The sequence below is a fragment of the Microbulbifer variabilis genome (assembly GCF_052468405.1).
Map to the genome: position 1 here is coordinate 4,186,795 of NZ_CP174343.1, position 57,671 is coordinate 4,244,465.

General features: G+C 50.1%; 47 protein-coding genes (2 of these 47 only partly in view). 9 read left to right on the forward strand and 38 right to left on the reverse strand.

The features are described from left to right. The 3 genes from gstA to ACJJJB_RS19005 form a co-directional block, all read right to left on the reverse strand. Positions 1–118, reverse strand: partial view of a glutathione transferase GstA gene (gene gstA, locus ACJJJB_RS18995; protein WP_444902436.1) — the start only. The gene continues 479 nt to the left of window position 1, outside the view; 118 of the gene's 597 nt are visible here — the first part of the coding sequence; it begins with the start codon at positions 116–118; its stop codon lies beyond the left edge, outside the window. Between the two features lie 64 nt (positions 119–182). Then, positions 183–1,154: a glutathione S-transferase family protein gene (locus ACJJJB_RS19000; protein WP_353375861.1), complete on the reverse strand. Its 972-nt coding sequence runs from the start codon at positions 1,152–1,154 to the stop codon at positions 183–185. A 60-nt stretch (positions 1,155–1,214) separates the two neighbouring features. Then, on the reverse strand, positions 1,215–1,613 hold the full coding sequence (locus ACJJJB_RS19005) for a DoxX family protein (RefSeq protein ID WP_040628926.1): 399 nt from the start codon (positions 1,611–1,613) through the stop codon (positions 1,215–1,217). 463 nt (positions 1,614–2,076) lie between these two features. Between ACJJJB_RS19005 and ACJJJB_RS19010 the strand changes: the two genes are divergently transcribed. Both ACJJJB_RS19010 and ACJJJB_RS19015 read left to right on the forward strand, forming a co-directional pair. Beyond that, on the forward strand, positions 2,077–3,384 hold the full coding sequence (locus ACJJJB_RS19010) for a cation:proton antiporter (protein ID WP_020413923.1): 1,308 nt from the start codon (positions 2,077–2,079) through the stop codon (positions 3,382–3,384). A gap of 13 nt (positions 3,385–3,397) precedes the next feature. Then, complete coding sequence (locus tag ACJJJB_RS19015; protein ID WP_020413922.1) at positions 3,398–5,254, forward strand: monovalent cation:proton antiporter-2 (CPA2) family protein; 1,857 nt, start codon at positions 3,398–3,400, stop codon at positions 5,252–5,254. 45 nt (positions 5,255–5,299) lie between these two features. On the opposite strand, the gene ACJJJB_RS19020 is transcribed toward ACJJJB_RS19015, so the two are convergent. The 10 genes from ACJJJB_RS19020 to glmU form a co-directional block, all read right to left on the reverse strand. Then, positions 5,300–6,919: a Na+/H+ antiporter gene (locus tag ACJJJB_RS19020; protein WP_445365314.1), complete on the reverse strand. Its 1,620-nt coding sequence runs from the start codon at positions 6,917–6,919 to the stop codon at positions 5,300–5,302. 113 nt (positions 6,920–7,032) lie between these two features. Then, a complete protein-coding gene (locus tag ACJJJB_RS19025) occupies positions 7,033–7,848 on the reverse strand; it encodes a class II aldolase/adducin family protein (protein WP_020413920.1) in 816 nt (271 codons plus the stop codon). Positions 7,849–8,123: 275 nt separating this feature from the next. Continuing rightward, on the reverse strand, positions 8,124–9,143 hold the full coding sequence (locus ACJJJB_RS19030; protein WP_445365315.1) for a zinc-binding alcohol dehydrogenase family protein: 1,020 nt from the start codon (positions 9,141–9,143) through the stop codon (positions 8,124–8,126). Positions 9,144–9,337: 194 nt separating this feature from the next. Next, entirely contained in the window at positions 9,338–10,183 is an 846-nt protein-coding gene (locus ACJJJB_RS19035; protein WP_020413918.1) for an alpha/beta fold hydrolase, read from the reverse strand. 24 nt (positions 10,184–10,207) lie between these two features. After that, entirely contained in the window at positions 10,208–12,037 is a 1,830-nt protein-coding gene (gene glmS, locus ACJJJB_RS19040) for a glutamine--fructose-6-phosphate transaminase (isomerizing) (RefSeq protein WP_445365316.1), read from the reverse strand. A gap of 44 nt (positions 12,038–12,081) precedes the next feature. Next, positions 12,082–12,855 carry a DeoR/GlpR family DNA-binding transcription regulator gene (locus ACJJJB_RS19045; protein ID WP_445365317.1) on the reverse strand — a complete coding sequence of 258 codons (774 nt, stop codon included), beginning with the start codon at positions 12,853–12,855 and terminating at the stop codon, positions 12,082–12,084. Positions 12,856–12,976: 121 nt separating this feature from the next. Then, positions 12,977–14,212 carry a dihydrolipoamide acetyltransferase family protein gene (locus ACJJJB_RS19050; protein ID WP_445365318.1) on the reverse strand — a complete coding sequence of 412 codons (1,236 nt, stop codon included), beginning with the start codon at positions 14,210–14,212 and terminating at the stop codon, positions 12,977–12,979. Continuing rightward, positions 14,209–15,204, reverse strand: a complete 996-nt coding sequence (locus ACJJJB_RS19055) for an alpha-ketoacid dehydrogenase subunit beta (protein ID WP_445365319.1) — start codon at positions 15,202–15,204, stop codon at positions 14,209–14,211. Before ACJJJB_RS19055 ends, ACJJJB_RS19050 begins: the two co-directional genes overlap by 4 nt. After that, positions 15,204–16,295, reverse strand: coding sequence for a pyruvate dehydrogenase (acetyl-transferring) E1 component subunit alpha (pdhA, locus tag ACJJJB_RS19060; RefSeq protein WP_020413913.1), 1,092 nt, complete (start codon positions 16,293–16,295; stop codon positions 15,204–15,206). Before pdhA ends, ACJJJB_RS19055 begins: the two co-directional genes overlap by 1 nt. A gap of 125 nt (positions 16,296–16,420) precedes the next feature. Then, on the reverse strand, positions 16,421–17,782 hold the full coding sequence (gene glmU / locus ACJJJB_RS19065) for a bifunctional UDP-N-acetylglucosamine diphosphorylase/glucosamine-1-phosphate N-acetyltransferase GlmU (protein ID WP_444902620.1): 1,362 nt from the start codon (positions 17,780–17,782) through the stop codon (positions 16,421–16,423). Positions 17,783–17,997: 215 nt separating this feature from the next. On the opposite strand from glmU, the gene ACJJJB_RS19070 reads away from it, so the two are divergent. After that, complete coding sequence (locus tag ACJJJB_RS19070; RefSeq protein ID WP_445365320.1) at positions 17,998–21,312, forward strand: amidohydrolase family protein; 3,315 nt, start codon at positions 17,998–18,000, stop codon at positions 21,310–21,312. 74 nt (positions 21,313–21,386) lie between these two features. Here the strand turns inward: ACJJJB_RS19070 and ACJJJB_RS19075 are convergent, their stop codons facing one another. Genes ACJJJB_RS19075 through ACJJJB_RS19095 form a run of 5 tightly spaced genes read right to left on the reverse strand, consistent with a single transcriptional unit; the run spans position 21,387 to position 30,110 of the window. Continuing rightward, the gene (locus ACJJJB_RS19075; protein ID WP_211214935.1) at positions 21,387–22,625 is read right to left on the reverse strand and encodes a glycosyltransferase family 2 protein; all 1,239 of its coding nucleotides are present in this window, start codon (positions 22,623–22,625) and stop codon (positions 21,387–21,389) included. Continuing rightward, positions 22,622–24,730 carry a glycosyltransferase gene (locus ACJJJB_RS19080; RefSeq protein WP_445365321.1) on the reverse strand — a complete coding sequence of 703 codons (2,109 nt, stop codon included), beginning with the start codon at positions 24,728–24,730 and terminating at the stop codon, positions 22,622–22,624. Before ACJJJB_RS19080 ends, ACJJJB_RS19075 begins: the two co-directional genes overlap by 4 nt. A gap of 12 nt (positions 24,731–24,742) precedes the next feature. Next, entirely contained in the window at positions 24,743–27,892 is a 3,150-nt protein-coding gene (locus ACJJJB_RS19085; RefSeq protein ID WP_445365322.1) for a glycosyltransferase family 4 protein, read from the reverse strand. After that, a complete protein-coding gene (locus ACJJJB_RS19090; protein ID WP_282952052.1) occupies positions 27,882–28,859 on the reverse strand; it encodes an SDR family NAD(P)-dependent oxidoreductase in 978 nt (325 codons plus the stop codon). Before ACJJJB_RS19090 ends, ACJJJB_RS19085 begins: the two co-directional genes overlap by 11 nt. A gap of 21 nt (positions 28,860–28,880) precedes the next feature. After that, positions 28,881–30,110 carry an NAD-dependent epimerase/dehydratase family protein gene (locus tag ACJJJB_RS19095; RefSeq protein ID WP_282952051.1) on the reverse strand — a complete coding sequence of 410 codons (1,230 nt, stop codon included), beginning with the start codon at positions 30,108–30,110 and terminating at the stop codon, positions 28,881–28,883. 406 nt (positions 30,111–30,516) lie between these two features. Between ACJJJB_RS19095 and ACJJJB_RS19100 the strand changes: the two genes are divergently transcribed. Further along, positions 30,517–31,863, forward strand: coding sequence for a methyltransferase domain-containing protein (locus ACJJJB_RS19100; RefSeq protein WP_282952050.1), 1,347 nt, complete (start codon positions 30,517–30,519; stop codon positions 31,861–31,863). Positions 31,864–31,894: 31 nt separating this feature from the next. Further along, on the forward strand, positions 31,895–32,890 hold the full coding sequence (locus ACJJJB_RS19105; protein WP_282952049.1) for a hypothetical protein: 996 nt from the start codon (positions 31,895–31,897) through the stop codon (positions 32,888–32,890). A gap of 261 nt (positions 32,891–33,151) precedes the next feature. On the opposite strand, the gene ACJJJB_RS19110 is transcribed toward ACJJJB_RS19105, so the two are convergent. From ACJJJB_RS19110 to rpmH, 20 genes are all read right to left on the reverse strand, one after another. Beyond that, entirely contained in the window at positions 33,152–33,784 is a 633-nt protein-coding gene (locus tag ACJJJB_RS19110) for a glutathione S-transferase family protein (RefSeq protein WP_445365323.1), read from the reverse strand. Between the two features lie 132 nt (positions 33,785–33,916). Beyond that, positions 33,917–34,351: a VOC family protein gene (locus tag ACJJJB_RS19115; protein WP_051089517.1), complete on the reverse strand. Its 435-nt coding sequence runs from the start codon at positions 34,349–34,351 to the stop codon at positions 33,917–33,919. Between the two features lie 1,027 nt (positions 34,352–35,378). Next, entirely contained in the window at positions 35,379–35,798 is a 420-nt protein-coding gene (locus tag ACJJJB_RS19120; protein WP_020413901.1) for a F0F1 ATP synthase subunit epsilon, read from the reverse strand. An 18-nt stretch (positions 35,799–35,816) separates the two neighbouring features. Continuing rightward, positions 35,817–37,220: a F0F1 ATP synthase subunit beta gene (atpD, locus tag ACJJJB_RS19125; RefSeq protein WP_020413900.1), complete on the reverse strand. Its 1,404-nt coding sequence runs from the start codon at positions 37,218–37,220 to the stop codon at positions 35,817–35,819. A gap of 59 nt (positions 37,221–37,279) precedes the next feature. Beyond that, positions 37,280–38,140, reverse strand: coding sequence for a F0F1 ATP synthase subunit gamma (gene atpG, locus ACJJJB_RS19130; RefSeq protein ID WP_020413899.1), 861 nt, complete (start codon positions 38,138–38,140; stop codon positions 37,280–37,282). A 77-nt stretch (positions 38,141–38,217) separates the two neighbouring features. Next, positions 38,218–39,762: a F0F1 ATP synthase subunit alpha gene (atpA, locus tag ACJJJB_RS19135; RefSeq protein WP_020413898.1), complete on the reverse strand. Its 1,545-nt coding sequence runs from the start codon at positions 39,760–39,762 to the stop codon at positions 38,218–38,220. 49 nt (positions 39,763–39,811) lie between these two features. After that, entirely contained in the window at positions 39,812–40,348 is a 537-nt protein-coding gene (locus ACJJJB_RS19140) for a F0F1 ATP synthase subunit delta (RefSeq protein ID WP_282952047.1), read from the reverse strand. A 12-nt stretch (positions 40,349–40,360) separates the two neighbouring features. Beyond that, a complete protein-coding gene (locus ACJJJB_RS19145) occupies positions 40,361–40,831 on the reverse strand; it encodes a F0F1 ATP synthase subunit B (protein WP_020413896.1) in 471 nt (156 codons plus the stop codon). Between the two features lie 52 nt (positions 40,832–40,883). Then, positions 40,884–41,129, reverse strand: coding sequence for a F0F1 ATP synthase subunit C (gene atpE, locus ACJJJB_RS19150; RefSeq protein WP_020413895.1), 246 nt, complete (start codon positions 41,127–41,129; stop codon positions 40,884–40,886). Positions 41,130–41,188: 59 nt separating this feature from the next. After that, a complete protein-coding gene (gene atpB, locus ACJJJB_RS19155) occupies positions 41,189–42,115 on the reverse strand; it encodes a F0F1 ATP synthase subunit A (RefSeq protein ID WP_020413894.1) in 927 nt (308 codons plus the stop codon). A 49-nt stretch (positions 42,116–42,164) separates the two neighbouring features. Beyond that, complete coding sequence (locus ACJJJB_RS19160; protein ID WP_282952046.1) at positions 42,165–42,527, reverse strand: ATP synthase subunit I; 363 nt, start codon at positions 42,525–42,527, stop codon at positions 42,165–42,167. Between the two features lie 201 nt (positions 42,528–42,728). After that, on the reverse strand, positions 42,729–43,631 hold the full coding sequence (locus ACJJJB_RS19165) for a ParB/RepB/Spo0J family partition protein (RefSeq protein ID WP_020413892.1): 903 nt from the start codon (positions 43,629–43,631) through the stop codon (positions 42,729–42,731). A gap of 12 nt (positions 43,632–43,643) precedes the next feature. Then, positions 43,644–44,453 carry a ParA family protein gene (locus tag ACJJJB_RS19170; protein ID WP_020413891.1) on the reverse strand — a complete coding sequence of 270 codons (810 nt, stop codon included), beginning with the start codon at positions 44,451–44,453 and terminating at the stop codon, positions 43,644–43,646. Between the two features lie 126 nt (positions 44,454–44,579). Continuing rightward, positions 44,580–45,209: a 16S rRNA (guanine(527)-N(7))-methyltransferase RsmG gene (gene rsmG / locus ACJJJB_RS19175; protein WP_444902427.1), complete on the reverse strand. Its 630-nt coding sequence runs from the start codon at positions 45,207–45,209 to the stop codon at positions 44,580–44,582. An 85-nt stretch (positions 45,210–45,294) separates the two neighbouring features. Beyond that, the gene (gene mnmG, locus ACJJJB_RS19180; RefSeq protein ID WP_445365324.1) at positions 45,295–47,184 is read right to left on the reverse strand and encodes a tRNA uridine-5-carboxymethylaminomethyl(34) synthesis enzyme MnmG; all 1,890 of its coding nucleotides are present in this window, start codon (positions 47,182–47,184) and stop codon (positions 45,295–45,297) included. A 905-nt stretch (positions 47,185–48,089) separates the two neighbouring features. Continuing rightward, positions 48,090–49,466, reverse strand: coding sequence for a tRNA uridine-5-carboxymethylaminomethyl(34) synthesis GTPase MnmE (mnmE, locus tag ACJJJB_RS19185; RefSeq protein WP_282952044.1), 1,377 nt, complete (start codon positions 49,464–49,466; stop codon positions 48,090–48,092). Positions 49,467–49,540: 74 nt separating this feature from the next. Next, the gene (gene yidC, locus ACJJJB_RS19190; RefSeq protein WP_445365325.1) at positions 49,541–51,208 is read right to left on the reverse strand and encodes a membrane protein insertase YidC; all 1,668 of its coding nucleotides are present in this window, start codon (positions 51,206–51,208) and stop codon (positions 49,541–49,543) included. Between the two features lie 8 nt (positions 51,209–51,216). Then, positions 51,217–51,450: a membrane protein insertion efficiency factor YidD gene (yidD, locus tag ACJJJB_RS19195; RefSeq protein WP_083922742.1), complete on the reverse strand. Its 234-nt coding sequence runs from the start codon at positions 51,448–51,450 to the stop codon at positions 51,217–51,219. Next, positions 51,447–51,833, reverse strand: a complete 387-nt coding sequence (gene rnpA, locus ACJJJB_RS19200; protein WP_020413886.1) for a ribonuclease P protein component — start codon at positions 51,831–51,833, stop codon at positions 51,447–51,449. Before rnpA ends, yidD begins: the two co-directional genes overlap by 4 nt. Positions 51,834–51,860: 27 nt before the next feature. Continuing rightward, entirely contained in the window at positions 51,861–51,995 is a 135-nt protein-coding gene (gene rpmH / locus ACJJJB_RS19205; protein WP_020413885.1) for a 50S ribosomal protein L34, read from the reverse strand. A 511-nt stretch (positions 51,996–52,506) separates the two neighbouring features. Between rpmH and dnaA the strand changes: the two genes are divergently transcribed. The 4 genes from dnaA to gyrB form a co-directional block, all read left to right on the forward strand. Next, positions 52,507–54,198: a chromosomal replication initiator protein DnaA gene (gene dnaA, locus ACJJJB_RS19210; protein WP_040628923.1), complete on the forward strand. Its 1,692-nt coding sequence runs from the start codon at positions 52,507–52,509 to the stop codon at positions 54,196–54,198. 32 nt (positions 54,199–54,230) lie between these two features. After that, positions 54,231–55,337, forward strand: coding sequence for a DNA polymerase III subunit beta (gene dnaN / locus ACJJJB_RS19215; protein WP_020413882.1), 1,107 nt, complete (start codon positions 54,231–54,233; stop codon positions 55,335–55,337). 124 nt (positions 55,338–55,461) lie between these two features. Further along, positions 55,462–56,568 (forward strand): DNA replication/repair protein RecF, encoded by a 1,107-nt coding sequence (recF, locus tag ACJJJB_RS19220; protein WP_445365326.1) that lies wholly within the window; start codon positions 55,462–55,464, stop codon positions 56,566–56,568. 18 nt (positions 56,569–56,586) lie between these two features. After that, positions 56,587–57,671 carry the 5' end (the start) of a DNA topoisomerase (ATP-hydrolyzing) subunit B gene (gene gyrB / locus ACJJJB_RS19225; protein WP_445365327.1) on the forward strand. Its footprint extends 1,336 nt past the window's final position, so 1,085 of the gene's 2,421 nt are visible here — the first part of the coding sequence; its start codon is at positions 56,587–56,589; the stop codon falls past the right edge of the window.

Genomic DNA, 57,671 nt, shown 5'->3' on the forward strand with positions numbered 1-57,671 from the left:
CGTTTTCCATGGTATGTGTCTTCAGATCAACCTTGCACAAGTCCAGATCAATACCCGCTTCAAGCGCGACAATATGTGGGGATAGCGAGCAGGCGCCGGGAGTGTAAAAGAGTTTCATTGCGGTCCTCAGGTAACAGTTGCGCAGCAACCAGCAGTATAGGCGTGCATTTTTAAAACGTTACCTAGCCGCGCCTATGCGGTGCAGCGTAATCCAGCTGTGGTCCCTTTGGCACAATTCCAGTGGGGTTGATATGCAGGTGGCTACCGTAGTAATGATGCTTGATATGGAAGAAATCCACGGTTTCCGCTACTCCCGGCCATTGAAACAGCTCCCGGGTAAATCCCCACAGATTCTTAAAGTCAGCCAGGCGCTGCTTGTTACATTTAAAATGGCCATGATAAACAGCATCAAATCTGATTAATGTTGTAAACAGTCGCCAGTCGGCCTCTGTTACCTGATCTCCAGTCAGATAGCGGTTATTCTGCAGGCGCTGCTCCAGCTGTTCGAGAGTACTGAAAAGCGACTCATAAGCTCGCTCATAGGCCTCTTGGGTAGTGGCAAAGCCGGCACGATAAACCCCGTTATTTACGGTTTCATAAACCACATCATTTGTCGCATCTATATCGCCCTGCAGGTCATCGGGGTAAAAGTCATCCTCGCTACCGGTGAGACGATCAAAGGCACTGTTGAGCATTCGGATGATTTCAGATGATTCATTGCTAACAATACACTGGCGCTGTCTGTCCCACAGCACTGGTACAGTGACACGTCCACTGTAATCACTGCGATTGCGCTGATATAGCTGGTAAAGGTAATCATATTGAAAGAGGTGATCACCACTGCTGCCTTCCTCGGTGTTGAAGGACCAACCATGCTCACGCATAAAGGGGCTGACAATAGAAATATCTATGTAGTCGCGCAGATTTTTTAATGTGCGGAAAATGAGCGTACGGTGGGCCCAGGGGCAGGCGAGTGAAACATACAAGTGATAGCGACCCGCCTCAGCGATAAAGCCTCCCTCTCCACTCGGCCCCGGGGCTCCATCACTGGTCACCCAATTGCGGAGCTGTGCTGCCTCACGCACAAACTCACCCTGGCTTTTACCAGTGTCATACCAGTGGTTGCGCCACTGTCCATCGACCAAAAGGCCCATCACTACCTCCCGGCGCTCTCGTGAGTTACCTCCTAGTCCCTGTTGAAATCAGCGCAGTAACTATTTTTTACGGAACCAGTGGTCCAGACTGAAGCGCCCTGCACCAGCGCAGGCAAGAATCAAAAAGCCGCCGGCAATGGTGATGTTTTTCATAAAGCTGGTCATCTCACCTGAATCTCCGGGAGAGAAGTGCACCATCCAGGCGCTGGCAAGGCAGAAAAGAAACAGAATTATCGCCGCAAAGCGGGTAAAGAGGCCAAAAAATACTGCCAGCCCCCCGAGCAACTCAACCACAATCACCAGAGGCAGTAAAAAGGCCGGGAGTCCCATGGATACCATAAATGCCTCTGTCATTTTATAGCCGCCGATTTTGTTCCAGCCGGCAAAAATGAATATCAGAGACATCAATATTCGTCCTACCAATTTGGAGGTGTCGCACAACGCAGGATGGTTCGCCATAACTTCCTCTCTCGTTACAGGGGAATTACAGACAATGGAATGCCTCCAGTGTAGTTGGGAACTGTTATGGGAGACGGATGCCGCGCATCGAATATTAGTAATAATCAGACTTAACAAGGAAATAGACGCCAAAATATCGACGAAAATCCATAAGTGGCAGCCTGGACAGCTTCTACTCCTCACCTGGGCGCAAAATTGAAAAATGCAGTTGTGCCTCACTGGGGAGCCGTTACAATTGCGCGCCCCTAATGAAGGCGCTGGCCGGCAGTATCCACATGGCGCGCCCCTGCGTAACCCCGGAACCGGAGCCCTCCTCACGGGAAAATCGAGCGGCGCTCGCACGGCTACAATAACGGCACGCTCACAATTGATAAATTTGCCCGCTGAGAGAGCAGGTACCACTGCTCCTTTTTGAGGGTTGGGAGTAATCCCGGAAATTTCACCCCTGGAGTCCACGCACGGCATGGAAGTCTATTACACCTTTTGTTTTCTTGCCGCTGTGTCGGTTTTTCTCGGCTTCCTCAACCAGTACGTTTTGCGCGCGCAAACCACTATCGCAATCACCGCGGGTGCGCTGGCACTGTCTCTTATAGTGACTGGTCTGGGCAAATTGGGTGTGGTCGAACTGCGCACCTGGGCAGATCAACTACTGCCGTTGCTCAACCTGGAAGATATTCTGCTGAAGGGCATGCTGGGATTCCTGCTTTTCGCCGGCAGTTTACATATCGACCTGCTGGCACTGCGTAACCAGAAAATCGAAATTGGCCTGCTGGCGATCGTCGGCACCCTGATTTCTACATTTGTGGTAGGGGCACTGCTGTACTGGTTTCTTATGTTGATTAATATGCCAGTCGCCTTTGTTTACTGCCTGCTATTTGGCGCACTAATATCTCCTACAGACCCCATCGCGGTGCTGGCAATAATGAAAAACCTGAAAGCACCCGAGCAGGTATCTATCCAGGTAGAGGGGGAGTCCCTGTTTAATGATGGCTTTGGCATAGTGATTTTCGCTGTGATCTATGCCCTGGCCTTTGAGGGCGGCCAACCGACTGTTCCCGCAGTCGCCGAGCTATTCATCGTGGAGGCGATCGGCGGTATTTTGCTTGGCCTGATTATCGGCGGGCTTTTTCACTGGTTGATCTGCTGCACCGACGACCACAGTCTGGAATTATTGCTAACCCTGGTGATCCCCACTGCAGGCTTCTCGCTGGCGAATATCCTCGGTGTTTCCGGAGCCCTGGCGATGGTAGTAAGCGGCATTATTATCGGTAACTTCACCCGTGAACGGGGCTTTTCCCGTGTGAGCCAGCATGAGCTGGATAATTTTTGGAATATTACAGAAGATTTTCTCAACGGCTTGCTCTTCCTGCTGGTGGGCCTGTTCCTGATCACCATCGACCTACGACCCGCAGACTACCTGCTAATGGTAATGGCAATTGTGATAGTGCTGCTGGCCCGGGTCATGGCGGTGGGAGTGCCCTTCCTGTACCTGAAGAGGCGCCGTCGCTATCACCCCTATACCAACCGGATACTGATTTGGGGTGGCCTCAAAGGGGGATTGGCTCTAGCGTTGGCTATGTCCATCCCAGCTGGCAGCGCTTTTGTACAAGGGCAGGACCTGCGTTACCTTTGGGTGGTAATGACCTACGGCGTGGTGCTCTTTTCTATCGTGGTGCAGGGCTCTACCATAGCCCCGTTAATTCGCCGCAGCCGAGAGTTTGCCGAGCCCGAAAGTACAGTGGGCTCCAACCAGCAACACACCGCCAAATAGCGATAATTCATCAATGGAACACTCTAACTTCCTCGTAGAAGCCGTCATTTTTATGGCTGCGGCGGTAATCGCCGTACCCATCGCAACCCGTCTCGGCCTCGGCTCAGTACTCGGTTATCTGCTCGCTGGAGTCGCGATAGGGCCCAGTGCCCTGGGCCTGGTGGGCGATGCCAGCGACGAGATGCACGTGGCCGAGTTTGGGGTGGCCCTGATGCTGTTCCTGATCGGTTTAGAGTTACAGCCAAAAAAGCTGTGGCAAATGCGGGGAGCCATTCTCGGTACAGGCAGCGCCCAGCTCCTATTGACCGCTGCCGCTGTTGCCGGGGTAGCCCTGCTTTTATTTGGCTTAGATTGGCGCTCAGCGGTTGCTATCGGACTGATATTGGCACTTTCTTCAACTGCTATTGTTTTGCAATCCCTCAGCGAAAAAGGGCTGCTGAAAACCCAGGGTGGGCGCAGTGCCTTCGCAGTATTGCTGTTCCAGGATATTGCCGTTATTCCCATCCTTGCACTTTTACCACTACTTGCCGGCACTCCCGCCGAAGCCCACGCCAGTGGCCTGAGTGGCTGGCAATATGCTGCTGCGGTGATCGGCACCATTGCCGCTTTTGCGATTAGCGGCCGCTACCTACTCGGCCCATTGCTGCGCCTGGTCGCGGGCAGCCAGGTGCGCGAGATGTTTACCGTTACCGCCCTGTTAATAGTCTTCGCCGCCGCAGCGGTAATGACCTGGCTGGATCTATCACCGGCACTGGGTACCTTCCTGGCCGGAGTGCTGCTGGCGGAAAGTGAATTCCGCCATGAACTGGAAGCGGATATTCAGCCGTTCAAAGGGCTACTTCTAGGGCTGTTCTTTATTGCCGTTGGCGCGAGTCTGAACTTCGCCCAGATTGCCGAGAACCCATTGCTGTTGTTCGGACTTGTCATCACTCTGGTCCTGGTTAAGTTTGCCGTTCTTTTTGGCCTTGCACGCATGATGCGCCTTTCGAAAGGGGAGGACTGGTTATTCGCCCTATCCCTCGCCCAGGCGGGGGAATTCGGCTTTGTGCTCGTCTCCTTCTCCACCCAGATCCAGGTCCTGGATGCCGGTGCCAGCAGCCTGCTGGTTGCTTTGATTGCCTTGACTATGGCACTCACCCCGGTATTGCTATTGATATTCGAACAATTTATCCAGCCACGCTTTCTAGTTGGGCCTGAAAGTCCTGTGGAGGTAGATACCCCCCCACCAGTAGACCATGGCTCGCCGGTAATTATTATCGGCTATGGTCGCTTTGGGCAGATCACTGGGCGCCTGCTCAACGCCTGCGGCTTCGGCACTACTCTGTTAGAGCGCAATGCAGAACAATTGGATCTCGTGCGTCGCTATGGCATAGAAGCCTACTACGGGGACGCTTCGCGAGAGGACTTGCTACGTGCTGCCGGCGCCAAAAATGCACGTCTTGTTATCCTGACACTGAGCGACCAGGCCGCATCTCTCGAAATTATCGCCCAGCTGCAAAAGCATTTCCCGCATTTGATTATTCTCGCAAGGGCGCGCAACCGCATGCACCAATATGCACTGATGGAGGCCGGAGTAAAATATATCTTTCGTGAGACCGTGGATTCGGCACTGGCAATTGGTGAGAAGGCCTTAATATTACTCGGCCTTAGTCCGATGCAGGCGCGTAGAGCAGCACGTAAGTTCAAACAACACGACGAGCGTATGCTGGAGGCTCTATTTCCCTACTGGCGCGATGAAACCCAGCACATAGCCCAAGCCCGAATCTATCGAGAACAGCTGTTACAGGCACTACAGCAGGACAGACGCGACAAAGACCTCCACTTGGATCACTACTGGGAAGAAGCGCAACCAGAGACAGAGAAGCCTTAGGGTTGCCGAGGAGTTGAACGGGTATGGCACGGACCTGGAGACTTTCTAGCCTTTTGACATCAGGCTCGCCTCTACCAAGTCTACTTCCATTACCAACTTGCGATGGAGTTCATCATCGATTTCCCTGCGCACTCTCAGGGTAAAAAGTTGCTTGCGCTCAGCGGCAAGAGCCGCCAGGCGGAAATTACGCTCGACTCGCGCGCGCACCCATACCTGTTCCTCATTTTCATCCTCGCCAGTACTGATACGGCGACGATAGACTTCCAACAGGTGATCAATCGCCTCATAGGCAACATCTTTGTGCTCCCAATGCGCATTAATAGTACTGCGTAGTATTATCAAGCGTTCCTCTGCCGCCTTAGCCGCTGACATCCTTGCACCTCGCTCATCGCCAATCGCTGCCAGTTGCGGTGTATCCGGCAAATGCTTCAGCAACAAGGGAAGTGCAAAACTGGCCAACAACAGTGAAAAAAGGATTACCCCCATGGCAATAGCCAGCGCCAGTTCCCGCCCCGGCAAGGGTGAGCCGTCAGGTAACAGAAGAGGAAGGGAAAAAGCTCCTGCAAGGGTTATCGCTCCCCGTACCCCTGACACAGTCAATACACTGACCAATATCAAGTGTGCTGAAAGTGAGCATATGCTCCGACGAAAACGGGAAAAATAGAGGGATACCCACACCCAGATAAAACGCAGTAAAAGCAGTACCAAAGATATTGCCAGGATATATAGAGCCACCATGCCGAGGCTGGTATGCCTTGCACCGGCGAGATCAGCCTCTGCCAGTCGAACCAATTGCTCACCGAGTAAAACGAAAATAATCCCATCCAATACCGTTTGCACAGTCTTCCACACAGCGCGGCGATCCATACGTGTCGTGGACATTTCCGAGCCGTGTAGATTAGTGTAATGAGTAGCAATACCTGCCGTTGCCGCTGCCAGAATCCCGGATACCTGTAGGCTTTGACCTGCCATATAAGCGGCAAATGGCACTAATAAGCTCACCAGTATCTGTATTGCAGAGTCCTCACCACCTATTCGCACCAGCCAGCGCAACAAATATCCGCAAATAAAGGCAACTCCGGCTCCAATTGCTATGCCGCCCACTGCAACCCAGACAAAACCACCCACCGCTTGCGAAAAGGAAAAGCTGCCGGTCATCGCGGCTGCCACTGCGAACCGGAAAATATCCAGTCCCGACGCATCGTTGAACAAGGACTCCCCAGCAAGAATATGTTCCAGCCGCGCTGGCATGGCATTACCACCATGCACAACTGAAACTGCAACCGGGTCTGTGGGCGCGAGTATTGCCGCTACAGCAAAAGCTACGGCAACAGGGATGACCGGCACCAGCCAATAGATAAAAAAGCCCATGCCCACTACGGTAAAAACCACCAGACCAACAGCCAGGGTTACAATCAACCCCAAATCCCGGAAAAAAGCACCCTTGGGAATACGCCAACCGGCAAGAAATAGCAGGGGAGGAATAAAAAGAAGAAAGAAAATTTCCGGGTCGAGCGGTATCTCGATACCGAAAACCCCACCTAGGATAACGCCGCCAACAATTTGTATTAATGGGAGGGGGATGGGTAGCGGAAGGATACGAGCGACAATAAGGCTAAGTGCCACCACCAATAGTAAAAGCAGCGCAAGAACGAGATAGTGCATCGCCCACTCAGGATCCTTGAAAGGCTCACCGCATAGCGGCATTTAACCCGACATCCAACGGGCTAATCATTTCAGCCAGTATAGGAAACTGTGAATACCCAATACATGCCTACTTAATCAAACATATCCGGCTGCTCTTCACAGATCACACTATACAAAGGCTGGAAGCTGAATAGCCCAGCCAGTTCTGTACCCACCACTGCACGAGTCCGGATAGCCACTTCCGGGTCAATTAATACTGGTTTTCCAGCCGCTTCGGCCATTAATTGCGCCTGGCAACTACGCTCCATAGTAATATACCACCAGGCCGCCTCATCCACAGTTTTCCCCACAGTAAGCAAGCCATGGTTCTGCAATATCAGTGCTTTGTAATGGCTTAGCGCTTTTGCCAGGGCTACTCCCTCTCCCATCTCCAGCACAACACCGGAGAAAGTATCCAAAAGCCCGTGGTCAGCAAAAAAAGCACAGGCATCCTGTGTAATAGGGTCCAACAAACGTCCGAGGGTAGACCAGCTTTTACCGTATAGGGAGTGTGCGTGTGCCGCTGCGACAATGTCCGGACGGGTTCGGTGAATATGAGAGTGAATAGTAAAAGCTGCCCCATTTAAATAACCATTGCCTTCAACCACCTCACCTTTGTGATTGACCAGCAATAATTGCGACATACGTATTTTCTGGAAAGCCACCCCCATGGGATTTACCCAAAAATGATCCTCAAATTCTGGATCCCGTACGGTAATGTGGCCGGCTATTCCCTCATCGTAGCCAAACTTTCCAAATAATCGAAAAGCAGCTGTCAGTTTTCTTTTCCTCTCTTCGCGTATCTGCGCCGGTGGTAATAATGGATCTCCCAGCAACATACTGATGTCGCCATTCATAACCGCAGCATCAATGCCTGTTTTTTTTCTTATTTTTTCTACAGTACTCATCTGCTGGATCTCTCTAATAGAAAAATTCCGAAAGCCGGTTATAGCACGTAATATCTATTTTAAGCGAGAGGAAGTGTTATAACTTTTTTAAAATAAAGCCAATTAAGCAAATGACTTTTATGCCTTTAATTAAGATTTATCTGTCGTGTATTTTTTTGCATAACAACCAAGCTTTTTTGCTGATTAAAAAGTATGGGACATATCACTATGCCCAATATTTTTTAAGAAAAATTTTATCTGAAAAACGCTTTAACGAAAATTATTGTTCCGATGATTCAATCGAATCCCTCCAGGACAACTTTTCCCTTGGCTGCCTGGGATTCGATAAAAGCATGAGCCTTGCGCAGGTTTTCTGCGTTTATTTTCCCAAAATGCTGGCCAAGAGTAGTTTTAATTAACCGGCCATCAATCAATTCAGACAGTTCGCTGAGTAACTGGTGTTGCGCGCCCATATCTTCAGTTTCAAATAGCGCGCGGGTAAACATAAATTCCCAGTGTAACGAGATGCTCTTTTGCTTGAACGCTATCACATCGAGCGAATTGGGGTCATCAATTAAGGCAAACTTACCCTGGGGCTTTATGCACTTTACAATCTCAGCTTGGTGATCTTCCGTATTGTTAAGACTAACGACATAATCGACCTCATCAAGCCCGGCACCTGCCAACTCTTCACTCAAAGGATTATTGTGATTAATAACCTGATGCGCCCCCAGGCTTTCCAGCCAGGCTTTCGTCTCCGGCCGTGAAGCTGTGCCAATTACCGTAAGGTTGGTCAGGCATCGCGCCAGCTGAACCAAAATAGAGCCCACGCCCCCAGCGGCACCTATTACCAGGATGGACTTGCTATTGGCCCCTTTACCCGTCTCTACCTGTAAACGATCAAAGAGCATTTCCCAGGCGGTAATAGCAGTCAGGGGCAGGGCAGCGGCTTCCGCACCAGCCAGGCTATACGGCGCACGGCCAGCGATACGCTCATCTACCAACTGATACTGGGCATTGCTACCTGGGCGGGAAATATCACCCGCATACCAAACACGGTCACCAACGGTAAACTCAGAAACCTCATGGCCAATCTCTTTAACAATTCCTACCGCATCCCACCCCAGAACTTTCCAATGCCCCTCAGCTGGCGTCGCCCTGGAGCGCACCTTGGTATCCACAGGGTTTACCGATATCGCACTAACTTCAACCAGTAAATCTCTCCCAGACACTTTGGGAACCGGCAGAGAAATATCCTGCAGTGATTGAACATCGGAAATGGGCAGGGAATGTTGATAACCTACGGCCTTCATCATGGTGCAAATTCCTACTTATATAGCTTCGTTGAGATGGCTCCATCTTAAGCACCGTTACCCAATAGAAAAACCGCCCAAAAGTGTAAGGAGTTTCAAAAAATATTATAAAGTTCAAGCGGCTAACAAAGCGTTATGCCTTCCCACGAAAGCACAGCACGACATACCGAGAACGGCCCGGGAAAAATTTTTTGGAACTAGCTCAGAAAATCGCGCAACAGCCTATTAAATCTGTCCGGCGCTTCCAGAAACACAAAGTGACTTCCCCCCTCGGAAGCTTCGATAATCTCCAGTCGCGAGCCTCTTATCTGCTTATGAATCCACTGTTGACACTCCACGGGATGGGGACTTGCCCTCCCAAAAATAATCAAAGTGGGTTTTTCAATACGGGGGATAAAATCCCGCCAATCGCGAGTAACATTGTCAACAAATAGGCGTGCCGCCAGTGCGCGGGGGAATTGTAAATTGACCGCAACCAACTCTTCCCTCTGTTGTGAAGTCATTGCAGGGGTCACCATGGACATCAAAATATCCCGGGTGGCCAGCTCTCCACCGGGTCCAATCAAGCGGTTGGTAAACTGGTAGAGCCCGTTGGGTGTGATAATTGCCCCGGCATCCAAACACTGCTTTTCCGACCAGCCGGGATCGGCGAGAAGGGCAGCGGGTTCGTCGATAAAGATGAATTTTGAAACCAAGGAATCACCAAACATCTCCAGGTAATTCCAGATAACTGAGGCCCCGGCCGAATGACCGAGCAGGTAAAGTGGGTTTGGCCTTAGAGCCTCAATCAGCTCCTGCAGATCCTTGGCCAAACGCGCAACTCGATAACCATATGAGGGTTTATCAGAGAGGCCATGGCCGCGCATATCCAGTGCGATCACCCTCAGACGATCGCTCAATCCGGCGAGCTGATACTTGAACAGGGCAGCCCCTTGGGACCAGCCATGCAGAATTAATAGAGTGGGACCGGAACCTGCCTGCAGATAACGGAGAGTCACACCATCCGAAGTAGTAAATGCAAACTGCTCAGCAGGTTCATTCATAAGCCATCCGTGGCCATGTGGGATTTACTCTACGGTAACTGACTTAGCCAAGTTCCTCGGCTGATCTACATCGGTGCCCTTCAGTACCGCCACATGATAGCTAAGCAACTGCAAGGGTACTGTGTAGAGAATTGGCGCCAAGCTCTCTGGGGAATCCGGTACTTCAATCACGGTAACCCCCTCCTCACTAGCAAAGCCTGCTTTGGGGCTGGCAAAAACAAATAACTGGCCGCCACGTGCACGCACTTCCTGCAGATTAGATTTCAGCTTTTCCAGTAATTCATTATTTGGTGCCACAACAATTACTGGCATATCCGCATCTACCAGTGCTAGGGGGCCGTGCTTGAGTTCCCCAGCCGGATAAGCTTCGGCGTGAATATAGGAGATTTCCTTAAGCTTCAATGCCCCTTCCAGGGCAATTGGGAACTCGACACCACGTCCAAGGAACAGTGCGTGGTTTTTCTCTGCAAAAGCCTCGCTGCTGTGCTTAACCACCTTATCGAGATCCGTAAAGTCTTCCATCAGCTGCGGCAATTTATGCAGAGCTCCCACTAACTCCGCCTCTCGCTCAGATGAGAGGCCATTGGCCTTGGCCAAGGCAATACAGAATAATTGCAGGGCTACCAGCTGAGTGGTGAAGGCTTTTGTAGAGGCTACACCAATTTCCGGGCCTGCTTCAGTCATCAGGGACAATTCAGATTCACGCACCAGGGAACTGTTGGGTACGTTACAAATGGTCATGGAGGCCAGATAGCCGAGATCCCGAGCCTGACGCAAAGCCGCCAGAGTATCGGCAGTTTCTCCAGACTGTGAAATGGTTACAAACAGGGTACCTGGACGTACTACCGTTTTACGGTAGCGCAACTCACTGGCCACCTCTACGGAACAGGGCACCCCGGCCCAATCCTCCAACCAATAGCGCGCAACCATACCCGCATGGTAGCTGGTACCACAGGCGACAATCTGCACCTGCTGCACCTGTGGCAAGATCTCTTGAGCGCGAGTACCCAGCGCCTGGGATAACACCGAGTGGTCACCAATACGTCCCGCCAGAGTTGCCGCCACAACTTCCGGCTGCTCAAAAATCTCTTTCTGCATATAGTGGCGATAGCGACCCTTGTCAGTTACGTCATGACCGCCATCGAGCTTGTGCACTGGACGACTAACTTCTTCCCCCTGCCTGTCCCGCACAGAAATACCGCTGCGACGCACCTCAGCAACATCGCCCTCTTCAAGGAAGATAAAGCGATCGGTAACCTGGCGTAAAGCCATAGGATCAGAGGCAATAAAATTTTCCTCAATACCAACACCTAAAACCAAAGGGCTGCCATAGCGCGCACAAGCCATAACTTCCGGCTCTTCACTGCTGATAACAGCGAGGGCGTAGGCCCCCTCAAGCATCTGTGTTGCTTTAGCTACGGCGTCCACCAGACTATGGCCATCTTTACTCAGAGAGTGAATTAGATGTACGACCACCTCTGTATCAGTATCTGAGGCAAATTTATAACCTTTATCCTGCAAGTCTGAACGCAATGCTTGGTGATTTTCAATAATACCGTTATGTACCAGAGCAATATGTCCAGACATATGTGGATGAGCGTTTTCATTGGATGGAACCCCGTGGGTGGCCCAGCGGGTGTGAGCAATCCCCTGATGGCCCTCAGCGGGCTCAGCTTGAAGCTTGGCTTCTAAGTCAGCAACCTTACCCAGACTCTTGCGCAACTGTAGTTCGCCATCATCACTGCGCAGGCAAACTCCCGCAGAGTCATAGCCGCGATATTCCAGGCGGCGCAATCCTTCTAGTAGAATTTCAGTTACATTGCGCTGCGCGAGGGCGCCAACAATTCCACACATGTTTATCTCCTAATAAATCAATTTCTTTTATTTAATTCTGCTGCTCATTTAGCTCTACTGGAGGCTGCAGCACGGATTACCTGCACTCCCAGAGCCTCAAGCTGTTGCTGTGCATCGTCACTCAGGCCTGTATCAGTAACCAGGGTATCTACTTGCTCCCATGGCAGTTCCAGGTTTGGAATACGCCTGCCCACTTTGCTGGATTCAGCCAAGACCACGACTTCGCGAGCAACTTCTGCCATCACACGCGATAAACCAATCTGCTCGTTAAATGTGCAAGTACCGCGCTTCAGGTCTATTCCATCGGCTCCAATAAAGGCGCGGTCGAAGTCGTAATCTCGCAACACCTGCTCTGCCACCTTGCCCTGAAACGCCTCAAAATGGGGGTCCCAGGTGCCTCCAGTCATAAGCAGCGTCGGTTCGTTTTCCAGTTCACGCAAAGCATTAGCTACATGCAGGGAGTTGGTCATCACCACCAGGCCGCGCTTACGCTCCAGTTCAGGAATCATTGCCGCGGTGGTGCGGCCATAATCGATCACGATACGGTGGTGATCGGGAATAAGTGCCGCCGCTGCACGGCCGATCACACGCTTAACCTCTGAGGGCCCTTCCTCTACTACCAGTTCCCGTGGCACCGGGATGGCGCCTCCGCGGCGACGCAGTAGCAGCCCATGATTTTCCATAGCGGTAAGATCCTTTCGGATCGTAACCTCTGAAGTTTCGAAGCGTCGTGCTAACAGCTCGACACTAGCCTCTCCCGCCTCATTGAGAAGGCTCATGATGCCGTGTCGACGTTGCTGTGTATTGCGTTTAGACATAAATGGCTATCTTTCATTTCGAAACTTAAAGATAGCAAAACGAAAGATAAGTTCCCACATTATTTTCCTCTCTGGCGATATTTACCGGAGAGTTATTGGGGGATGATTGCGTGATCAATATTTAGCAGGAAAGAGCCTGTAACATAGCCTGAAGAAAACGCGCTAATTCTCCACCTGTTACAGCTCTGTGATCAGCGCTGATTGAGAGAGGCAGCAGAGGGCGCATAGCTGGCCAGCGATCAATAATGACGACTCCCTGGCAAACCCGCCCAGCACCGACAATCGCTACCGTTGGGGGCAATACAACCGGAGTGGCGTAGCGGCCAGCAATAGTGCCGAAATTGGATAAAAGTATCGTCGCTCCCTGTAGATCGCTTTGTGCAATACCGGTTTCCCTGGCTTGGTGCTTAAAATCTGCAACCTGCTGCAATAGCTCTTCATCCGAGCGCCCCCCCACATCCCTAAGTACTGGAACAAATAGGCCTCTCGGGGAATCCACTGCCAATCCGATATTCACTCCCTTCTGGAGAGCCAGCTGACCTTCCTGGTAGAGAGCATTGAGGGTCGGTTCAACTGTACAAGCAGCTTGCACAGCACGTACCAATCGCAACAGGGCCGGCGCGCTGCCCCACCAGCTGGAGATATCTGCATCATCACACAAGGTAATTTGCATTACCTGGTCTCGCGCCCGGCTCATGGAAAGCCCCATAGCCCGCCGTGCCGGCGACATAATCGTCTCGGGCTGGCCCCCGGTTGCAGTACTTTTGCTGGGAGAGGAAGGCGGCGAGGATGGGCTAACTTTTCTGGCAATCTTCTCCCTGGAGCCTACCGCTGCAAGCACCTGGGATTCAGTCACCAGGGCACCGTTTTCTGAGAGTCGCTGCAAGTCCACCCCCAAACGCCGAGCCAAGGCACGCACTGAGGGTGTAGCCAGCCGCCTGGGGGCCCCTGAAAACCACTGCTCCGCGCTCAGGACATCTCGCCCCTGCTCCAACTTGCCGACAACTGTGCCACCATCAAGGTGGGAGCTAGCCTCTTCTGCAGCTTGAGCAGGCTCTTTAATCACACCTGGTGCTTCTTCAGAGCTCCTGGGCGATATCTCCTCACCCCCGATATCCTCACCAGCGGTGACAAACCCAACCAGGGGTTCGCCTACATTGACGGTTTCATCCTCGGCTGCAAACAGCTTCTCAATTCTGCCGCCCCAGGGAGCTGGCACCTCCACTAGCGCCTTGGCAGTCTCAACCGTCACCAGGCTTTCATGGGCGGCAATCGTATCTCCTTCACTAACATGCCACTCTCGCACAACCGCATCGGGCAACCCTTCACCAAGATCCGGCAGGGTGAAAACTTTCATACCGCACCTCCGTTGGCATAATCGAGTGCTTTGCGCACCGCAGCCAAAATTCTCGAGGCTCCCGGCAGATATTCATCCTCCAGTTGGAAGTACGGCATTACGGTATCGTAACCAGTGACACGCTGAACTGGAGCATGTAGCAGGTCGAAGGCATATTCGTTAATCTGCGCCACCACTTCAGCCCCCAGGCCACAAAATCTTGCAGCTTCATGTATAACCACACATCGGTGTGTTTTCTCCAGGGAGTCAATTACGGTGTGGATATCCAGTGGCTTTAAGGTGGCGGGATCAATCACCTCAGCTTCAATACCTTCTTCAGCGAGTTGCTCAGCAGCCTGTAAAGTTTCCTTGAGGGAGGCCCCCCATGAGATCAGAGTGACATCAGTACCCTCCCGTAAAACAAATGCTCGATCCAGTGGCAGAGCATCACCGCTATCCGGTACTTCCTGGCGCGCCGCACGGTAAATGCGCTTCGGTTCAAGGAATACAACCGGGTCTGGATTGCGAATGGCCGCCAGTAACAACCCATAAGCCCGCGCCGGAGAGGAGGGCACGACTAAGCGCAATCCGGGAATATGGGCAAAAAGGGCCTCGGTGCTTTCCGAGTGATGTTCTGGAGCATGGATACCGCCACCGTAAGGTGCCCTATATACAATGGGGCAAGACAAGCGTCCGCGAGTGCGGTTTCGGTAGCGACCAGCGTGGCTGAGGATATGGTCCAGTGCGGGATAGATAAATCCCATGAATTGGAACTCCGCCACGGGGCGCAATCCTTGGGCAGCCATACCAATGGCAATCCCTGCAATCATGGTTTCAGCCAAAGGCGTATCCAAAACCCTGGCACTTCCAAACCTATCCTGCAGCCCTTCAGTAGCTCGAAACACTCCACCGTTTACCCCCACATCCTCGCCGAACACCACCACCCTCTGATCCGCCTGCAATTCAAAGGCCAGAGCCTGTGTGATGGCTTCTACAAGCGTGATTTCGCCCATCAGTTTTCTCCCCGCAGTTGTTGATACTGCTCCAGAAAGGCCTCGGGCAGAGTTTCATAGAGGTGATCAAAGATCGCGGTAGCTGCATCCCTGGGAGTGTCCCGGTATTCCTGCACCGCCTTTTCCAGCGCCTGGTTCAGCTCCCTTTGCATTTCTTCTTCCTGGGAATCCCCCCAGAACCCATGAGCCTGCATATAGCTGCGTAAACGACGCAATGGCTCCCGTGACCAGGCTTCCTTCAGAGCCTGTTCTGGCTGGTAACGACTGGCATCATCAGCGGTGGTGTGATCGCATAAACGATAGCTGACCGCCTCAACCATAGACGGACCCGCACCCCTGCGTGCTCGTTCCACGGCATCCCCGACAGCCTCTCGCACCGCAATCACATCATTTCCATCGACCTGTAAACTGGGTATGCCTGCAGCGATCGCTTTTTGCGCAAGGGTTTTACAAGCAGTCTGCTCGGAGCGGGGTAGGGAGATAGCCCACTGGTTATTATTGATCACCACCACCAGAGGCAGCTGCCAGTCTCCCGCAAGATTGATAGCCTCGTAGAAATCCCCACGCGATGTTGATCCGTCCCCACCAGTAGTAACAGCAACCCGCATAGGCTCACCAAGCTGTTCATGTTTGTATTTGAGGGCGAAAGCGACCCCAGCCCCATGCAGCATTTGTGTGGCGATGGGAACGCTTAGAGGCAGATCCTCGCGGGCGTGGCGGAAGTTTTGACCGCGCTCATCCCCACCCCAAATAGCGTAGATTTCCTGAATAGTGACACCCCGCTCCAGCAGGGCGCCGGTTTCGCGGTAATTTGGGCAGTAGACATCCTCTTTTGCCATGGCTGCACCGACACCTACGCCAATAGCTTCCTGCCCAAGACTGGACGGGTAGGTACCGAGCTGGCCTGTGCGCTGCATTTTTACCGCGCGATCGTCCACTAATCGGGCAAGGGCCATCTGGCGATAAAAAGCTACCAGGGTATCGGGGGTAGCAAAATCTGGTAGCGCCTGGGTCGTATGTCCACGTTCATCCAAATACTCTAACGAGGCAATATCAAAGCTGGCGAGCAGTTGCATTCTTGGCTTGTGCATCGGGCCATTCCTTGTGTTCCCGATGCGCAAGTTTAATGGATGGGTATCAGCACAGAGTGCGCGAGAAGGGATCCTCCGCCGGAATTCAATATCCCACCGGAGAATTCCTGAAAGATGGGGGTTGGCTAGCTCTTTTTGGTCGGACGCTGCCAACCATTGATATTACGCTGCTTGCCCCGAGCCACCGCCAGTTCTTCGCTGCCCACCTCACGGGTAATCGTTGAACCGGCACCCACAGTTGCGCCGCTGCCTACTTTTACTGGGGCTACCAGTGCAGTATTGGAGCCAATAAATGCCCCATCACCAATTTCTGTCAGCGATTTGTTCACACCATCGTAATTACATGTGATGGTGCCAGCACCGATATTCACAGCCTCACCTATAACTGCATCCCCGACATAGGAAAGGTGATTTATCTTACTGCCAACACCAACTTTCGCCTTTTTGGTTTCAACAAAGTTGCCCACTTTGGCACCGGCTGCCAGTTCTGTGCCTGGACGCAAACGAGCAAAGGGGCCTACGGTACAGGCTTCCCCCACTTCGGCATCCTCAATAATGGAGTTGGCCTCTACCCGGGTACCATCTGCGAGATGACAATTCTTCAGCAAGCAGTTGGGACCAATTTGTACGCCTTTCCCCAGAGTGACTCGCCCCTCAAAGATACAGTTAATATCGATAGAAACATCGGTATCGCACTCGAGACTACCGCGGATATCAATACGCGCTGGATCGAGCAGGGTAGTGCCAGCATTCATGAGGGCCAAAGCTCGACTGTGCTGTAAAGCCCGCTCCATTTGTGCCTGTTGCGAGCGACTGTTCACTCCGGAAACTTCCAGGACATCGCTGGCGCGCACGCCGGTTACTGCCATCTCCTCACTTACTGAACGAGCAATCACATCAGTCAGGTAATACTCTCCCTGCGCATTGTCACAGGAAAGCTCCGGAAGCCAACGGGATAACAACTCTGCCGGTGCAGCAAGAATACCGGTATTTACCTCGCGGATAGCGAGTGTATCCGCATCGGCATCCTTCTCCTCCACGATGGCGAGTACCCTGCCAGCCTCATCACGCACAATACGCCCATAACCGGCGGGATTGGCCATCTCCACAGAAAGTAATGCCGGGCCCTTGTCCGCCGCCGATAACAGCGACTGCAGAGTCCCTGATTTTACCAGCGGTACATCGCCGTATAGCACTAACACTGTGGCGCCCTCACGAAAATTTGGGATTGCCTGGGCAACGGCGTGGCCAGTACCCAATTGCTCTGCCTGCTCCACGAAATGAACGCCACTATCGGCGAAATGCTCCCGCACCATCTCAGCACCATGTCCGATCACCACTGTGATTTCCACTTCTCCCAACTGCCTGGCAGCCTCGATCACACGTCCCAACATGGGGATTCCGCCAATCGGATGTAGCACTTTGGGCAAATCTGAATGCATACGGGAGCCTTTACCCGCAGCCAAAATCACAACGTCGATAGTCATTTTGATTTGAAATCTCACTAATTTCGCTAAATTAAGGCTATTGTCTCCAGTCCTCCAGGCTAACTCAACCCAACCCGGCAGCCTGGCGCTCGGCGCATTGCGTTTGCCGCCGGGCAGTGATCCCGGTAATTTACCAACCGCAAAATCAATAACTTGCCCACTACAACAGAACAGTTAAAGCCATCGCCTTGCAAAGCGGTGGGGGGAAATTGTCCATGAATACAATCAAGCAGATAAAACCGAAGCGCCATCTATTGGCACTGACGGCCTTGGCACTGGCTTTGCCACTAGCGGCGACAGCAGAAAGCCCAAAGGAAGAGCAACCCTGGGATATCAACAAGCCGGCTTATGAATTTAAGCCAATCCAGCTGGATACCCGCGAGACTACCTGGAGCAACCTGGATATCAGCCCGGATGGCAAAACCATCCTCTTCGATATGCTCGGCGATATCTACATTGTGCCCGTCGCCGGTGGTGAAGCTGTAGCCTTGACCAATGAAATCGCCTGGAATATGCAGCCTCGCTTCAGCCCAGATGGCAAGACTATTGTGTTTATCAGCGACCGAGACGGCGCCGACAATATCTGGCTCATGGATCGCAATGGAGAAAACCTACGTCAGCTCACAACTGAAAAGGAAAACCTGCTGCACTCGCCGAATTGGAGTCCAGATGGCCAGTACCTGGTGGCACGCAAAGGATTTATGTCCGGGCGCAGTATCCCCGCCGGTGAGATCTGGATGTACCACTATGGTGGAGGTGAAGGCCGCCAACTGAAAGAGCGCATTGGTGGCGATATCGCCCAGAAAAACATTGCCGACCCGGCTTTCTCCCCAGACGGACGCTACGTCTATTACTCCATCGACACCACACCGGGTACCGTATGGGAATACAATAAGAACTCCACCAAGGAAATTTTTGCGATCAAGCGCTACGACCTGCAGGACGGTGAAGAGGAAACCTTTATCTCCGGCCCCGGCGGTGCAGTAGCTCCTGTACCCTCTCCAGACGGCAGCAAGCTGGCCTTTATCCGACGCCAGGACAACCAGACTTCCCTATTTCTGAAAGACCTTAACACCGGCCTCGAAACCCCGGTTTATTCCGGTCTTGAGCGCGACCTGCAGGAAATCTTCGGCCCGCACGGCAACTATGTGCAGTACGATTGGATGCCCGATGGCGAATCGCTGATCGTATGGACCGGCGGTAAATTCCTGCGCATTTCAATAAACGGTGACAGCGTCGCGCCAATTGAAGCCCATGTGAAGGTAGAGAAGCAGGTCGCCGACGCGGTACGCTTCCCTGTCGAAGTGGCCCCTGAAACCTTCGATGTGAAGATGATTCGCTGGGCGCAAAAGTCTCCCAACGGCAAGCAGGTCGCTTTCCAGGCCTTGGGCAAGATTTATATCCAGGATATCGACAGCGGTGAGCACCGCCGCCTGACTCGCCAAAATGATCACTTTGAGTTCTACCCCAGCTGGTCCCGCGACGGCCGCGAGATTACCTATATCACCTGGGATGACCAAAAACTTGGCCATGTACGCGTGGTTTCCGCTCGTAACGGTCGCGGCAAAAACATCACCGAACAACGCGGTCTATACGTAGAGCCAACTTTCTCCCCCAGCGGTGATACGGTGGCTTATCGTCGCTTTACCGGCGGCTACCTGCTGAGCCCCGAATACTCATTAGAGCCGGGTATCTATCTTGCAGACGCCGATGGTGACTGGCAGCGACGGGTCGTGAAGTCTGGCTATGAGCCGCATTTCGGCGCCACCGATGACCGTATTTACTTCTCTGAATACGTTGGCGCCAACGGTGGTAAGCGTGTGTTGAAGAGCACCAACTTGGAAGGCAAAGATGAGCGCGAGCACCTCCACGGGGCGGAGATCACCTCCTTCCGACTGTCCCCGGACGGCAAGTGGGTCGCCTTCACCCAGGACTTCAGAGCCTTCGTTGCTCCCTTTATGCACACCGGCAAGTCCGAGGTGATCGGCCCCGACAGCAAAGCGGTTAAAGTCACCCAGGTATCCAAGCGCGCCGGTGAAAACCTGCACTGGTCCGCCGATAGCGAAACCTTGGGCTGGGCTCACGGACCTAAGTTGTTCGAACGCGAACTTAAGGATGCCTTCGAGTTTGTCGCCGGTGCCCCTGAGGAGCTGCCAGAACCGGTCTCCGAAGGTATTGACCTGAGCTTTGAGCAACCCTTCGACAATCGCGCAGGTCTCGTTGCCCTGACCGGCGGCAAAGTCGTCACTATGCGCGATGCGGAGAACACCCGTGAAATTATCGAGGATGGCGTGGTTCTGTTCCGGGGCAACCGCATTGTCGCGGTGGGTCCGGCAGCAGAAGTGGAAATCCCCGCTGAAGCGAAGCGCATTGATATTACCGGCAAAACCGTATTGCCTGGACTGATTGACGCCCATGCCCACGGTGCCCAAGGGCGCGAAGAAATTATCCCGCAGCAGAACTGGAATCTGTTCTCCAGCCTGGCATTTGGCGTGACCACCATTCACGACCCCTCCAATGACAGCAGCGAGATCTTCTCCGCCGCAGAAATGCAAAAGGCCGGCCTGATTACCGGGCCGCGTATTTTCTCTACCGGCACCATCCTCTACGGCGCCAAAGGCCCGGGCTACAAAGCCAAAATCAACTCTCTGGAAGATGCCCAGTTCCATGTGAACCGCCTAAAAGAAATGGGCGCCATCTCGGTGAAGAGCTACAATCAGCCTCGCCGCGACCAGCGCCAGCAGGTGCTAAAGGCAGCTCGCGAAGCCGGCATTATGGTGGTGCCCGAGGGCGGCGGTAAGTACCAACACAATATGAATATGATTGTGGATGGGCATACCGGTATCGAGCACTCACTGCCAATCGCCAATGTTTACGGCGATGTGGAACAACTGTGGAGCCAAACCCAGGTGGGTTATACGCCGACTTTCGTCGTGGCCTACGGCGGTCTCTGGGGTGAGGAGTATTGGTATGACCGTACCGAAGTATGGAAAAACGAGCGCCTGACCCGCTTTACCCCCGACTTTATCGTTAACCCTCGTTCTATCCGTCGCCCCACTGCGCCAGATGCCCACTACAACCACTTTAATGTGGCCCGCCAGGCCAAGCAGCTGCGCGATGAAGGTGTCACCGTACATATCGGCGCCCACGGCCAGCGCGAAGGACTGGGGGCGCACTGGGAGATGTGGATGATGGAGCAGGGCGGTTTTACCCCCTGGGAAGCCTTCCGCGCCGGTACCATCGACGGCGCTCGCTACCTGGGTATGGATAGCGATATCGGTAGTATCGAAGCAGGAAAGCTAGCTGACCTGATCGTGATTGATGGCAATCCATTGGACAATCTACGCCTGTCCGAAAACATTACCTATACGGTAATTAATGGCCGTGTGTTCGAAGCGGAAACCATGAACGAAGTCGGTGCTGGCGAACGCTTGGCATTCTTCCACGAACGCCTGCCTATCAGTGCGATGCCTGCTCCTACTGCGAAAGCGGTAGAAGAAAAAATGGAGCGCCACCACTGGGTGCACTGATCTCAACCATATACTGAGGTGTTAACAAAAGGCCGGGAAACATCCCCGGCCTTTTTATTTGGCTTGAAATTATATTATTTAGATCGCCTGCGCCCTCCCAACTTGTGCCAGAGAATGGCACGGTACATTGCTACAGGAAGCCGAAAGATTCCCGTGACTAACCACCAGAATGACTCGTAGATGGCAATGGTCTGATCTGCCAAAGGGTGATCCCGCTCAAGCCGTTCGGGATAGTGGTCATGTCGTAACACCCCACGATTAAACAAAAACCCTCTTACAGGTTTACTGATTCGCCAACTAAATGATTTTGTCAAGCGGGTCAGGTTATCAGCGAGATAGCTTTCAGATGGGATCTTTTGGTTTGTCATTAATTCGAAGTAATGAGCTTTGGACTGATTCTCAATCTGCCAATCATTATTAAAATCCGGCGGTGACAGCCAGTCACTTCCCTGGAACCCGTTCATCGTACGTAAATCCAATGTGTACTTAGGAATAGATTCCTGATTTTTTATTATAGATTTTGAAATATAATACACATCTGCATTCATCCGATCCGGATTTTTCAACTCTCTTTCCAGCCTTTTCTTGAAGCCAGCTCGAAACTTAAAATGGAAAAGATATGCACAGTTATCACTTAAGGGTATCGGAGTACACGCATGTGTTGAACGTATATATTGAAAATCTGGTCGCCAATACACAAGGGGTATTTTATAGGATTTTACAAAATAGTTGGAAATGCCTGATATCTGTGCTCTGGCTCTAGAGCGAATCTCAAAGAAAGGGAAAGCCTGTATACGCTTCTTTATATAACTTTTATATGGAACACAATTAGGAGCTATAGCCATCAACTCAGCAAGGGTTTCTGCATTAGTAGGATCTCCCTGTAAATTATCACTAAAAAAATCGATCAGTGGTGTATATAGGGCAAAAGCCAACTCCTTTTGCATACAGCGGGTGGTCTGATCCAATGAAACTTGATTGCTTTTTGCAGGTAACTGAAGAAACTCATCGGCATCAACTACAAGGGTCCACTTTCCCAAACAATATTCCTTGGCGATTTTATTAACCCAATCAACCCCTGCATTAGCCTGAGGGTAACCTCCATCAACCGTATAAAGTTGAACATCTTTCTGTTTCAATAAATAATCAATGGAATTATCAGTGCTACCAGTATCCACCAAGTGAAAACATGTAACGCCTAAAGAACGATAATGATGAAGAAATACGGGTAAGATATCTAGCTCGTCTCGGAAAACACAAATGAGTGGGAAAGTAGTGTCTTTTGCTGCTTCGATAAGCTTAATGGACTTCAAACTTTCACCCTGACGAATTTACGCAATCTTCGCATCGTTTTCTGTATAATACCCGGCTTATACTTCGCAGCTTTAGCTTTATTGTTTTCTTTCTGCTGTTTTCTAAACAATAGAAGACTTTTGTCCTCAGAATCCAATCCTTTTAAATAAGGGCTAATCTGACGGAATTCCCCCTCCTCTTGGAAATGGTTCCTCTCTTTCATAGAATTTTTACTGGTTCGATAGTAATATAATGGGTCTGGGTAGTAAGATATCTTTACTTTTTCAAAAATTAGCTTGCTATAAAACTCAATATCATCTTTCCCGGTTCTATATCTCTCTGTATAACCTCCATATTTTTTGAAAAGGGAAGTTTTTATTAAGCAAGTTGCATCCCCAACAATATTCACCTTAGTCGCCCAAGCTTTAGCTGGCCCCATAAAACGAATCTGGGTTCCGAGTTTACTCTCAGCTGTATTTGGTTCTCCTACACCACTAAATCTAATAGAACTACAAGTTAAGCAATCAATACCTGAAAAGATTGCCGCACGGACTAACTTGTCTACCATATCTTGCATCATGACATTATCATCATCAAAAAACAGAAGATAGTCACCAGAGGCATTCCTTGCTGCAGTATTCCGCGCAGCACCTACATATCTGTTTTCCTGATAAATAAATTGCCAACCCCTATCTTTATAGCGGTCTTCAAAAATCTTGAGAGCTTTCAATGTATTATCAGAAACACTACCGTCATCGACAATAATTACTTCAAAATTTTTATAACTCTGTCTATCTATACTATTTAAGGCCTGATCAAGAAGCTCTGGTCTCTCGTAGTGAGTTACGCATATTGAAATAAGAGGTAAAACAGCGATAGATTTAGTCTTTTTAATTGAAACTAGGTGCTCTTGGCCATGCCACTGTTCCCAGACTTTAATAGATTTTCTCAACCTTTCATGCTTTATACCTGGACAAGGAAGCTCCTTTATATGAACTGCCAGTTTACTTGCAAGGGAAATATGGTTGGGTTTAAAAAGTATTTTTTCAACACTCTTTTTATCTAGTAACTCGGATGTGCCACCGGTGTCCGCCGCAATAAATGGTATACGAGCAGCAAGACATTCGTATACTGCAATGGGCGAGTTCTCCAACAAAGCAGGGATAATAGCTAGGCGTCCATCTCCACTCAGGTATTCTACAGCTTCCAGCGAGTTAAAATTACTTCTATATTCTATTTTAGTTTTCCAGTTACCTTGATTTTCCTCAATAAATTTACGAGCATCAAAGCGATGAGAAAGTCCACCTAAAAAAGTTATTTTTGGCAGCTTTATTCCCTTTACAGAAAGAGTATTAAGAGCATTTACAAATAATATAATTCCCTTCCGAGGTTCTAAACGCCCAAAGAAAACCCACTCTCGAGTAGCCGATATAATGTTACTGGTATTTTTTTTTCTATCTGGCATCAGGTCATCGATAAAGACATTCGGCCAATAAAAGCTTCGCTCAGGAAGATTATATTTATTTCTTACCATCCATTGAAAAAGGTGGTTGCTGCCACAAATAAGCGTATCCGCCATTTCAGCACTTTTACGCTCCATAAAAACCCAACCGAGCTGCCGTTCCTCCTTAAGGAACTGTTGATTTCCCTCAGCAGACCATAGCGTAGGAGAGGATCCCTTTACAGCAAAATGCATATTCTGAAATGCAATACCAAGTTTCTTAGCCAGTAGAGCGATATATGCCATGCCTCGCCACTCTGAAACATGGACAACATCAAAACAATTTTCGTGTTGCTTAAGCCATTCATAAGCTGCATATGGCATTGCCATAGTTCGAGCCATTGCAGTTTTTGCAAGAATTTGCGGGGCGATACTAAAAAAATCAATATTATATTTTTCAAAAAAACTCTTGGTTCTTTGCATCTTTATAGGATTTTTTGCTAAGCCATTTACAAAGCAAATAGTAACTTTATGCCCAGAACGCTGTAAGAAAACGGCCAGATGATAATAAGCGGTTCCTATGCCTCCATTTTTTATTGGTCCAAAAATATCTTCTGTTATTATGCAGATACGCCTTAACCTCAGGGTATCTTCAAATTTGATATCCTGATGAAGTTCTTTCATTATATGGCGGCCTTACATCGCTACTAACATTTGCTTGAGGTAACGTAGACGCCCATTTCTCAAAATTAACCCATTTTCCTTTACACGTATCGTAATTTCAGAGTTTTCTTGCTTAATATCAGGGGTTAATGCAAACCTAAAACCATACCAAGCCAGCTTTGGGTTCCTCGTACCAAATCGCTCAATATAACGGTTAGCAGTAGCCTCTGCGATCACAGTTCCATTAAGTTCCAAAACAACAACTAGATTACGTGTTATGTTGCTTCTGTCCCAAGCCCAACCCTCTATAGAACGAGGATCAATTGCAAAAAGTTCACGGGGTGGAATTGATCCCTTGATTGGAGAGCCTGTATACCCCTTCATTAAACGTTGTAGAGTTGTACCAGACTTTTGTATTAACATCTGGAAGCTGAACCTTGATTTAACCCCATGCTCTTCCGCTTTATTTTGATCATAAATAATTTTGGCAAAATCATGTTCAGAATCAGATACTTCTATAGAGTGCTTATCACTATTCACTTCACTGACTTCAGTTCCTTCCAAGTGATTAAATTCACCATTTTCTGAACTATATTGGTGCATTTCACCAGAATTTAACTCATCAAAATTAGATTGTTCATTTTTAGAGAAAAGGCTCCAGCTTAACTTTTGATTAAATAGTTCTTCAACAGCCAGTTCATTTAAAATAGGGCTCCCCGAAATTGCTGCAAAAACATTTTTTGATAACTTAATAACCCGAATAAAGCGGGTATAACTCATTTCATTTTCTTCTAAAATGAATTTAATATTAAAACGTTCCCCTTCCTCCCAGCTATCAGGTATAGGAAACCTATGTAAAGTCAGATCATCTTCTTTTTTTTCAAAAGAAATCGACTGGCTCTCTCCATTTACTATTAGCTGTCTTTTTCCTATACCATTTGCAACACAAAGCAGATGAGAATTCCTTTCATCTAAGCCAACGACAACTCTTGGATTCCGATTTTTCATCTTTCTAGGTCTATCGGCGTGCACAAGCCATACAGCTTCTTCCTCATGTCGTTGTTTATCTCGATAAAGTGCTGGTTTCAGTCTCGATCCAACTACTTGTGATCCAGGAAGAAGGGCAAGCTTCCGGTAAGCTATGTTTTCGTTTTCTATCAAAGGCATTGAGCGAAGATATATTGAATTGGCATTATGCTGAGAATCTTCAAGCTCCTCTAAGTAACATTCACTCTCTAAATAGCATTCAGGAATTACCATTAACTCCAGTCCGTAATCCTTACTTGCCCTTAAAATATACTCTTGCAACAAACCATAACGAATATCATATGGTAGTAAATCTCCAATCTTGACAGATACAGCTTTAGGAATGCAGACAACATTCGTTCCGATAGAGTTTCCAAATGATATTTCTGAAACAATATCACTTCCAATTGGCATTACAATTTTGTTGTCAGGGAGAGAAAGGAAACTTGTAATAAGATAATTCTGTCCTAGCAAGAGAGTCTTGCGTAATGCTGTACAAAATCCTAAAACAAATCTTGACGCTGTACCATCACATAATATACAAGCATCGGAGTTGCTCTCCTTTAAGCTGCAATCAAACGCAATGCCCGCAGGAAAGCCGATAAAATCAATAACTTTTGAGTCTATTCCCGATTCTTGGAGTAAATCACAGGCCTGTATTGCAATTTCCTCCAAGGCCGGGTCAATTATTATAAATTTGACAGAGTCAGGTTTATCACTTATCAAAGATTCCGCAAATTCTATCGTATTACTCGCTTCACGCAACAAGACCAATACTTCTAAACGTGGTGTCACGGCCTCATTAATGATCTCTGGTTCCTCGGGTTTAATATTTATAGCTTTGCAAATGGCATCACCACCTTGATACTCAGCAAACAAATCAGCAAGATAAGCATGGAATCCATACCACACATCTAGATTTTTTTTATTGTCAAAACTGCTATGAGCCACTCTATGTCCATTTTCAAGAACTTTACTTAATCTCTCAGCGAGTTCATGGGCGTATGGAGCGATAAGACAAGTATCATGGTCTTCTACATTTATAAGTTCAGGTGTGCCACCAACACGAGTGGCTATAAAGGGAATATTATTTTCTAAAGCCTCATATACAGCCATGGTGGAATTTTCAATTAGCGAAGGCATAATAGCTATCATATCTCTAGAACATAAAAAAGACAGAGCCTCCGGTTGATTACAATCTGTTATACAATTAACTTCAAAGCTCCATGACAAAGCTTTTCGTTCGATATAATCTGAAACCTTCTCATTTTTCTGATTGGGGAGTGCCTCACCATACTTACCAAGAAAATTCACCTTGGCTGGTGGATTCCCAGCACGTTCCAGAAGGTCAAGTGCATTGCAGAAAAGTTCAATACCTTTTCGCATCTCTAGCCGACCAAAGAAAGTTAGTTCCTGGGTTTTAACAAGGTCACCAGGCTTTCTATCAGGGCGTAGATCATCTACATGTACTTCGGAAAAATCTAAGATATTTGGTTGTACATAGGAAGCATATGGAAGTTTATAACCAACATAACGCATAAAACAAAGTAAGTGAGCACTACCGCCAATGACCATATCAGCGAACTCAACACATTTCTGTTCGGCAAAACTTGCCGGTAGAAGCTCCCTCTTTGAGATAGGCTGCATCTGATAGTGGCGATTCCAAAGATGCGGGGAAGAGGTTTTAACAATAAATAAAGTTTCCTGAAACGCCAGCCCCAATTTCTTCGCCATAAGTGCATAGATCAATCCTCCACGCCACTCTGAGGTATGAACAACATGAAACCGATCTTGTTCTGCCAACCACCGGTAAGCCGCACTATATCGTCTCTGCCAATTTTGTGAGGGACCTATGATCGTCTCTTCTGCGTGAGCCAAGTAGTGAAGAGATACCCCAAAGCTGGAAAAATGCTCTATCCAATGTTCAGGCGTTTCGTTTTCAACTTTTTCCCCTTTTAAATAGAGCACATGTACTTCATGGCCATGAGCGGCCAAGCCCTTTGCTAAATGGTAATAAGTTGAAGCGATACCCCCATTCCTTACTGGCCCTAAAATTTCTTCTGTTGCAATACAGACACGAAGTTTATTATCCGATTCAATGCCGGCATAGGCGTTGAGATCAGGAAATTCTTCGACTGCAAATTTATCAATCTGCATTCTCTAGAACCCTCTGATTAAGTCTACCTACTACCGTATTTTCATTATCGATAAAATAGTTCCAGGTTTCTTTGATACCACTTACAAGTTCTGTGCCTGGTAAAAATCCTAGATGCTGCTTTGCTTTGGAAATATCAGTAAAATTGTGACGAACTTCTCCAACTCTGAATCCATGGTAAACTAATTTTAATTTATCATTTTCACCAGTAATCTGTTTTAGCAAAGAGATAATTTCGTTCACAGAAGTTGGCCTTCCACTACCGAGCTGAAAAACTCCACTTTGCCTTACTTCTAATGCCTTTATAATGCCCTGACATAAATCACCGACAAAGATAAAATCTCGTGTTTGACTACCATCACCATAAATTTCGCAAGGCTCTCTTTTTAAAATTTTCTTCATAAAAGCGGCTATAACGCTACCTTTATGTAAAGAAAGTGGGCCATAGACATTCGAAAATCTTAGAGACGTAATAGTAAGCCCATAACTTTGAGTATATGCGGAGCAGTAGGCCTCCGCCGCGGCCTTAGATGCACCATATGCTGACGACGGGTTTATGGGCATTAACTCATGTACTGGTGGTACAACGTCTCCGATAATAGCACCGCCGGTTGAGGCATTAACAAGACACTTAACACCCTTTCTGCGCATAGCTTCCAGAATATTTACGGTTCCTTGAACATTTACCTCAAAATTATGGGCAGGATTTTTTATTGAATCGACAACTCCCGTGTCAGCTGCTAAATGGACGATGGCATCAACACCTGCTACTGCTTCGTCTACGGTTTTTTGGTCTCTTATATCTCCCCGAATAAAATGATGGGGATACCGGGATAATGAAGTAATACTCCCGGTAACCTCGTTATCCAAGACCAGAATTTCATCATATAAACCCTTCTCACTCAGGATTTTGATCAAATTCGAGCCAATGAAACCGCAACCACCAGTAATAAGGATGCGCTTAGGCATAACTTTAGCCACCTGGAAAGACTAAGAAATGGGTTCAGCTACTTCACCAATTTTTTCTTGATAGGAAACATCTGCAAGCTCATTACTTCGCGTCCAATAGGATATACAGGGAATTTTGGAGTAGTCTGCTCGATTTCGATAACGCTCTGTTATCTCAGTAATTTCATTCAGAAGACTATCCTTTATAAGCGTAGGCCTCCATCCAAAAGAACGTAAAAGGTCATTGCGTACATTTAAATCATTTCTTTCCGCTTCTCGTCTTGGATTTGGAAGATAACTAATTTCACAGTTAGTAAGTGATTGAACCAATTTTGCCAAATCAGAAAGCGTCTGAGTCTCTGCCATTTGATTCAATATCATTGGCCGATCCCCCTCGGAAGGTGGGTGTAGTAGCGCTTGTTCCACGCACTTACAGGTATCTGAAATATGAATAAATGCCCGCGTCTGGCCTCCAGTTCCATGTACAGTGAGAGGAAAGCCTACTGTGGCTTGCATTAAGAATCTGTTTAATACAGTGCCATAATCACCATCGTAATCGAAACGATTTATAAGTCTCTCATCCAGGCTCGATAGCTCGGTTTGTGTACCCCATACAATCCCCTGATGCAAGTCAGTAATTCGAAGCTTATCGTTCTTCGCATAGTACTGGAACATTTGGGCATCCATGGTTTTGGTCATATGATAGATGGAGCCCGGGTTTGGCGGATATACGATAGAATCAGAAATTTCTCTTCCATCCATCGTATCAATTTTTACTTCTAGATAGCCCTCAGGTATAGGAATAGGCTCCTCATGACCATAGCCATAAACGCCCATTGTACCTAAATGTATAAGGTGAATATCAAGTTGCGATTCTACGATTGCATTTAGAATATTATGCGTTCCACAAATGTTGTTCGATACCGTATAGTTCTTGGTTTCACTACTCTTCATTGAATAGGGTGCGGCACGCTGCTCACCAAAGTGAATAATACTGTCCGGTTTTTCCTCTTTTATGAAATTTAGAAGCTCTGGATATTCCTTCGAGACATCCATTTCAACAAAACGAATATTTTTCCTGGTCAAATCAAACCAAGCAGCCGTCCGCTCTTCCAGCTCACATATAGGGGTCAAAGACTGAACATTAAGCTCTTTATCAATTCTTCTTCTAGAAAAGTTATCAAGAATAATAACATCATGACCAAGATTGCTAAGGTGTAAAGAGGTTGGCCACCCACAAAAGCCATCGCCTCCAACTATTATTAGTTTCAAAGACCCACCTCCATGATATTGTAACTAGCTATATTTACTAGTCGATCCATTTATTGCGAAAAAATAATTATTTTCTGATGCACACTTGAAACATGCCATCTTACGAAATCCAATTTATAACACACGCTACTATGGATTACCGGTTATACGAGTTAGCATCCGCGCCAACTTTTTTGGGTCAAGGCTTGATTACTTTTTCCAGAAAAAATAAATTTATTCTTTGACACATGAATATTTCATGTTTATTAGTATAAGTATATTCAGTGCATTATTTTGGTATAGCTCTCTATTAATAAAATATAATTGCACCATATTTGATTTAAACCATGCGCAACTGCACCCAATTGCAGCATGCAAGTTAATATCCACGCCAAAACTACTTGGTTACTATTACTTGGAAAATTAAATGTCTACTTTAGAAATCAATCAGTTAGATAATTTCGAACAAGGCAAGCAAGCAGCTTTGTCTGGTGAGATAGATTTGGCAAGAGAGCTTTTACGACCAATTGCCGACCTGAATCCATTCCATCCGGCAACCTATTTCTTATGCTATGCAGAATCGAAAAAAGGATCGATTTTAAATTGTGATAAGTATGTTTTGACATTTATTTCCAGACATCCACACCATGTCGGTATGCGAACAATATCCGCTATGCTAAATATTGCCAAGGGTGACATTGATCAGGCAGAAAAAGATATAAAGATTGCACTAAAATGCAATCCCGAGCATAAGCGAGCCCTTAAGGTACTCGAACAAACAAAGCTTATTCGTATTGAAAACAGCGCTAGGGAAGCAATTGAAACTCTTGATACATCTAAATCTCACCCTGCTTTCTCCAAACTTTCCAGATCAAAAGCTGCAAAACAGCTTAAAAAAATTGAACCGCTGGAAGATTGGGACAATCACGAGTTGCAAGCAAAGATTGCTTTTTTCCATAACTGTACAAATGTGCGCCACGCCCTCAAAAATTTTGATTCAGATCTTATCAGTAGTGCCGTTGAACTTGGCTACTGCACCTGGCCAAGGAAATTGCACAAATATGTACGAGGGTGCAATGTACTAGATGTTGGTTGTGGTTTTGGTGGTTATGCGATGGGGTACCTTTGTGCCGGTGCCAATAGTTACACCGGTGTAGACCCAGCTATGTCTCTTGACTCCAGGAGAGTAAGAAATAAACGCATTAGGAAGTGGGTAAATGCACCAATGTCTGGGCAGGACATTATTGATTTAATTCCTGATATCGACTTACGTCAATGCTCTACTCGCGATCTGGTGGGTTCCAAAACTTTCGATACGATATGCCTTCACAATGTAACAGAGCACCTTCTTGAAATTGAAGGTGTGTTTGAGGATATTGCTAGTTTACTAGCCAAAGGCGGTAAGGTGGTTTTTCTCCACCATAACTTTTATGGCTGGAGTGGACATCATATGCCACCTCACAACCCATCACTCCTTGATGAGAGCAATCCGGATCATCTCAAGTTTTGCGATTGGAATCATATTAATATCGTTCGAGAGCTGCCTCACGATCACTACTTATATACACACCTAAATCGAATTCGGATCGATGAAATACGAGCTTTAACACGTAAATATTTCAATATCGAAACCTGGGAACTACAGCCCTCACCAGAATCAGTCCTAAAACGGTTAACTCCACAGATTGAAACTAAGGTTAGAGAAACAATACCTGACATTACGCTTGATGAGCTAAAAACAAATGTTGTTTTCTGTGTAGCTTACGCAAAATAGACAACTACTACTTATCTGTTGGAGTAACACAATGTACACCATTGAAAATGCTGAAGTTTCAAGAGGGTGCTATGTACATCCTGAGATATCATTTTCCGAAGCACAAGTTCCGCAGTCAGTATTCGACATACCAGGTATGGTTTCTGTAGCAGAAAGAAAACTACTCTATTCTTTAGCATCAAAAAATTATAAAAAACATGGATTCATTATTGATGCTGGCAGCTTTATGGGAGCGTCTGTTGTTTCATTAGCACAAGGGTTTCTAAATAATCCCGAGATTGACTCTAAGAAGCATACAAATATCTTAAATAGGAAGCCCATTAGCAGTTATGAGCTTGGCTTTTTACCTAAACCTGCAAATGGTACAGACCGGGTGTGGGAATGTGGTTCCCTTACCTATCAGTTTGGTGATTCATTCGTTCCCATCTTGGAGGAAAGCGTCTCCCCATATAGCTCCTTAGTTGATCTTAATATAGGTGATTTCAATGAGTTTAGTTGGTCAGAAGATCCTATTGAGATTTGTTTTATTGATGTATGTAAAACAAAGGAGCTTAACAAACATGTGTCAAAGCAGTTCATGCCAAAGCTAATTGAAAATAAATCTTTCTTTATTAATCAAGATTTTTTCTTTGATCGACTTCCCTGGATTAAAGTTACCATGGGATATCTTGATAAATATTTCGAATGGTATGGACAAGTATTTTCTAGTTCTATATACAAATGTAAGAAGTCTATTCCGAAGGAAGTCGCGGAATATGATCCATTTATAGAGGCAACACTAGATGAGTGTCTGAAATTACACGATATGCACCCCAATGAACATCTATCTGACTCATATAAACTACGCATGAGTTTATCTCGTTCTTATTTAATAGCAATGAAAGGAAGGAAGGACGATGCTCTTGATTATTTGAAAGATATTGAGAAAGAGTACGAACACATAATGGATGAAAATACTTCTGTAGATAGGAATGATCGTTTTCGCTTCAATAGAACAGTACGGCAAATAAAGGCAGGAATTTTATAAAAACAGTTAATTTAGTTAGAATAATACTTATACAGTTTTTTCGTATTTAGGTTATTCTAAACACAGAACAGCCTGGGATTACCTAGTAACTTATATTTCAGTAGAAAACATTTCATTTTCTCTTGAAAAATATGAACATATCACAAATGAAAAAAACTAATATTTAGATCTCACTAAGATTTATTCAATTCTATAAAGATATTATAGCCAGCAGGTACCACATGCTGGCTTCTCTTAATATTAGTTATTAAGATGCAAATTTTACGTTTCACTCATTTCTATATTTAATGCATCATCCAGCAATTGAGCCTTTTTGAATGCCTTTCGTTCCGACAGGCGTTCAACATATTTCTGATACTCTTCACGCTTCTCTATGGTACCAAATTTTAACCCCCACCAAAGCTGCGAGCCTATATATACATCTGCAGCAGTAAAACGTTCCCCTGTAATATAGGGACTGGAAGTAACCGCCCCCGATAAAGTATCTAATGCCAATTGATAATTACCATAATCTAACATTTGCTGCTTATCAATTCCGGCCTGCTCCCCGAAGATATACTTATTTACAACCGCAGACTCTACAGGCCCGGCAGAGAAGAACATCCAACGGTAATACTTTGCTCGTTCAATATCATTTTGAGGGGCTAGACCAGCGTCAGAAAATACTTCAGCAAGATAAATACAGATTGCGGCTGCTTCGGTTATTACTCGCTGGTTATGAACTAGTGTAGGTACCTTACCCATTGGATTTAACGATAAGTATTCTGGGGTTTTCATTGCTTCCCCATATTGAAGTACTATTACCTGGTAGGGTACCTCAAGTTCTTCCAACATCCAGCGTATAATGCCACCGCGAGACTGTGGGTGTGTGTACAGTGTTATATCATTAGTCATAGTTCTCTCCTTGATTATGAATTCCATTCACAGTTTATCAGTAGAAGAATTAAGTATTCGAGGAATAAAGATACCACGATAAAAAAATATATACTTCTGGCTTTTAGCCATTCAATTAATAATGAAATTCCCCTACAACCACTCAGCCAACTCAATAGTAATAAATTCCGGACCCTCAATATATACAAGCTTGCGTTTTTGGTACTCGAGTATTTCACTTCGAGTACGGATACCATTCTCATTCAAGAATTTAAGGGTTTTCTCAATGTCATCTACTGCAAAGCATAAATGATTGTAGCCGGGGCGTGCCAGACTAAAAATAGACGGATCTGACTTAACCTTTGGATTTCTATAGTGCAAAAGTTGTATTTCAAATCTAGGGGAAGAATTTTTCAGAACCATGGTTAAATGATCAGCTTCTACATTCTCTACCTGTAAATACTTGGATACTTTCTCCCCTGAAATTAGATCTGTAACTTCTAGTTCAAAGTTCAGCAGCTGGAAGAACTTCACACTCGATTGAAGTTCATTCACCACAATTGTGACATGATCAGGATGCTTCAACATTACAAACTGGACTCCAATAATACCATTTAGAAATTTTAGCACTACGAATTATTAATTTATTCTGGATAGAGAGATCAGTAATCTTTCAGTACCAATTTGATATAAATGCCACTAAAATTCGTCTATAAAAATAGAATTTTATATTCCTAAATTGATGCTACATTTAACCTAATAAATTGCATCCTCTATAAATAGTTGTTTATAAAAAATTATAAATATTTCCTTTAGATATATAAATTAATAGGAAAATCTAATTATCTGGTAATTAAGAGTTCAAAACTCCTAAAATGGCTAGTCTTTACATTAATCACATTTATTACAAGATCATGCAATGAAGCTCAGGAAAATAAAAAGGATATTTCACAATTTATAGCGCACTCTAGACGACGATTTAACGCCCACCAACACCTTCCAGACGACGGTCCGGCAATTTAAGAAGGGAAAATATTCGGTTTTTTCAAGAGAGTGAGATCGATCAGTATCCATCAAGGGCTAGGTCATTAGACCACCAGAGCAAACTTATCATACCGGAATTTGTCATTTCTCATACTGACTATCATAAATCTGAATGGTTGGTGGCCACGTTTAGCAACTTTTGGAATCGTTGAAGGAATTGACTTTTTCTACAAAGAAGCAGCTATCAATTGACGGCCATAGTAAGAAATTTAAATTTTTATAGGCCATTGAATCCATGTCTTAAAATAACAGAATAATTTCACAAGTGTTTCACATGGACATAGTATAGGAATAAACAATCGCACTTATGTATAGATATATTCTTATACCTTTTTCTACACAAATTTATACTTTAGGTAGCATTCAGTAATTAACAATGAGTTGAATAGGGAGGAGGACGAGTTCAACAAAGCCAACTTTACCCAATCCCATATAATGAATTAAGTGTAAAGATTGTAGGTGAAAAGTGTAGGAAGGTAGATTTCCAGAAAAAGAAGCCAACAAGAATAGAAAAAGCAGCCGAAGCTGCTTTTTTGCCTTGAAGTCGGCCCTACACAAATATAAGAGCTACTTACTTACCGGCCGCCTTGCGGATTGCCTGCAGAGTACGCAGACGCGCCTCGGCTTCAGCCAGCTGGGCTGAGATACGCGCATAATCGACTTCAGATGGTGCCTTGTGCAGGGCGTGTTCCGCTTCTTCGCGGGCCTTCTGCGCGGCTTCCTCATCAATTTCACGCTCGGCTACATCCGCGAGGATGGTAACCATATTCGGCTGCACTTCGGCGTAGCCACCGCTGACGAACAGTACTTCCTCTTCACCACCGGGCTTGATGATGCGTACCGGACCGGGCTTCAGGGCGGTAAGCAGCTGCGCGTGGCCGTAGGAGAGACCCAGCTCACCTTCAATACCACTCACAATCACCATCTGCACCAGTCCGGAGAAGAGAGACTGCTCGGCGCTGACAATGTCACAATGTACTGTCATGGCCATAGTATATGCCTCTCTGGCTTAGCCTTTGGTCTTGTTGGCTTTTTCCACAGCTTCGTCGATGGTTCCCACCATGTAGAAGGCCTGTTCAGGCATGTGGTCATATTCACCGTTCAGGATGCCCTGGAAGCCACGGATGGTTTCTTTCAGGGAAACATATTTACCTGGTGCACCGGTGAAAATTTCCGCAACGTGGAACGGCTGGGACAGGAAACGCTCGATCTTACGGGCGCGGGCTACGGTCTGCTTGTCCTCTTCAGACAGTTCGTCCATACCCAGGATCGCGATAATGTCCTTCAGCTCTTTGTAGCGCTGCAGTACGGACTGTACGCCACGGGCCACTTCGTAGTGTTCCTGACCGATTACCTGCGGGTCCAGCTGACGAGAAGTGGAATCCAATGGGTCAACAGCCGGGTAGATGCCTTTAGCGGCGATGTCGCGGCTCAGTACTACAGTGGAGTCCAAGTGCGCGAAGGTGGTCGCCGGAGACGGATCGGTCAAGTCATCCGCCGGTACGTATACCGCCTGGATAGAGGTGATAGAGCCGGTCTTAGTGGAGGTAATACGCTCCTGTAGAACACCCATCTCTTCGGCCAGGGTCGGCTGGTAACCTACCGCAGAAGGCATACGGCCCAGCAGTGCGGATACTTCGGTACCGGCCAGGGTGTAACGGTAGATGTTGTCGACGAACAACAGTACGTCTTTGCCTTCATCACGGAATTTTTCCGCCATGGTCAGGCCGGTCAGGGCTACACGCAGACGGTTGCCGGGCGGCTCATTCATCTGCCCGTAAACCATCGCCACTTTGGAGTTCGCTTTGTTTTCCAGGTCAACAACGCCAGATTCAGCCATCTCGTAGTAGAAGTCGTTACCTTCACGGGTACGCTCACCAACACCGGCGAACACGGACAGGCCGGAGTGCTCGGTAGCGATGTTGTTGATCAGTTCCATCATGTTTACGGTTTTACCGACACCGGCACCACCAAACAGACCAACCTTACCACCCTTGGCGAATGGGCAAACCAGATCGATTACCTTAATGCCGGTCTCCAGCAGTTCGGTGGAGCTGGACTGCTCTTCGTAGGTCGGCGCAGCGCGGTGGATAGAGGAGCGCTCTTTCTCACCGATAGGGCCACACTCGTCAATTGGGTTGCCGAGCACGTCCATGATGCGACCTAGGGTTTCCAGGCCAACCGGTACAGAAACCGGAGCGCCGGTATTGCGCACGGGCAGACCGCGGCTGATACCTTCGGATGAACCCATGGCAATAGCGCGTACCACGCCGTCACCCAACTGCTGCTGCACTTCCATGGTGAGGTTCTTGTCCTCAACCACCAGTGCGTCGTATACATTCGGAACAGAATCGCGTGGGAATTCCACGTCGATGACCGCTCCGATCACTTGCACAATTTGCCCGTTACTCATTTCCGGATCCTCAGCTTTAAATTCTTTCTAGGCTGGCCATTTCAGGTGAGGGCAGCGGTTTAAACCGCCGCCGCGCCGCCGACAATTTCGGACAGTTCCTGGGTAATGGCCGCCTGGCGCGCCTTGTTGTAGACAAGCTGCAACTGATCGATCAGCTCACCGGCGTTATCGGTGGCGCTTTTCATCGCGATCATACGCGCTGCCTGTTCACAGGCTTTGTTTTCAACTACTGCCTGGTATACCTGGGACTCGATATAGCGAGCCAGCAATCCATCCAGCAATTCAACCGGATCCGGCTCGTAGAGGTAGTCCCACTCGTGCATGAGCTTTTCATCTTCGTCCTTCGGCAGCGGCAGCAATTGCTCAACCTGCGGCTTCTGGGACATAGTGTTGATAAACTCATTGGATACCAGGAACAGACGATCGATATCGCCTTCTGCGTAACGGTCCAGCATTACCTTTACTGAGCCAATCAGCTGGTTAGCCTGGGGCGCATCGCCCAGATCGCGTACCGCTGCAACAACCTTGCTGCCGATGGCATTAAAGAAACTGGCCGCCTTGTTACCTACCGCGCAGACTTCGACGTCGACACCTTTTTCGGACCACGCCTGCATCTCGCGAATAGCGGCTTTGAACATATTGATGTTCAGGCCACCACAGAGTCCGCGGTCAGTGGATACCAGGATAAAACCGACCCGCTTGGCCTCGCGCTCCCGCAGGTAAATATGCTGGTACTCGGCCGAAGCGTTGGCGACGTGGCCGATCACTGCGCGTATGCGCTGGGCGTAGGGACGCCCCAGTGCCATGCGATCCTGAGCCCTGCGCATTTTACTGGCCGCAACCATTTCCATTGCGGCAGTAATTTTCTGCGTGCTCTTGATGCTGGCAATTTTTGTGCGTACTTCTTTTCCGCCTGCCATAGTGATTTACCTTGTTCGCTGGAAGTTAGATTCCGAAAGAGCGGACCCGCCGCTCTTTCGCGCTCTCCAGGGAGTTCTTACCAGCTGCTAGTAGCGACGAATTTCTCGATAGCGGCTTTGAACGCTGCGTCGATTTCGTCGTTGTAGTTACCAGTCGCGTTCACTTTCTCCATCAGCTCTGCGTGTTCGCTATTCATGTAAGCGAGCAGGGCGGCTTCGAAATCGAGAACCTTGGCAACTTCTACTTCTTTCAGGTAACCCTTGTCGGCAGCGTAAACGGAAACTGCCATGTCCGCGATAGACAGCGGAGAGTACTGCTTCTGCTTCATCAGCTCGGTTACACGCTCACCGTGATCCAGCTGAGCCTTAGTGGCTTCGTCCAGGTCAGAGGCAAACTGAGAGAATGCAGCCAGTTCGCGATACTGGGCCAGAGCGGTACGGATACCACCGGACAGCTTCTTGATTACCTTGGTCTGCGCTGCACCACCTACACGGGATACGGAAATACCCGGGTTGATCGCAGGGCGGATACCGGAGTTGAACAGATCGGTCTCGAGGAAGATCTGACCGTCGGTAATGGAAATCACGTTGGTCGGTACGAACGCGGATACGTCACCAGCCTGGGTTTCGATGATCGGCAGGGCGGTTAGGGAACCGGTTTTGCCTTTCACTTCACCGTTGGTGAACTTCTCTACATACTCAGCGTTTACACGCGCAGCGCGCTCCAACAGACGGGAGTGCAAGTAGAAAACATCACCGGGGTAGGCTTCACGCCCGGGTGGACGCTTCAGCAACAGGGAGATCTGACGGTAGGCCCAAGCCTGCTTGGTCAGGTCATCGTATACAATCAGGGCGTCTTCACCGCGATCGCGGAAGTACTCACCCATGGTACAGCCGACGTAGGGAGCCAGGAACTGCATCGCAGCCGGATCGGCGGCGCCAGCGGCGACTACGATGGTGTGGTCCATAGCGCCGTGCTCCTCGAGCTTGCGCACTACGTTGGCAATAGAGGACTGCTTCTGGCCCACGGCAACGTAGATACACTTAACGCCAGTGCCTTTCTGGTTGATGATGGCGTCGATCGCCACAGCAGTCTTACCGATCTGACGGTCACCGATGATCAGCTCACGCTGGCCACGGCCAATCGGGATCATCGTATCAACCGCTTTCAAACCGGTTTGTACAGGCTGGTCAACGGATTGACGGGCGATAACGCCAGGCGCTACTTTTTCCACCGCATCGGTCAGCTTGTTATTCAGCGGGCCCTTACCGTCGATCGGGTTACCCAGCGCGTCTACAACGCGGCCGAGTAGTTCCGGACCAACCGGGGTTTCCAGGATACGGCCGGTACAACGACATTTCTGGCCTTCAGCCAGCGCCTTGTAGTCGCCCAGGATTACAGCACCAACGGAGTCGCGCTCCAGGTTCAGCGCCATACCGTAAACGCCGCCTTCGAACTCGATCATCTCACCGTACATCACATCGGCCAGGCCGTGGATGCGGATGATGCCGTCGGATACGGAAACAATAGTGCCCTCATTTTGGGCTTCAGTGCTCACATCGAGATTTTCGATGCGGCTCTTGATGATTTCACTGATCTCAGAGGGATTCAGTTGCTGCATGCTCTGTTCCTCAAGTCCCCCGCCGGCTAGTGCCGGTGGGGAGAGTAATTTAGGAGTTCATCGCCTCGGCGAGCTTGGCCAGACGGCCGCGTACGGTACCGTCGATGACTGTATCACCGGCGCGGATGATCGCGCCGCCCAGCAGGCTCTCGTCCACCGAGCTGTGCAGATGTATTTCGCGTTCAAACTTCTTGCTGAGTTTCTGGCCCAGCTCTTGCGCCTGCGCGTCGCTCAAGGCGTGTGCGGAAACAACTTCCACCTCGAGGGTGGCTTCTGCCCGCGCTTTCAGCTCTTCGAACAACTCGGAAATTTCCGGCAGCAGCTGCAGACGGTGGTTTTCCGCCAGCAACCGGATGAAGTTCTTTCCGTGCTCGCCGAGCTCGTCTGAACAGATCGACAGGAATTTATCTGCGCGCTCTTCACTGGTGAGCTGTGGGTTATCCAGCAGCTCACGCACTTTTTTGTTCTGGCTGACCGCCGCCGCGGTTTCCAGCGCAGTGCTCCAACCGCTGAGGTCGGAGGCTTGCTGCGCATAGGTAAATGCGGCTTTAGCGTAGGGCCGGGCCAGTGTGCTGAGTTCCGCCATGGGGTTCCTCGCTTACAGCTCGGCTGCCAGTTTATCGATCAGGTCGTTGTGCGCTTTAGCGTCGATATTGACCGCAAGAATCTTCTCCGCACCAAGGACAGACAGATCTGCCACGCGGCTGCGCAGTTGCTCTTTCGCGCGATTCACTTCCTGGTCGATCTCAGCTTTAGCGGCAATCTTGAGACGATCGCCTTCAGACTGCGCCGCTTGCTTGGCTTCATCGAGAATCTGATTGGCGCGCTTGTTGGCACCATCGATAATCTCGTTAGCCTGATCTTTGGCTTCCTTCAACTGCTCGGCAGCTTTGCGCTTGGCCAGTTCCAGATCCTTCTGCGCGTGTTCGGCGTCAGCGAGACCATCTGCGATCTTCTGCTCACGCTCTTTCATCACGCCCAAAAGTGGCGGCCAAACAAACTTCCAGCAAAACCAGACGAAAAACAGGAAAGTAATCGACTGGCCGATTAGAGTCAGGTTGATATTCACACCGACACCTCTTGCTCTTTAAATAGGGTTAAGGGCAATTGGAACGGCGTAATTAAACCAGACCAGGAGCTACGGCGAAGATCAGGTACATAGCGATACCAACACCGATCATCGGAACCGCGTCAAGCAGACCTGCCATCAGGAACATTTTGCCCTGCAGAGCCGGGGCCTGTTCAGGCTGACGGGCGGAACCTTCCAGCAGTTTGCCACCCAGAGTACCGAAACCGATAGCGGTGCCCAGGGCGCCCAGACCGATCAGCAGTGCACTTGCGATGTAAACCAGACCTAATGCTTCCATTGTGTTCTCCAAATCAAAGTTAAAGAGTTGTTGTAGAGGTCGAAAAAAGGGTTAAAAACTTATTGATCGTGCTCGTGTTCATCGTCGCGATGGTGCGCCATCGCCATGTACACGGTGCTCAATACCATAAATACGAACGCCTGAAGGATGATCACCAGCACATGGAAGATCGCCCAGCCCATATGCAGGAGACCCGCACCGATAAAGCCGAGGACACCCACACCGAAGACAATCGCGATCAGGATAAAGATCATCTCACCGGCATAGAGGTTTCCGAACAGTCGCAGGCCCAGGGAGATCGGCTTGGCAATGAGAGAAACAGCTTCCAACAGGAAGTTCACCGGGATCAGCAGAATGTCAAAGAACAACTTGCCGGTATGGAAAGGGTGCAGAGTCAGCTCTTTTAGGAAGCCGAGTGCACCTTTTTCGCGAATACTGAAGAAAATCATCAGCGCAAATACCGCCAGAGCCATACCCAAGGTGGCGTTGGGGTCAGTGGTTGGAACCACTTTAAAGAAAAGGTGATCATTTCCGGAGATCTTGGCGGCAGCCATCGGCAGCCAGTCCACCGGTACCAGGTCCATCAGGTTCATCAGGAACACCCACACAAAGATGGTCAGCGCCATAGGGGCTACCATTGTGTTGCGGTGGGGGAAGGTTTCCCTAACCAGCTTGTCAATAAACTCGGTTACCAGCTCCACAAAGCTCTGGAACCCGGTGGGTCTGTCCACACTGGCCTTCCTAGCCGCGCGGGCAAACAGGAAGCAGAAAATCAGACCGAGGCCGATAGACCAACCCAAGGTATCTACGTGCAGGGCCCAAAAGCCCATATCCGCAGCTTCCTGGGAGGAATGCGCCATAGTCCATGTAGACTCATTGAGCACAGTGCCATCGGCACGGGTATACCCGGCCGGCAGCTTGCCATAAGTCATATTTTGCAGGTGGTGTTGGATATACGCCGTCGCGGTTTGAGCTTCGCCTGCCATAGTTCCTCAACAATCGTAAAAGTAAGAATTCTTTTTTCTTATCCACCGGCTAGCGGACCATGCGCGCTACCAAAATCCACTGCACGATTACACAGAGGGCGTAGCTAATAAAAAGCGCCGCAGCATTTATTGGCTTGACGGTGGCAAACACCGCTGCAAAACCTGCCATGGTCAATATAAATTTGCCGGTTTCCGCGCGGTAGAAATTACCTACCACACGAGGGGCCGCGCGCGCACCGCTGTCGCGAAAGGCGCGCCTGCCAAAATATGCGCCAGGCAGTGCACACAATGCACCACCAATAAATACGGAGAGCGCCGTCACCGGTTTGCCACTCAAGTGCAGTACCGCACTGGCCACCGATACCAGCAAAAGCTGTACCGCGGCTATTCGTAATACCGGGGGTTTTGTCATAGACGGGATAAGCCGACTTTTTTGCGCTGTCCGCCCAAAATTTGGGCGTGCGAATTATGCTGCAACAGCATCGCCGATTCAACCGGCAAATGTCGCCAACTTATTTGATTTTCGGGAGGTTTTGGGCGGAATTGCCCAGCGCAGTGAGTATTTGCCAACAGTTATTGCGCGCGCCACCAGGGCGCGCATTTCTTTGTTGGCTCAATCTTCGGCGTAACCCAGATGGGCTAGGATTCCGTCCAGCTCTTCCAAGGTCGTGTATTTGAGCACCAGGCGACCATTGCCCTTATCGTTATGATCGATAGACACGGGCACACCGACTTTTTCTGCCAGGCGCTCGGTAAGGCGGCGGATATTGGGATCGGGCTTAGCTTTTTCCGGCGCAGGCGCAGCTGGCTGCTGCAAGCGGCGCACCAGCGCCTCTGTCTGGCGCACGGTGAGGCTGCGCTCGACTACCTGGCGCGCGGCAGAACGCTGGGTGGCACCGGAGAGACCGAGCAATGCTTTGGCGTGGCCTAACTCCAAATCGCCACGCTCCAGGAAAGTGCGCACCTCTTCGCTGAGGCTCAATAAGCGCAGTAAGTTGGTCACGGCAGTTCGGGATTTGCCCACCGCATCGGCCACTTCCTGCTGGGTCAGCTTGAACTCATCCTGTAAACGCTTGAGGGCTACAGCTTCCTCTACCGGATTCAGGTCTTCGCGCTGGATATTTTCAATCAGCGCCATAGCGATGGCAGCTTCATCGGAAACGCTGCGCACCAGCGCCGGCACTTTCTCCAGTCCCGCCAATTGGGCCGCGCGCCAGCGCCGTTCACCGGCGATGATTTCATAGCTCTGCTCACCGATACCGCGCACGACGATCGGCTGCATAATGCCCTGGGCGCGTATCGAGTCCGCCAGCTCTTGCAGGGATTCCTGTGGAAAATCCCGGCGTGGCTGGTAGCGGCCGCGCTGCAAAAACTCTATCGGCAACTCCTTCAACTCACCGTCGACCACGGCGGTTTCGGTTTCAGCTTCACCGGTAGCCTCGGCGATCGCGGTGCTGTTTTTATTGCTGATCAGGTGGGATAAACCCCGGCCCAGTCCTTTGCGTTTGGCGGCCATAGTAATTACCCCTTATACGGCTTCCGCCACAGGGCGGCTTTTCTTATTGGAAGATTGATTGGCGGGATGGCGGCGATTGATTTCGCAAGCCAGTGCCAGGTAGGCAATAGCCCCTTTCGAATGGCGGTCGTAATCCAGCGCCGGCTTGCCGAAGCTGGGAGCCTCTGCCAAACGGACATTGCGCGGGATACAGGTTCGATACAGGCGATCGCCGAAAAACTCCTGCAACTGCGCCGACACTTCGCTGGTGAGACTGTTGCGCGGATCGTACATGGTGCGCAAGATGCCCTCGATTTTCAGGTCCGGATTGGCGGCCTGCTGGATCTGGGTGATGGTATCCACCAGTGCTGATAACCCCTCCAGGGCATAGTATTCACACTGCATGGGAATCAATACGCCGTGAGCTGCACAGAGGGCGTTTACCGTCAGCATATTCAACGATGGCGGACAGTCGATAATCACGTAGTCATAACGATTGCTCACCGCAGCCAGGGCGCGGCGCAGGCGGGATTCGCGCCCCTCCAGATTCAGCAACTCCACCTCTGCCGCAGACAGGTCACCGTTGCCCGGGATCAAATCAAAACCGCTCTCTGTGGATACAATGGCCTGCTCAACGGGTAATTCAGCGGCCAGCACATCGTAACCGGACACCTCCAGGTCACTTTTATCCACACCACTGCCCATGGTGGCATTGCCCTGGGGGTCCAAATCGATCAGCAATACGCGCCGCTTGTTGGCAACCAAAGATGCGGCCAGGTTGACGCAGGTAGTGGTCTTGCCAACCCCGCCTTTCTGGTTGGCCACAGCAAATATCTTGCTCAAGATTCTTGTCCTTTGTTGTTTCCGGGTGCGTTTGCCCCGACGCCGGCTCGGCTTCGGGCGGCGGCTGTTGTGCCCCACGATAGGGGAGCAGGATTGGGCGGGCGATAAACCCGCCAAACTATCATCTTATTCTGTGCGACAGAGCTGAATCATATGTCGCTCACCGTCGCAGCCGGGCACCGACAACCGGTGCACCTGCTCGACCTTAATGCCTTTTGGCAGAGCGCTCAACTCATCCTCAGGCAGCTTGCCCTTCATGGCATAAAAACGACCCTTGGGTGCCAACATGTGCTCACTGCCATTGACCATATCCTCGATGGAGGCAAAGGCGCGGGAAACCACACCGGCAAAAGGCTGATCTGGCACAAAGGCTTCTACCCGCTCATTGACTACCGTGATATTGGGCAGGGGCAGGGTGCTGGCCACCTGGAACAGGAAGCGGGTCTTCTTGCCATTGCTGTCGAGCAAGGTGATGGCGCGCTCCGGATGCACAATTGCCAGGGGAATTCCCGGCAGGCCGCCTCCGCTACCCACATCGATTAAAGAGCCTTCGCCACAGAGATTTACCACACTGAGGCTGTCGATAATATGGCGCTCCAGCATCTGCTCCGGGTCGCGTATGGCGGACAGGTTGTAGGCATTGTTCCAGCGGGCAAAAAGCGCCAGGTATTCCAGTAGCTGATCCTGCTGCCGGTCACTGAGTGTCACCGACATCTGTGCCGCCGCCTCTAACAGGCGCGGACGAAACTGTTCCATTGAGTGAGAAATGGGTCTATCCCCCAGTAGTCCCGCGAAATTCAAACCCCGCAGGGCCTCGCGGGATACCCTGTGGACAACCGATTTATACCGCTTTTTTGCGCTTGAGCAGCCCGCGCTTTTTCAACTGGATCAGCAGCAGGGATATGGATGCGGGCGTCACGCCCGGTATCCGCGAGGCCCGCGCCAGGGTATCCGGGCGGGTCTCTCCCAGCTTTTGCTTAACCTCATTGGATAGACCGGAAATATCGCTGTAGTCGAAGTCCGCCGGGATCGGGGTATCTTCGTAGGCCTGCAAGCGCTCAATTTCCTCGCGCTGGCGATCGATATAGCCGGCGTACTTGGCCGAAATTTCCACCTGTTCGGCAACCTGCTCGTCGGTTACCGCTTCCCCTTTGAGGCCCGCCACATCCTGATAGCCCAGTTCCGGACGGCGCAGCAGGTCCATCAGGCTGTACTCCCGCGCCAATGGCTGTGGCAGTTTGGTTTCTACGGAGGCGGCCTGGGGCGTCTTTGGGTGCACCCAGGTATCTTGCAGTCGCTGGGTTTCCCGGGCGATCGCCTCGCGCTTTTCACTGAACGCGGCCCAACGGGTATCGTTGACCAGGCCCAATTCGCGGCCTTTTTCAGTCAGACGCAGGTCAGCATTGTCCTCACGGAGCAGCAAGCGATATTCCGCGCGGCTGGTAAACATGCGGTAGGGCTCTTTGGTACCACTGGTGATCAAATCATCCACAAGCACGCCCAGGTAGGCTTCATCCCGACGCGGGGACCAGACTTCGCGCTCCTGGGCCTGTAGGGCGGCGTTGGCGCCAGCCAGAAGTCCCTGGGCAGCCGCTTCCTCGTAGCCGGTGGTGCCATTGATCTGTCCGGCAAAGTAGAGCCCCTGGATAAATTTGGTTTGCAGGGACGGCAAAAGGTCGCGCGGGTCGAAGAAATCGTACTCAATTGCATAGCCAGGGCGAGTGATATGCGCCTTTTCAAAGCCTTTGATGGAGTGCACCAGCTCAATCTGTACGTCGAAGGGCAGGCTGGTGGAAATACCATTGGGGTACAGCTCGTTGGTGGTCAACCCTTCCGGCTCGATAAACACCTGGTGGCTATCTTTGTCCGCAAAGCGGTGCACCTTGTCTTCGATGGAGGGACAGTAGCGCGGGCCAATCCCTTCAATCACGCCGGAATACATGGGCGAGCGATCGAGCCCACCCTGGATAATTTCATGGGTGCGGGCATTGGTGTGGGTAATCCAGCAGCAGACCTGGCGCGGGTGCTGATCGCGGCTGCCCAAATAAGACATCACCGGTGTGGGGCTATCTCCCCACTGTTCCTCCAGCTCGCTGAAATCTACCGAGCGGGCATCAATACGGGGAGGGGTGCCGGTTTTGAGGCGGTCGACGCGGAAAGGCAGTTCCCGCAGACGATCTGCAAGGGCAATCGAGGGCGGGTCTCCAGCGCGACCGCCGGCGTGGTTATCCAAGCCGATATGTATACGCCCACCGAGGAAAGTCCCGGCGGTCAGTACCACTGTCTTGGCGCGAAAGCGCACACCTGCATTGGTGACAACGCCCACAACGCGTTCACCTTCGACAATCAGGTCATCCGCCGCTTGCTGGAAGATCTCCAGGTTTTCCTGTGCCTCCAGGATCGAACGGACAGCAGCGCGATACAGGGCTCTATCGGCCTGGGCCCGAGTTGCCCTTACCGCAGGACCTTTGCGGGCATTGAGGACCCGGAACTGGATTCCGCCCAGGTCTGTTGCCGCTGCCATAGCACCACCGAGGGCATCGACTTCCTTAACGAGATGACTCTTGCCGATGCCACCTATGGCCGGGTTGCAGGACATTTGCCCAAGAGTCTCGATATTGTGAGTCAGCAGCAGGGTAGAAGCTCCCATTCGCGCGGCTGCCAGGGAGGCTTCAGTACCTGCGTGGCCTCCGCCGATCACGATTACATCATAGTTTTTGGGGAAATCCATAGTGGCTGCTACTGGTTACAACTGGGGGCGCACATTTTATAGTCAGTGTACGCCCCTCAGCAATTAGCTGTTTGTCATAGCTGGTCTTTTATCTTTCTCACTCTCAGATACTTTGTATGAGCTCCCTATCCAGCAAGGCGGAAATTGAGTCTTGCTTAGGCCCTTTTGAATGAAAGATTACTTATCTCTTAATGCTCTTATTAAAGAATGAATATATCTCTTATATGAAGTGTTTTGATTTTATTGTTTTTATTAGCGCGTTTGGAATGCGGTATAAAACAAAAAAAATCATTAAAATCAATGGGTTACATCAAGTAAAACTACAGTTTAAACCCCTTGGTAGTAGGGGGTGCAAGTAGGGTATGGCGTTGTGGAAACTTGGGATAACTTTGCGTATCGAGTCTTAGGCTCAAAGTTATCATCATATGATTAGCCATCTTTACGGGTATTTATCCCCTTTTTTGCTCACACTAGTATTTTTTCGACTAGGGTCGGTGGGATTTTGCCAAGGTTCTACGAGGGATACCTGTGTGTAATCTTGAATAATGTATAAACCTGTGAATATAAGGACTCAAGGATGTGAGTTAGCCGTGAGATGCGGATTAATAGTTTTATCCACGGGAAATCCCCGTGGACATGTATAACTTACCGAGAGAGGAAGCTGATGGAATACTCAGAGGTTGCTTTCCTCGCGGCATTGCATAGCAGACTGTGTAATGAGTTCAGGGGAAAAGTCCGGGAAAAGTGGGGATAGAATTAATTCACCTCAATAATTCTGAGGTTTTCCTGTGTACAGGGGGTGTGGATGTTGTGCCAGGGAAGATAAGCTGGGGAAATACGGGGGATAAAGGGGAGTTCTTGGTCACTCCCCGTGTAGAGTAAACCGGCGAGAAGCAGGCAGCTTACTATTTGCCGATACAGAAGCTGCCAAATATCTTGCCCAGAAGTTCGTCAGCGCTGACTGTCCCGGTGATTTCACCCAATGCCTGTTGGGCTTGGCGTAGGTCCTCTGCTAGCAGTTCTCCAGCCCCACTAGAGTGCAATTGTTGCTGTCCCTGCTCAATAAAGGCCTTAGCGCGATCCAGGGCGTCCAGGTGCCGGCGCCTGGCACTGAAATTACCTTCTGCTGCACCGCTAAATCCGATGCTCTGCTTTAGGTGCTCCCTTAGGCTATCGAGGCCCGCGCCTGTCTTAGCGCTGATAGCGATGACAGGTACGCCTTCGGTATGTGCTTGCAGGCCAGCACTGTATTCGGTGAGGTCAATCTTATTTAAAATCAATGTCAGCTTGCTAAGGTCGTTTAGCTGATTGGTGAATTCGGGCCAGGCCTCAGTAGGATTCAGGGAGTGCAGCTGTTCTGCATCCATTACCAATAGGACTCGGTCGGCCTGGTGTATTTCCACCCAGGCACGCTCAATTCCGATCTGTTCGACTTTATCTGGTGCATCGCGCAGGCCAGCGGTATCGGCAAATTGCAGGGGCATTCCATCAATGTGGATATGTTCGCGCAAGATATCCCTGGTGGTACCGGCAATATCCGTAACGATAGCTGCATCGTGCCCTGCGAGGGCGTTTAACAGGCTGGATTTTCCCGCATTTGGGCGACCAGCGATGGCCACCCGCATACCCTCTCGCATGATGGCGCCCTGACGGGCCTGAACTTCTACCGATGTGACCTGGGCTAGTAGAGCTTCAATATCTGCGGCGACCTTGCCATCGGCGAGGAAGTCGATTTCCTCTTCCGGAAAGTCGATGGCCGCTTCAACATAGATACGAAGGTGGGTGAGGCTCTCTACCAGGTCCTCAATCTTCTCGGAAAAAGCCCCCTGTAGTGAGCGCATGGCGTTGCGCGCTGCCTGGGAGCTGCCTGCATCGATTAGATCGGCGATGGCCTCGGCTTGGGTAAGGTCTATTTTGTCGTTGAGAAAAGCCCGTTCAGAGAATTCGCCAGGGCGTGCCTGGCGTGCCCCCTGTTCAATGGCTGCCTGTAGCAATTGGTCGAGAATAACCGGGCCTCCATGCCCCTGGAGTTCGACCACATCTTCTCCAGTGAAAGAGTTGGGGCCGGGAAAGAACAGAGCCAGGCCCTGATCAATCAGTTGTTCGCCATGATAAAAATTCCGGTAGTGGACATAGCGGGGCTCCAGGGGCTTTGCTCCGCAGATTTTTTGGGCAACTTGCAGGGCATTGGCGCCGGAGAGACGGATAATACCAATGCCACCGCGCCCAGGGGCGGTGGCGACGGCGGCGATAGTTTCGCGATTGAGGCTTTGTTGTGTCATCGGCAGAGTGTACTCGACAGAACGGAAAAGGGCCGCTTTTGCGGCCCTTGTTAATAGTGCTTGCTGTGGGTAGATCAGTACTTTCCGGCATCTACCTGCTTGTTGATATACCAGGTCTGGCCGATAGTGATCAGGTTGTTGGCAATCCAGTAGAGTACCAGGCCAGCCGGGAACCACAGGAAAAACACGGTCATCATTACTGGCATCAGCTGCATGATACGTGCCTGGGTGGGGTCAGTAGGGGCTGGGTTTAGCTTCTGCATAAACCACATGGAGGCACCCATCAGAACCGGCAGAATAAAGTAAGGATCCTTTGCCGATAGATCGTGAATCCAGAAAATCCAGGGTGCATGGCGCAGCTCCACAGTTTCAGTGAGCATCCAGTAGAGCGCGATAAATACCGGCATCTGTAACAGGATTGGCAAACAGCCGCCCATTGGATTGATCTTCTCCCGGCGGTAGAGCTTCATGGTCTCTTCCGCGAGTTTCTGCCGGTTGTCCTTGTATTGCTCCTGCAGTTTTTTCATCTGCGGCGCAAACTTGCGCATACGAGCCATGGACTTGGTGCCTACGGCGGATAAAGGCAGCAGCAGAGTCTTGATAAATACGGTGAGCAGGATAATCGCCCAGCCCCAGTTGCTGACAATATGCTCCTGGATAAAGTGCAGTACGCGGAACAGCGGTTTGGCAATCCACCACAGCCAGCCGTAATCCACGGTCAGGTCCAGATAGGGTGAGATCTCCTCCAGGCGGTAGACATCCTTGGGGCCGGCATAGAAGGAAGCGCTCAGCTCGCCCTGAGTCGCGGCGGGGATTTGTACCGGCTGGGCGGTGAAGCCCATACGGAAGAGTCCGTTGGACAATTCGCGCAGCTCAAAAGTGTTGCGTTCATCCTGTGGGGGAATCCAGGCGCTAAGGAAATAGTGCTGCACCATGGCTACCCAACCGCCTTCCACTGTGGTGCGGGTGGGTTTCTCGGCGATTTCTTCAAAATCCTGCTTGAAGTAATTTTCTTCGTTGGTGTGAAGAGCGGCACCGAGGAAGGGTGACATACCAAAACCGGTATCGGTCACCGGCTCACTGGCATCGCGCTTGATCTGGCCAAACATGGCGGCAGACCAAGGCTTGGAGCTGGTGTTATCTACCAGGTAGGCCACCTGAACGAGGTAGTCACCACGTTTGAAGGTGTAGCGTTTGGTGATATTTGCACCTTCTTGCTGCAGGGTCAGGTCCACAATCAACTGATCCTGCCCTTCGACCATGGCGTAGTTGGTCTTTTCAACCTTAAATAGGGGGCGGCCAGCGGCGCTATCGGTGCCGTTGTTACCGATCAGACCACTCTGGGCGATATAGGTGTGATAGCGGGTCTGGTTTAACAGGATTAAGGGCTGGTCAGGCGTATCCAGTTTTTCTTGGAACTGTCGCAGGGCCACTTTTACGATATCACCGCCACGAGGATCAATGAGCAGATCAAAGACGTCGGTGGTGACATTGATGAGCGTGCGTTGGCCGCCCTCGGTGCCTGTCTCTGCTGGCGCTTGAGACTCCAGTTGGGGTACATCGCCATTGCCGTTTTCGCTGGTCTGCGCCGGGATTTGGTTGCCGCTCTGTATATCGTTGTGAACTATGGTTTCGCGGTCGAGTTCAGGAGTGTGCTGCTCTTGAAATGCATTCCACTGGAAGATAAGTGCGAGGAGAACCGCGAGAATTCCACCGAGCAGCGTATAGCGTTGCCAATCCATCTTAATACCTAGAGCGTGTTCTTGTGTTTGGTGGGGGGAACCGGGTCCAGTCCACCAGGGTGCCAGGGGTGGCATTTTATAAGGCGGCGCGCAGTTAAATAACCCCCCTTTAAGGCTCCGTGAGTTTCAATCGCCTCTTCGGAGTATCGCGAGCAGGTTGGGTAAAAGCGGCACTGGTTACCTACCCATGGGCTGGCCAGATAGCGGTAGACGTGTATCAGCTTGATCAGTAGCCACTTCATGACTTCGATTGTGGCTGTTGCGCGCGCTTGGCCAGCTTGCGCCAGAGCTTGTTTAGTGTCTTCGCCAGTGCGGCCTTATCCAGATCTGCAACCCCCGGGCGAGCCAATACTACAGCATCCAGCGGCGGCAACTGGTGTTGCTGCAAGCGGAAGGTTTCTCGGGTAATTCGCTTGATTCGATTGCGGTCGGAGGCGTTGCGCACATGCTTCTTGGCAATTACCAAGCCGAGGCGCGGATGCTCAGAATCACTGGGGCATGCGAGGATCAGGAGGTGGGGATGCGCGGCGCGCACAACGTTTTCATTGAAAACCTTGCGATACTGCGCCGCATTAAGCAGGCGCAGAGTCTTGGCAAATCCAAAGCTGCTGCGCACCTGCTGCATAGGGAGAATCTCTAAAAAGAAGAGATATTATGCAGACAGTACTTTGCGGCCTTTAGCGCGACGGCGGGCCAGGATTTTACGGCCGTTTTTGGTTGCCATACGAGCGCGGAAACCGTGAGTGCGTTTGCGCTTCAAGTTGCTGGGTTGAAATGTGCGTTTCATAGTCTTGCTACCTGAGACTTTGTGTTCGAAGTTTCTCGGGACCATCCCCGGCCGCGGCCTGGACTCCGGTCCGGCACAAAGCCGGGGCAGACGGAGCTACGCGCTGCGAAGGCCGCGGATTGTATAGAAAGGCAGCAGTGAAAGCAACGCACTGGCAGGGGAAATTCGATTCCTTCGCTGACAAATTTTGCGTTCTATTTCCCGTCAATTTATCAAGCCCTTGAGGCGCTTGAAGTATCTCGCGATGCCCACTGATTGATCCCAAGATATGCACAGGTATCTGTGGATAATTTTTTATGTCTTAGCCAAACAGCTGATTAATTGTTGTTCAATTACTTGATTGTGTGGACTTTTTTACGCTTATTTTTCAACAGAGGTATCCTTTCTTGTGGATAACATACTGCTAGAAAGGTATACTGCGCCGATCTTATTTTGACGGCCTCGGACGTTTCTTTGTCCGGTCTTGCCGTTTTCTCAGTGGTCTTACCATATTGGGGTTTTGGGGGGTTTCTTGACTGAATCCGTTTGGAAGCAGTGCGCTGGTTGTTTGCAGGACGAGCTACCGTCGCAGCAGTTCAATACCTGGATCAGACCGTTACGCGTCAATCCCGCATGTGCGGAGGGCGAGTTGCGCCTGATCGCGCCGAACCGCTTCGTGTTGGACTGGGTTGGCGGAAAATTCCTGAATCGTATCCGTGAACTCGTGCATCAGTTTTCTCCCGGTCAGCCACTGCAGGTGGCCCTGGAAATTACTGCGCGCCGCCCTGCGCGTTTTCAGCGTAATCGAACTATGGCCGAGCCCGCACCGTCACCAGTACCGACGTCTACGCCTATACCTCCTAAGGTACCGTCGGCTATACCAGCATCACCAGATACTTCAGCGGCTCGCGGCGGTTTGGCATCTAATGGCAATTGGCATAGTCCACCACCGTCTTCAACAGCATCTTCCCCACTATCTGCAGCGACCTCTTCATTACCCGTGCAACCCATGCCGGTTGGAGCCTTTGGAAGTGGTTTGCGAGGTACCCCTCATCCGGCCGTGGCAGAGGAGGCTACTGCGGAGCAGATGACGACAGGGGAACTGGCACTCACTGATCTGCGCCCTCCGGCTATGGGTGAGATGGCACGCTCAATTCCAGAACCGCCGGCGCGCCAGGTGGAGGTAGAGGGGGCTATTAAACATGGCAGTTCGCTCAACCGTAACTTCACCTTTAAATCTTTTGTTGAGGGTAAATCTAATCAACTTGGCCTTGCGGCTGCGCAGCAGATTTCCGATAACCCCGGTGGAGCTTATAACCCACTCTTTATATATGGTGGCGTCGGCCTTGGTAAAACACACTTGATGCATGCGGTCGGTAATGCCCTGTTAGAGCGTAATCCCAATGCCAAAGTGGTTTACCTGCATTCCGAGCGTTTTGTAGCGGATATGGTAAAGGCGCTGCAGCTTAATGCGATTAGTGATTTCAAACGCTATTACCGTTCTGTTGATGCCCTGCTGATTGACGATATTCAGTTTTTTGCGGGTAAGGAGCGCTCCCAGGAGGAGTTTTTCCACACTTTCAATGCACTTCTTGAGGGCGGGCAGCAAATTATTCTGACTTGCGACCGCTACCCCAAAGAGATCGATGGCCTCGAAGAACGTCTTAAGTCACGTTTTGGCTGGGGATTGACTGTAGCCGTGGAGCCTCCGGAACTGGAGACTCGCGTGGCAATATTAATGAAGAAAGCCGAGCAATTTGGTGTGGAATTGCCGCACGATTCTGCTTTCTTTATTGCTCAGCGTATCCGGTCCAACGTCCGGGAGCTGGAAGGCGCTCTGCGCAGGGTGATTGCAAATGCCCAGTTTACCGGTCGTGCAATTGATGATGTTCTGGTGCGTGAGGCTTTAAAGGACTTATTGGCCCTGCAAGACCGATTAGTAAGCGTGGACAATATTCAGCGAGTGGTTGCCGAATACTACAAGATTAAGGTAGCGGACCTGCTCTCTAAAAGACGCAGTCGTTCCGTCGCGCGGCCGCGCCAGGTTGCCATGTCATTGGCCAAGGAGCTCACCAATCATAGTTTGCCGGAGATCGGCGATGCCTTCGGCGGGCGGGATCATACAACTGTCCTGCACGCTTGCCGTAAAATCCGCGAACTGCAGGAGTCCGACGCGGATATCCGTGAGGACGTAAAGTTACTGACACGGTCGTTGACCACTTAATCGAATAACTGACAAACAAGGCGAAACTACCGATGAAATTCAATGTAAGCCGGGACGCCCTGCTGAAACCGCTACAACTGGTAGCCGGCGTTGTCGAGAAGCGCCAGACTTTGCCGGTCCTGGCCAATGTATTGATGCAATTACAGGGGCAAGAGCTGTCCCTGACTGGGACTGATCTCGAGGTTGAGATTGTTGGCCGCCTGCCGGTGGACGGTGTGGAGATGGAAGGTGAGGTGACAGTCCCAGCACGTAAATTGTTGGATATCTGCCGATCTTTGCCCGATGGTGCTGAATTAAAATTTGAGCGCGATGGTGAGCGCCTGGTGCTGCGCAGTGGGCGCAGCCGTTTCCAGTTATCAACCCTGCCTGCTGCCGACTTCCCCAATCAGGAGGAAGCAAGCGCCCAAACACGTTTCGACATCTCCCAGCGTGAGATCCGCCGCCTTATTGAAGCGACCAGCTTTGCCATGGCTCAGCAAGATGTCCGCTATTACCTGAATGGCTTATTGCTCGAGTGCCGCCCACAGCAACTTCGTGCCGTCGCCACTGACGGTCACCGGCTGGCCCTCTGTGATCGGGATGCGCCGGGATTAAATGTTTCAACTCCGATACAAGCTATTGTTCCCCGTAAGGGTGTACTGGAACTTGGTCGTCTGCTAGAGGACACTGATACCCAGGCACAGGTGGTACTGGGTAATAACCATATCCGTGTTGTTAGTGGCCAGTTTACGTTTACCTCCAAATTGGTGGATGGCAAGTTTCCGGATTACGAGCGCGTTCTGCCACGAGGTGCAGGCAATGTTGTTTATGCCGATCGCCAGGGGCTGCGCCAGGCATTCTCCCGTGCGGCCATTCTCTCTAACGAGAAATATCGCGGTGTACGCTTACAGGTTTCCGAGGGGTTACTGCAAATTATTGCCAACAACCCTGAGCAGGAGGAGGCTGAGGAGCAGATGTTGGTGGATTATGTGGGAGAGCCTATGGAGATTGGCTTTAATGTTTCTTATCTCCTGGATGTTACCGGTGCAATCCACAGTGACCAAATCCGCATCAGTCTGGCGGATGCCAACAGCAGTGCGCTGTTGCAGCAGCCTGAGGAGGGCGATGCCCTCTATGTGATTATGCCGATGCGCCTATAAGACTCAGGCTGAGAAGCTTGGCTCACTTTCGAGAGGGGACCGCTTTGTATCATGGACAGGTGGTCCCTTTGTTTTTTCAGTATCTTGCGGACGGCATTCCCCCGGCTAGCGAGGAGAAGGGTCTATGGCACTGACCCGTCTTCTGATCTCCAATTTTCGTAATATCTCTCAAGCTGACCTGTTTTTGGACGCAGGAGTAAACCTGTTCTGTGGTGTAAATGGGAGTGGCAAAACTTCAGTCCTTGAAGCTGTACATATGTTGGCTACAGGTCGCTCCTTTAGATCTCGTCAGCATAAATCTGTTATTCAACATGATCAGCCCGGGCTTACGGTTTTTACCCAGCTGGATACGGGTCTCAACCTCGGTGTTGAACGTCTGGCCAACGGTAGTGGTCGTGTGCGTATCAACCAGGCGGCAGCTGAGTCTAGTTCACAGCTCGCCAGTTGTCTGCCCTTGCAGTTGATCAATAGTGATAGCTTCTCCGCCCTGGATGGCGGGCCCGGTGTACGTAGGCGACTTCTGGATTGGACAGTGTTCCACGTGGAACATCTTTTTGCGCAGGAATGGAAAAACTACCAAATCGCACTGAAGCAGCGAAATGCCTTGTTGCGACGTGGTAAAATCGACGCTGACGCGATTGGGATTTGGGAGCATCAGTTGGCTCAGAGTGGCGAGAGGGTAGACAGCCTGCGTCAGGGCCAATTCCATGAGCTGCGAGCGGCTGTGACCGCTCTTCTGGTGGGGTTGCCTCTCAGCCTGTTACACAAAGTGGATATAAGCTATCGGCGTGGTTGGCGAAAGGAGGTCGAGCTGGCTGAGGCGTTTAGGGAGTCTCGGGAGGGTGATCTCAGTCAAGGGCATACCCGCACTGGGCCTCACAGGGCAGATCTCCGTTTTACCGTTGCGGGAGAGCCAGCGCACAATGTTTTATCCCGTGGCCAGCAGAAGATGCTGGTATGTGCTGTGCGAACGGCTATGGCGCAATTGGTGTGTCGTCACCGGGAGAAACCGGTATTCCTGGTTGACGATCTGCCAGCGGAGCTGGATGAATACAATCAACAGATTTTTGCGCACTGGGTAGGGCGTTGTGCCAGCCAGGTGCTTGTAACCGGAATTGAGGAGGGCACTACAAGCCGCCCCTGGCGGCAGCTAGATGCCCCTTGGAATTGCCCAAAAGTGTTCCACGTGGAACATGGGAAGATCAGTGCCGAAGCTTCGGCCGCACAATAAGTTGAATGGAGCGAATAAATGTCAGAGCAGCAAAGCTATGACTCAAGCAGTATCAAGGTATTAAAAGGCCTGGATGCGGTGCGCAAGCGCCCCGGAATGTATATTGGTGATACCGACGATGGCACCGGTCTGCACCACATGGTATTCGAGGTGGTTGACAACTCCATCGATGAAGCGCTGGCCGGCCACTGTGATGAGATCCGTGTAACCATCCACCCGGATGAGTCCATTTCTGTATCGGACAATGGCCGTGGTATCCCAACAGAGATTCACCCGGAAGAGGGGGTCTCTGCAGCAGAAGTGATTATGACCGTCCTTCATGCGGGTGGTAAATTTGATGACAACACCTACAAGGTCTCCGGCGGTCTGCACGGGGTAGGGGTATCGGTAGTAAACGCTCTGTCCAAGGAGCTGAAGCTGATTATCCGTCGCGGTGGCAAGATCCACGAGCAGACCTACCACCACGGTGTGCCCCAGGCACCTCTGGAAGTTGTGGGTGACAGCGATACCACCGGCACCACAGTGCACTTCAAACCCTCAGGGGATACCTTCAGCAATATCGAATTCCATTTCGACGTGCTGGCCAAGCGCTTGCGCGAGCTGTCCTTCCTGAACTCCGGTGTGCGTATTGTCCTGAAGGACGAGCGCAGTGGTAAGGAAGAGGTCTATGAATACGAAGGGGGTTTGAGTGCCTTTGTGGAGTTCCTCAATCAGAACAAAACCCCGATTAACAAGGTTCTGCACTTCCAGAGCCAGCGTGAAGACGGCATTGCAGTAGAGGTGGCATTACAGTGGAACGATAGCTTCCAGGAAAGCATCTTCTGCTACACCAACAATATTCCCCAGCGCGACGGCGGTACCCACCTGGCGGGCTTCCGTGCAGCCCTGACCCGTGGCCTGAACAGCTATATCGAGCGGGAAGGCCTGGGCAAGAAAGACAAAGTGAACACCACTGGCGATGACGCCAGGGAAGGTCTCACCGCGATTATCTCTGTGAAGGTTCCGGACCCGAAATTCTCCTCCCAGACCAAGGACAAGCTGGTTTCATCCGAAGTGAAACCCGCTGTAGAGCAGGAGATGGGCCACCACTTTACAGATTACCT

Excerpts from the sequence above, each read along its gene's own strand:
- glmS (WP_445365316.1), bottom strand. The coding sequence starts at position 12,037 with ATGTGTGGAATTGTTGGCGCCCTCGCGCAGCGCAATGTAACTGAAATT.
- ACJJJB_RS19165 (WP_020413892.1), bottom strand. The coding sequence starts at position 43,631 with ATGGCCGCCAAACGCAAAGGACTGGGCCGGGGTTTATCCCACCTGATC.
- ACJJJB_RS19010 (WP_020413923.1), top strand. The coding sequence starts at position 2,077 with ATGGAAGTCTATTACACCTTTTGTTTTCTTGCCGCTGTGTCGGTTTTT.
- rsmG (WP_444902427.1), bottom strand. The coding sequence starts at position 45,209 with ATGGAACAGTTTCGTCCGCGCCTGTTAGAGGCGGCGGCACAGATGTCG.
- ACJJJB_RS19025 (WP_020413920.1), bottom strand. The coding sequence starts at position 7,848 with ATGAGTACTGTAGAAAAAATAAGAAAAAAAACAGGCATTGATGCTGCG.
- ACJJJB_RS19045 (WP_445365317.1), bottom strand. The coding sequence starts at position 12,855 with ATGTCTAAACGCAATACACAGCAACGTCGACACGGCATCATGAGCCTT.
- ACJJJB_RS19070 (WP_445365320.1), top strand. The coding sequence starts at position 17,998 with ATGAATACAATCAAGCAGATAAAACCGAAGCGCCATCTATTGGCACTG.
- atpA (WP_020413898.1), bottom strand. The coding sequence starts at position 39,762 with ATGCAGCAACTGAATCCCTCTGAGATCAGTGAAATCATCAAGAGCCGC.
- yidC (WP_445365325.1), bottom strand. The coding sequence starts at position 51,208 with ATGGATTGGCAACGCTATACGCTGCTCGGTGGAATTCTCGCGGTTCTC.
- atpB (WP_020413894.1), bottom strand. The coding sequence starts at position 42,115 with ATGGCAGGCGAAGCTCAAACCGCGACGGCGTATATCCAACACCACCTG.
- mnmG (WP_445365324.1), bottom strand. The coding sequence starts at position 47,184 with ATGGATTTCCCCAAAAACTATGATGTAATCGTGATCGGCGGAGGCCAC.
- atpG (WP_020413899.1), bottom strand. The coding sequence starts at position 38,140 with ATGGCAGGCGGAAAAGAAGTACGCACAAAAATTGCCAGCATCAAGAGC.
- rnpA (WP_020413886.1), bottom strand. The coding sequence starts at position 51,833 with ATGCAGCAGGTGCGCAGCAGCTTTGGATTTGCCAAGACTCTGCGCCTG.
- ACJJJB_RS19110 (WP_445365323.1), bottom strand. The coding sequence starts at position 33,784 with ATGACTAATGATATAACACTGTACACACACCCACAGTCTCGCGGTGGC.
- dnaN (WP_020413882.1), top strand. The coding sequence starts at position 54,231 with ATGAAATTCAATGTAAGCCGGGACGCCCTGCTGAAACCGCTACAACTG.
- ACJJJB_RS19000 (WP_353375861.1), bottom strand. The coding sequence starts at position 1,154 with ATGGGCCTTTTGGTCGATGGACAGTGGCGCAACCACTGGTATGACACT.
- ACJJJB_RS19120 (WP_020413901.1), bottom strand. The coding sequence starts at position 35,798 with ATGGCCATGACAGTACATTGTGACATTGTCAGCGCCGAGCAGTCTCTC.
- ACJJJB_RS19020 (WP_445365314.1), bottom strand. The coding sequence starts at position 6,919 with ATGCACTATCTCGTTCTTGCGCTGCTTTTACTATTGGTGGTGGCACTT.
- atpD (WP_020413900.1), bottom strand. The coding sequence starts at position 37,220 with ATGAGTAACGGGCAAATTGTGCAAGTGATCGGAGCGGTCATCGACGTG.
- ACJJJB_RS19105 (WP_282952049.1), top strand. The coding sequence starts at position 31,895 with ATGTACACCATTGAAAATGCTGAAGTTTCAAGAGGGTGCTATGTACAT.
- ACJJJB_RS19050 (WP_445365318.1), bottom strand. The coding sequence starts at position 14,212 with ATGAAAGTTTTCACCCTGCCGGATCTTGGTGAAGGGTTGCCCGATGCG.
- rpmH (WP_020413885.1), bottom strand. The coding sequence starts at position 51,995 with ATGAAACGCACATTTCAACCCAGCAACTTGAAGCGCAAACGCACTCAC.
- ACJJJB_RS19160 (WP_282952046.1), bottom strand. The coding sequence starts at position 42,527 with ATGACAAAACCCCCGGTATTACGAATAGCCGCGGTACAGCTTTTGCTG.
- pdhA (WP_020413913.1), bottom strand. The coding sequence starts at position 16,295 with ATGCACAAGCCAAGAATGCAACTGCTCGCCAGCTTTGATATTGCCTCG.
- ACJJJB_RS19030 (WP_445365315.1), bottom strand. The coding sequence starts at position 9,143 with ATGATGAAGGCCGTAGGTTATCAACATTCCCTGCCCATTTCCGATGTT.
- atpE (WP_020413895.1), bottom strand. The coding sequence starts at position 41,129 with ATGGAAGCATTAGGTCTGGTTTACATCGCAAGTGCACTGCTGATCGGT.
- ACJJJB_RS19015 (WP_020413922.1), top strand. The coding sequence starts at position 3,398 with ATGGAACACTCTAACTTCCTCGTAGAAGCCGTCATTTTTATGGCTGCG.
- ACJJJB_RS19080 (WP_445365321.1), bottom strand. The coding sequence starts at position 24,730 with ATGAAAGAACTTCATCAGGATATCAAATTTGAAGATACCCTGAGGTTA.
- ACJJJB_RS19035 (WP_020413918.1), bottom strand. The coding sequence starts at position 10,183 with ATGAATGAACCTGCTGAGCAGTTTGCATTTACTACTTCGGATGGTGTG.
- ACJJJB_RS19115 (WP_051089517.1), bottom strand. The coding sequence starts at position 34,351 with ATGTTGAAGCATCCTGATCATGTCACAATTGTGGTGAATGAACTTCAA.
- mnmE (WP_282952044.1), bottom strand. The coding sequence starts at position 49,466 with ATGACACAACAAAGCCTCAATCGCGAAACTATCGCCGCCGTCGCCACC.
- ACJJJB_RS19005 (WP_040628926.1), bottom strand. The coding sequence starts at position 1,613 with ATGGCGAACCATCCTGCGTTGTGCGACACCTCCAAATTGGTAGGACGA.
- ACJJJB_RS19140 (WP_282952047.1), bottom strand. The coding sequence starts at position 40,348 with ATGGCGGAACTCAGCACACTGGCCCGGCCCTACGCTAAAGCCGCATTT.
- yidD (WP_083922742.1), bottom strand. The coding sequence starts at position 51,450 with ATGAAGTGGCTACTGATCAAGCTGATACACGTCTACCGCTATCTGGCC.
- ACJJJB_RS19100 (WP_282952050.1), top strand. The coding sequence starts at position 30,517 with ATGTCTACTTTAGAAATCAATCAGTTAGATAATTTCGAACAAGGCAAG.
- ACJJJB_RS19055 (WP_445365319.1), bottom strand. The coding sequence starts at position 15,204 with ATGGGCGAAATCACGCTTGTAGAAGCCATCACACAGGCTCTGGCCTTT.
- recF (WP_445365326.1), top strand. The coding sequence starts at position 55,462 with ATGGCACTGACCCGTCTTCTGATCTCCAATTTTCGTAATATCTCTCAA.
- ACJJJB_RS19090 (WP_282952052.1), bottom strand. The coding sequence starts at position 28,859 with ATGCCTAAGCGCATCCTTATTACTGGTGGTTGCGGTTTCATTGGCTCG.
- ACJJJB_RS19085 (WP_445365322.1), bottom strand. The coding sequence starts at position 27,892 with ATGCAGATTGATAAATTTGCAGTCGAAGAATTTCCTGATCTCAACGCC.
- glmU (WP_444902620.1), bottom strand. The coding sequence starts at position 17,782 with ATGACTATCGACGTTGTGATTTTGGCTGCGGGTAAAGGCTCCCGTATG.